This window comes from Romboutsia lituseburensis DSM 797 (genome assembly GCF_900103615.1).
Classification (GTDB): domain Bacteria; phylum Bacillota; class Clostridia; order Peptostreptococcales; family Peptostreptococcaceae; genus Romboutsia_F; species Romboutsia_F lituseburensis.
The window spans coordinates 1-57,671 of record NZ_FNGW01000007.1 but is presented as its reverse complement, the minus strand read 5'-3'; the positions used below and the strand labels follow the sequence as shown (position 1 = coordinate 57,671).

Here is a 57,671-nt window from a genome sequence, read left to right as displayed (position 1 = left end):
AATAAATGTATAAAAAGACTATGATGTTAAAACTATGAGGTGTAATATACATTTATTTATAATTATTGTGGCCAAATTAAATTAATATATTCTCATATATTTTACTTTACAGTTCAAACTTTAATTTTTTTTCATCTTTTCTAGTGTACTCTTTAACATATTTAGAAATACTTATTAAAGCATCTTTGTCTTTAATAATAAAAGTATTTTCTTTTTTTTCTATATATTTTTTTTCTACAAATTTATTTATTGTATTGTATAAATTTTTTCGACTTGTTGATAGTAAATGACACAAACTATATATGCTTTTAAATTTAAAAATATCATCCTTTGAATTTTCTAATATATAATGAGCGAACAGTTCTTCAAATCTAAATAAATCTTTCATTATTAATTTTTTATACATATTATACATTCTTTTACTAGTTTTAAAAAAGAATATATTTAAAAACTCGGGATTATTTTGAAGTATCTTAAATGTTGAAGCATTTATTTTAGCTAAAGTTACAGAGTTTTCTGCAATAATATCACAAAATAAACTCTGATCATATAAATCACTAATTTTTCCTACAAACTCATCCTCTGGAACTATATCAACTAAGAAACTTTTTCCATACTTAGTCATACATTCAACTCTAACAATCCCTTCTAATATAAAAAACACTCCGTCTACACTTTCTACCCCACTAGATATATATTGACCTTTTTTATATTTATAAATTTCAATTTCATCCATATGTTTTTTTATACTATGATATATGACTGTATCCTCTAATTTCATGTTAATATACCCTTTCCCCTCTATAGTTGTAACTAAAAAACTCTACTCCTTAATTTTATAAAATAAAAACTAGCAATTCAATAATTAGAATTGCTAGTTTTTATTTTATATTTTTTATTTGTATAATTTTCTAACTAAAACATAGTTTCATGACCTATATAACATGCTATTTCATTATCTAAAAATTTATCTTGTATCTCTTCTAATTTACTTAGATCTACATCACCTTTATCATTATAGTCATAAATCTCTCCTAGTTGGCTCCATTTACTTTCTCCAAGTCTATGAAAAGGTAATAAGTTTATCTCATATAAATCATTTTCTTTCATAAAATCAATAATTTTATATACATTGTCATCATCATCATTGAATCCACCAATAACAGGAACTCTAATGACCAATCGACCATTCCAATTACATTTTTTCAATAATTTAATATTTTGGTGTATTAAATCATTATATACACCTGTTTGACTTTTGTGTTTTTCTCTATCCATATGTTTTAGATCTATAAAAGCAAAATCTATATAATCCATAATATTTAAGAAAATATCACTTGATACATATGCACTAGTTTCAATAGCTGTGTGTATATTTATTTTTTTACATTCTTTAAGTATATTAATTAAATATTCATGATGAATCAATGGCTCTCCGCCACTAAATGTAACTCCACCTTTACTTCTCCAGTTATTAGAGTCTCTTTTTATTATTTCCATTAATTCTTCTACAGAATATTCCTTTGAGCATATTTTTAATGCATTATTATAACATGATTTAGCACATTCAAATGTTGTGCAAGTTTTACAAATATCCCAGTTTAAAATTGGCTTATTCGAATCATCAAAAGTTAAACCACCATTTTTACATTTATCATTACAGGCAGTGCATCCTTTATCATATTTACAAGATAATTCACTAAACATTATATGAGATTTTATTTTCCAACTTTCAGGATTAGCACACCATCTACATTGCAAAGGACATCCATTAAAAAATACCGTTGTTCTACAACCTGGTCCATCATGAACAGAAAAGCTTTGTATGTCAAATATATTGCCTTTTAAATTCATCTAGATTCTCCTTTATTTAAATTTATGTCCTTTACATGTTACTGCGTTTAAACTTTCAAAAGTCCAATCTTCTTTTTCAAGACCTGTGCAAGTTCCCATTCCTTTTTCATCTGGATTTTCAAAGTTTTTACAATTTTTACATTTTGGCATTAATGCCAAATTTGAGCATGTTTCTGAGTCTATATTTATAAGTTGTTTTGTTATTCTACATATCCCCTTTGTAGCATCTATAGTTGAAAAGTTTAAGCAATCATTATGTTTTAATTTCATTATTTTACACCCCTTCGTATTCAGTTCTAGCTATAACTTCATCTTGTATTGGTTTACCTAACTCACACCAATATTGAGTAAATCCTGCAACTCTAACCATAAGATCTCTATAGTCATCTGGTGTTTTTTGAGCTGTTTTTAATACTTTTGAATCTACTACATTATATTGAATATGGAATCCACCTTTTCTTAAATACGAACGCGTAAGATCTAATAATTTCTTACTTCCTTGCTCACCTTTAACTGATGCAGGATGTAATTTTAAGTTCATTTGAGAATTTTGAACTTGTGCTTGATCCCAACAAGTTGCTGATTCAAACAAAGCATATGTCCCATTTTTATCTGTTCCTGGATACGCTGATAATGATCCATCTGAGTAAGTAGTTCCACTCAATCTACCATCTGCAGTAGCTAGAGTAGCTGCACCTTGAGGTCCATGAGTAGATACTGATATTTGGCAAGGATACATTTTTTTACCATACAGAGACTCTGCTTTTTCACATGCTTTCAATAACCATTCTTGGTAACCTTTCAATATGTTATCTGCATAATAGTCGTTATTTCCATACTTCGGAGAATCTAAGCAAGCTTTATAAATCTCATCATATTTTCCTCCGTCTTCTAGCTTAACTTGATCAGCTAAAGAATAATTTCCTATTTCTAGAGCATTTTTAAATCCAAAATTATTTAAAATAGATTCTTTTAATTGATCTAAACTATATAATTTTTTATCATATACTAAGTTTTTAATAGACGCTAAAGAATTTACCATAGTTACAGTTCCACAAGTTTCTACATTTAGTGTTGCATTGTATCTATATCCCATATTTCCTATATGCTGACCTTTATCTAAGCAATCAGGTTTTAAGAAAGAGTTTATAACTGACATATTTTGCTTTCTCCAAACATCTAATTCTATGTTGTTTGCCTTTTCTAAAACATTTATTATATGTTCATAATAGCTTGTAAATACTTCCCATAACTCTTCATATGTTTCTAGATTCTTATTATGAGGCTTTAAAATCTGAGCTCCCGTTCTATAATCTTTTCCATTCATTAAAACAAGTTCTAACACTTTAGGATTTGCTATAAAATGAATTCCAGAACCAGCAGACTGACCAGCTCCTCCAGCTATCCAATATTTTTTTTCATTCAATGTAAGTTCTTTCCAACATCCTGGAGATGTTTCTAGACATCCTCCTAATGCAACTGCTCTTGCTTCTTCTATTGTCATACCCTCATCTGCAAATTGTTTCATCATAAAGTTTATTGAATTCACGTTATTTACCCATGCAGGATATCCTGTACCTGTTTTTGTACATTCAGCTGCTTTTAATAAAAAGTCTTCTGGTAATTTTTCATCATATAGTACAGTCAACGTTGGTTGAGGTGTTTTACAACTCATTCCAGACTCTAATAATAACATTTCTAGTTCATTAGCTCCTGATTGACCATCTCTTGTCAATCCACCTATACTTAAAGTATTGAATGTATTTCCTGATAAAACTCCACCATTTACACCTGCAGATGCAAAGCAGTCTATACATGTTATCTTAATTCTATATAGCTCTAGTAATTCTAAAGCATCCTCTCTTGAAAGAATCCCTTTTTCTTTATCTTGTTCATACCAAGGATATAAAATTTGCCCAAATCTACCTATAGACATACCTGATATAGCATCTTCATTTACTGATGCTATGTGAACAGTATATGAAAGTTGAAGTGCTTCTCTAAACGTACGAGGTTGATAATGAGCTATCCATTCTAATATATCTACAATTTCTAAATATTCATTTTTTACAGTTTCATTAGGTTCCACTTCTGCTAAATACTTTGCATGTTTTGCATAGTTTAATATCCATGTTTGTATTCCCTCTATAACATGAATTACAGCTTCATAAAAATATAGTCTATCCATTCCTACTAAGCCATCTCCATTTGCATTTCCTGCAACTGTTGCTCTACATTCTTTTGCCATATTTATAAGTTCATCAAATCCATATTGTAATGGATAATAATAATTTATTATTTCTCTTCCCTGAGGAAGTGTATATCCTGAATCAAACATTGAAACTAAACTACTCATTATTTTTTCTTTAGTTTCGAATTCTGGCATCATTTTTTCATATCTAAATCCTACATCTTCTACAGATTTACCTACCCATTCATTTGCAACTTTTAAAAGTGCTGGTATCTCTTCTTGTCTCATACCAAATTTACCTGCTATAGAAACTACATTTCCAAAGCTTTTTGTTACATTTCCGCCTCCGCTTCCAAACTGAGTTAATTCATCCGCTGTACTACTAGCAATTTTTTCTGCTTCTTTAGATATTTCATCTCCTTGAGATATAAAGAAACTTTCACTTAACCAAGGCATAGGGAATGCCCCTCTATAATTCATAGTTTTTTGCATGACTAATTTTTCTCCAGGAACTATGTTAGGTGTTAAATGAGAAAATGCCTCTTTTAATGCTTTTGCCCTCCTTACTACTGTTATTTCTCCATCAAATTCTTTCCATGCCCTATTGTACCAGTATGGAAATTCCATATCCGCTGTTGATAATGTATTATAAAATATATCTCTTAATGCTTTTGCTCTTGGCGTTGGTTCTTTTTCTGCTTCTTCGTACTGCGAGCTTATAGCAGAATATTGGTCTGTATTTATTCCCCTTTTTGATAAAATTTCTTTTATTTTATCTTCTTTTAATTTATCCATTAACGTCCCCCCTATATGTAAATATATAAATACTGTATTATACATTCAGACTAAGAAGGTAGTGTAAAGTATACACATTTTTAAATAATGTTAATTTTTAGCACAAAAAAGTACCTTTAATAAATTAATATTAAAGATACTTTTTATATAAGTCTATATTTACTTTTTTATTAGCTTTGCAACACTTTCAACGTGCATTGTATGAGGGAACATATCTACTGGCTGTATTTCTACGCACTTGTATCCTCTTTCATCTAAATATGCTAAATCTCTAGCTAATGTTGATGGATTACAAGAAACATAAACAACCTTATCAGGAGACATAGATACTATAGTATCTAAAACTTTCTCGTCACATCCTTTTCTAGGAGGATCTACCACTACTACATTAGCAGTTTTTCCTTCGCCGTACATTTTAGGAACAACTTCTTCTGCCTTACCTACATAGAATTCAACATTATCTAAATTATTTATTTGTGCATTTATCTTAGCATCTTTTATAGCATCTGCTACGATTTCTATACCATATACTTTTTTAGCTTTTTGAGCTAGAAATAAAGATATAGTACCTATACCGCAATATATATCAAATACAGTATCATTTTCTTGTAAATCTGCATACTCTAAAGCTTTATTATATAAAACTTCTGTTTGTATAGGGTTAACTTGGAAGAACGAAAGCGGTGATATTTCAAATACTAAGTCACCTATATAATCATTGATTTTTCCTTCACCGTATACTACTCTATTTTCTTTACCTAATATTACATTAGTCTTCTCTCTATTTTCATTTACAACTAATGTTTTAAATCCTGGCACATTATCTTTTAGAACAGATGCTAGCTCACTTAAATATGGTAACTTTTTACCATTAGCTACTAACACTACCATAACTTCTTTAGTTGTAAATCCTATTTTTGTTACTAAATGTCTTAAAACTCCTGTATGAGTCTTTTCATCATAAACACTAACATTATATGCATTTATATAAGTCTTTATAATTTTAACTATTTTATCATTTATATCGTGTTGTATAACACACTTATCCATAGGTATTATATCGTGACTTTTTTTCTTGTAAAATCCTATAACAGGTGTATTACCTGATTTTTGTATAGGGAATTGAGCTTTATTTCTATATCTTAGAGGTTTATCCATTCCTAATGTTTCATGTATAGTAACATCCTCTAACTTTCCGATTCTACTGATAACTTGTTTAACTTCATTAGTTTTTATATCAAGTTGTTTTTGATATTCTAGTTCTTGTATTTGACATCCTCCACAATCTTTAAGATTGTCGCTACAAACTCTATCTATTCTGAAAGGTGATTTTTCTATTATTTCTACAATATCACCAACAGCATAATTTTTTTTAGACTTATTTATTTTAACTTTTACTTTGTCCTCTATTAATCCGCCCTCTACGAAGACTGTAAAGCCATTGTGTTTTCCTATTCCTACTCCACCTTGACCTATATCAACTATATCTACAATATACTCTTCATTTTTTGATAACATTAAGGTATCCTCCGTCCATGTATTTTAAGAAACTCCAAGATTTAATTTTACCAAAAAAACAGAGGCTTATAAAGCCCCTATATGAATAAATCTCTACTTTTATATCCTCTATACAGTTGTAAACAAGCAAATAGTAATAATATACACCCAAATATTGGTCCTATATACACTAATTTCTCTGCCAAACTTTGAGCTACGCCACTATCCACTATAGCTTTTACAGCCCCTAAATAATCTGATTTAGCATTAATTCCATATCTTATCCATGTAAAAGATGTCATAAGCGCAACAGGCACTACACTCATAGTCATATAAAATCCAGTTATTGATCTTTGTTTTACTCCTTTTAATCCTATATATATTGGTAAGAAGAATAATACCGGTAATATAAATCCATAAAATTGTGGTGATAATGCTAAAAATAACATTGCACTAAATAAAAAACTAGTTATATACTTTCTTAAATAAGTAGTTTTTTCTTCAAAATCACATAATGATGCTTTTAAGTATCTTATATAAACATCTATGCTCGTTTCTAATTTATTCTTGTCTTTAGATGCTTTTACTTCTTTTATTAGCTCTACACCTTTTCCGTTTAATTGATTATATTGAGTTTTAAATTTATCAGAAATTTCAATTTCAGTATATTTATTTAGTAGTTTGTCTAATTGTAATCTATATTTTTGTTTTTTATTTTCTTTCAAACTTTTATTCTTGTCTATTTCAGCGTTTAATTGCTTTATTGTAGTTATTACTAGATTTGTATTCATTTTATCCCTCCCTTTAATTATATAATACTATATCCGCTTAAACTTGTCAGAAAATTCGTTCATTTTTTTGTATTATATTTAGTCAAAAACCCTACTTTAAAAGTAGGGTTTTATATTTTTTATTTCTGATCTTTTACAATTTTTTTCATGGATATACTTATACATACAAATATCGTTGCCCAAATTACACCCATAAATCCCCATGCTGCACTAGTCATAAAATTTACCCTCCTATTCTTTATGGAGTTTACTTATTTTCTTCTTTTTCATTTACTTCATTACTTTCTATCTCATCTTTATACTTAGTTTTGATTGATTTATATGATTGAATAAACCCTATTATCAATACTCCAAATACTACTATTCTACCTAAATTAACCCAAATTGCAAATTCTGGTATTTCAGCTACATAACTAGGTACAACTTTGAAGTTACCAGCTATCCAATAATCTCTTGTAAAGAATACTAAGAATGTTATTATTGTAATTGGTGTTAAGAATTGATGGAATAATCTAAAGAACCATTTAGGAACTTTCCATAAGCCACCTCTATTCATTTCTTCTAAAGCTTTATCTTTTACACACCATCCTATTACTATAATTTCTATTAATCCTAGAACTATTAATAGATAGTTACCTATCCAGTTATCAACTTCTGTGAAGTATACTAAGTTAGCACTTTGAGTTAATATTGACTCTAATGCTATTGGTAAACCAACTATTAGATATCCAACGAATACTATCCAAGCACCTTTTTTTCTTTCTATACCTGCATCCTCTTCTAACAATGCTACCAAATAATTGTACATTGCTATAGCAGATGTGACACCAGCAAAGAATAATAATAAGAACCACATAGCTCCAAATATTCCTCCACCAGTCATAGTACTAAATACATTCGGTAGTGCCATAAATGCTAAACCTATACTTCCTTTTATACCTTCTGGTCCTAAAAATGCATAAGCTATAGGAATAACTGCTGTACCACCTAATATAACTTCTGCAAACTCATTTAATGATATAGTTGCTACAGATGCCGTTACTATATCTTCATCTGGTTGTAAGTATGAAGCATAATTTTGTATTATCCCCATACCTAAAGATAATGTGAAGAATATTTGACCAGCTGCAGCTATTGCAGATTGCCATGATAATTGACTAAAATCTGGATTCCAGATATAGTTAAGTCCAGCTAATGAACTCCAATCGGGATTAACTGGAGCACCAAGTGTTAATGATCTAATTCCTAATATAATACCAAATACGTATAGTACAGGCATCATTACTTTAGCCCATGATTCTATACCTTTTTGTATACCTTTCATTACTGCAAATGCTAAACAAAGTAATGCTATAACCCAAAATACTAAGTTTTTAGGATCCTGAATATAACTTGCGAAGAATCCTCCTGGATCTCCTTTATATCCACCTGTTAAAGAATTAAATGCAAATCCTAAAGACCATCCAATAATGTGATTATAATAAGAGTTAACTAATATAGTAACACCAAATGCTATCATCCCACATAAAGAACCAACTATAATTGCTTTTTTAGGTTTCATTGCTTGTTTTGCTTGTAAATACATCATAGGCCCTAATGTCCCATGACCATGTTTCCCACCATAACGCCCTATACTCCATTCAACTAACATTACAGGTAAACCTATAACTATTAGTGCAAAGAAGTATGGTATCATAAATGCTCCTCCACCATTTGAAGCAGCTACATACGGGAATCTCCAAAAATTCCCTAGTCCAACGGCATTCCCTGCCATTGCTAATATTAGACCAATCTTCGAACCCCAGTTTTCTCTACTTTCAGTCATTAGTCTATCTCCCCCCTTTAGATATAAAAAATTTGATTCGCTTAATCGACGATTTTATCGAATCAATTTTAAAGATAATTTCTTGATTGCTCAAATTTTACTGAATTTTCTGAACAATCAATTTATAAAATAACCACTAAGATTTCATCATTATATGATTTCATCCTTAGTGGTTATTTTTACTAGCTTAAAAATATAGTAACACTTTACTTAATAATTTTCAAGCAATTATTATTAAATTTTCAGAAAATTTTAATTTTTCATTCTTTATTATAAAACTCTACTTGAGCCTCTATATATTACACCTCTTGATGCATCTACTGTTACAACTTCTCCGTCTTTAACTGTTTCAAGTATTTTATTAGCTGATACTACAACTGGTTTATCTAAATTTAAACCAACTATAGCAGCATGAGAAGTCATTCCACCATCTTCAGTTACTATTGCTCCAGCTTTTTCTATATAAGGGTTCATATCTATATTAGTCATAGTTGTAACTAATATATCTCCTTCATTGAAATCTGCGCAATTTTCACCGCTCTTCACTATACGAACTTTACCTTCTGCTGTCTTAGTTCCAACACCTATACCTTGAGCTATTTCTTCACTTATAACATGAACTTTTATTAAGTTAGTAGTTCCACTTACTCCAACTGGTACTCCTGCTGTTATAACTACTAATTCTCCATTATTTATAAAGTTAGCACTCTTAGCAGCTTCTATAGAATTTTCTATAACTTCATCTGTATTTTTAGAACTTGATGATTTAACTGTGTAAACTCCCCAAGTAAGCCCTAATTGTCTCATAGCTTTTTCATTAGTAGTAGTAGCTATTATTGGACATTGTGGTCTAAACTTAGATACCATTCTTGCAGTATGTCCTGAAGAAGTAGAAGTTATTATAGCTGATGCATTTAAATCTATAGCTGTTGTACAAGTAGCATGACTTATTGCATCTGTAACTGTTGTGTTATTGCTAGCATTTTTCTTTAATAAATTATCATAATCTAAAGTTTCTTCTGTTCTTTTAGCTATAGACGCCATAGTTTTTACAGCTTCTACTGGATATTTCCCTGCAGCAGTTTCTCCAGATAACATTATAGCATCTGTTCCGTCATATATCGCATTTGCAACATCTGTTACTTCTGCTCTTGTTGGTCTTGGGTTTCTTATCATAGAATCAAGCATTTGAGTAGCAGTTATTACTGGTTTAGCTAATTCATTACATTTTCTTATCATCATTTTTTGAACTACTGGTATATCTTCTGTTGGTATTTCAACCCCTAAGTCACCTCTAGCAACCATTATACCATCAGAAACTTTTAATATTTCATCTAAATTATCTACACCTTCTTGGTTTTCTATTTTAGATATTATTTGTATATCTGTAGCATTATTTCTTTCTAATATTTCTCTTATAGCTAATACATCTGATGCTTTTCTTACAAATGAAGCTGCTATAAAATCAACATCTTGGCTTATACCGAATTCTATATCACTTATATCTTTATCAGTTATAGCTGGTAAGTTTATACTAACATTTGGTACATTTACTCCCTTATGATTCTTAACTATACCAGAGTTTTCAACTATACAAACTATATCTTCTCCATTTACTTCTTTAACTCTTAATCCAACTAATCCATCATCTATTAATATTACATTTCCTGGATTAACATCTTCTGCAAGACCTTTGTAACTTACTGTACATATTTCTTTAGTTCCTACAACATCTTTCATTGTTATAGTAAATGTTTGGCCTTCTTCTAATAATACTTCTGGATCAGCAAAGTTCCCTGTTCTTATTTCTGGTCCTTTAGTATCTAATAAAAGAGCTACTGGCTTTCCTAATTTTTCTCTAACCTTTTTAGCCATATCTAATCTTCCCTTATGTTCTTCATGTGATCCATGAGAGAAGTTGAATCTACATACGTTTAATCCATTTTCTACTAATTGAGTTAAAACTTCTTCTTTCTCTGATGCTGGTCCTAATGTACAAACTATTTTAGTTCTTTTCATATCCTTTAACATATATATATTCCTCCTATATTATATAGATAGTATTTTTACCATTTCATAAGTATCTTTATCAAAGTCTCTTGTCATTGATAAAGCTTCATTTATATCCATATCAATTATCTTATTGTCTTTAATACCTACTACTTTTGCAGCTTTTCCATCTAATAAAAGTTCAACTGCTCTAACACCCATTCTACTTGCTAATATTCTGTCGAATGCTGTTGGGCTTCCACCTCTTTGAACGTGTCCTAATATAGTCACTCTTAGGTCAGCGCCTGTCTCTTTAACGATTTCCTTACCTAAGTCTTGAGCATTTCCTACTCCCTCTGCTAAGACTATAATGCTATGTCTTTTACCTCTTTTTTGAGTTGTTTTTAATTTAGTGCATACATCTTCGACTTTAAATTCAACCTCTGGAACTATTATAGTTTCAGCTCCTCCTGCAAGACCTGCATATAAAGCTAAATCTCCACAGTGTCTTCCCATAACCTCGATTATGTTAACCCTTTCATGAGAAGAAGAAGTATCTCTTATTTTACCTATTGCATCGATTATTGTATTCATTGTTGTATCAAAACCTATAGTATAATCAGTGTACGCTAAGTCATTATCTATAGTACCTGGAATACCTATAGCTGGAAAACCTAATTGACTAAGTTTTAATGCTCCATTGAAAGATCCATCTCCACCTATTACGACTAAGCAATCAATACCAAATTTCTTTAGTACTTCTACTCCTATCGCTCTACCTTCTTCTGTTTTGAATTCTTCACATCTAGAAGACTTTAGTACAGTTCCGCCTCTATGTATAATATCTCCAACAGATGATAAGTTCATTTCTTGTATATCTTCTTCTATTAAACCTTTGTATCCTCTGTTAATTCCGTATACTTTACATCCATAGTATATTGCAGATCTTACAACAGCTCTTATAGCTGCGTTCATTCCTGGAGCATCTCCCCCACTTGTCAATATCCCTATAGTTTTCATAGTGCTACCTCCTAGTTATACATTTAAATATATTAGGACATTTTTTGTCCCTATATTGATTTTTCATCCCATCAAAGTTAAAAAAATTAGAACTATTAAAATATTCATTTTCTGATATTATACCACAATATGAACCATTTTTTTCATAATATTATTATATTATAAATTTTTTATTTTAATATCCTAATTTTTTTAATTTTATTATGCTATTTTTTTACTTTTATATTTTCCTTTGATAATAGATGTTCTAATTCTAATAATAAGTCGTTTGAAATACTTACATTCACACCATTCCACTTATATAATTGCTTCGTTTCTTGAGCATATAAAAATATATTTTCACTTCCAGGATATTTGCTACATATTTTAATAATATCATTCATTATCTCTTTATTGTTGAAACTATCTATTTTTAAATATAAGCCTAGCTTAGAGTCTACTTTAGCTGGTGAACTTTCTCTTTTATTATAGTTATATCTATTCTCTTCAAACCTTGATTTGTCACTTATATCTTTTATTTCTCTAGCTATAAGTTTTGCATTTTCATCTTCTTTTATACTTAAAGTTCCTTTTATATATACTATATCATCTTCATTTAATATTTGATTATACTTTTGTAACAACTGTGGGAATATTATAACTTCTATAGCCCCATACAAATCTTCTAATTCTATGAATGCCATTAAATCATTTCTCTTAGTTGTTTTTATAGTTTTATTTGTTATCATACCGCCCATTATAACTTCTCTTTCATCAAGAGCTAAATAACTTTGTGTATCATCTTTTAAAGCATTTAATTTTCCATTATCTATTGATGTATTTCTTTGAATTTCTTCTTCAAATTCGGCCAAAGGATGTCCACTAACATACATACCTAATACTTCTTTTTCTAGGTTTAACCTTTCTCTTTCTTCATATTCATTTATTTTTGGAATTGCACTTACATTATGAAGTTTATTATTTTCTTCTTGAGCAGAGAACGCTTCAAATAAAGATATTTGGCCTTGTACATTTTTCTTTCTATCCATAGCAATACTATCTAATAGATTTTCATATCCTGCCATTAAGCTCGCACGATTTTCACTTATTTCGTCAAATGCCCCACATTTAATTAAACTCTCTATTACTCTCTTATTCGTGTCTTTAGAATCCAGCCTTTTTGCTAAATCTCCAAAGTCTTTGAAATTTCCATTTAATTGTCTTTCGTTAATTATATTGTTTATAATATTTACACCAACATTTTTAACTGCGGCTAATCCAAATCTTATGTTATTACCTTCAACTGAGAACTTAGAGAAACTTTTATTTATATCTGGCTTTAAAACTTGAATTCCTAAAGAATTACATTCTCTTGTATATTCAACAACTTTATCTGTATTTCCCATTACACTTGTTATTAAGGCTGCCATAAATTCAACTGGATAATATGCCTTTAAATATGCCGTCTGATAAGATAAAACACCATATGCAGCTGCATGAGACTTATTAAATGCATACTTTGCAAAATCTATCATATCATCGAATATTTTATCCGCTATATCTTCTGGTACACCATTTCTTACACAACCTGAGATTTCAATATTTCCATTTTCATCCTCTTTACCATGAATAAAATATCGTCTTTCTTCTTCCATTACGTCCATTTTTTTCTTACCCATAGCTCTTCTAACTAAGTCACTACGTCCATACGTATATCCTCCAAGTTCTCTAACAACTTGCATTACCTGTTCTTGGTATACTAAACATCCATAAGTAACTTCCATTATAGGTTTTAATTTTTCATGTAAATACTTTACATGATGAGGATTATTTTTATTTTCTATATATGTTGGTATAGAATCCATAGGACCTGGTCTATATAAAGAAATTCCAGCCACTATATCTTCAAAATTATCTGGTCTTAATTGTTTCATGAAAGTTCTCATCCCAGCACTTTCTAACTGGAATACTCCAAGTGTATTTCCTGATGATAATAGTTCATAAACTTTGTGATCATCATAATCCATTCTTGAAAAATCTATTTTTCTTCCATAATTTCTTTCTATTAACTCAAGAGCATCCCTTATTACTGTAAGCGTTCTTAAGCCAAGGAAATCCATCTTTAAAAGCCCTAACTCTTCTAAAGTCGTCATTGTAAATTGAGTCGTTATTGCATCTTGATGTTTATACAACGGCACATATTCATCTACAGGATTTTTAGATATAACAACACCAGCAGCATGTGTTGATGCATGTCTTAGCATACCCTCTATTTGTTTAGATATATCTATAATTTCTTTTGTTTCTCTATCCTGTTCATATAAAGCTCTTAAATTTGGATTTGTTTCTAAAGCTTTATCTATTGTCATTCCCAATGCAAAAGGTATCTCTTTTGCTATTTTATCGACTTTATTATATGGAGTATCTAAAACTCTACCAACATCTCTTATTGCAGCTTTAGCACCCATTGTTCCAAATGTAATTATTTGGGCAACATGATCTTCTCCATATTTCCTTTTTACATAATCTATAACTTCTTCTCTTCTTTCATAACAGAAGTCTATATCTATATCGGGCATAGATACACGCTCTGGATTTAAAAATCTCTCAAATAGTAGCGAGTATTTAATTGGATCTATATCTGTTATTTTAAGAGTATATGCAACTATAGAACCAGCAGCACTACCTCTACCAGGGCCTACCATTATATTATTTTCTTTAGAGAAATTTATAAAGTCCCATGTAATAAGAAAATATTCAACATATCCCATTCTTTCTATTACATCAAGTTCATAATTTAGTCTTTTTATAACTTCTTCAGTTGGAGTACCATATCTTTCTTCTAATCCTTTAAAACATAATTCCCTTAGGTAGGTATCAGGTGTATAGCCACTTGGTACATCATATTGAGGAAGATGTATTGTATTAAAATCAAACTCAACATTACATTGTTCAGCTATTTTTACAGTATTTTCTATAGCTTCAGGTGCATATGGAAATAACTCTTCCATTTCTTCTCTGGATTTAAGATAAAATTCATCACTTCCGAATCTCATACGATTTGGGTCATTCACGGTTTTACCCATTTGTATACACATAAGTACATCATGTATTTTAGAATCTTCTCTATTTACATAATGAATATCATTGGTCGCTACTAATGGTATTCCTATTTCCTTTGATAACTTAACTAACCCAGAATTTACTTCTCTTTGTTCTGGTATATTGTGATCTTGTATTTCCAAATAAAAGTTATCTTCACCAAATATTTCTTGATATTGTAATGCTAACTTTTTAGCTTTTTCATAGTTTCTATCCATAAGAGCTTGTGATACGTCTCCAGCTAAACATGCTGATAATGCTATAATACCTTCGCTATGTTGTTTAAGCTCTTGCATATCTACTCTAGGTTTATAATAAAATCCTTCAACATATGATGTAGATACCATTTTTATTAGATTTTTATATCCGTCCATATTTTTAGCTAATAAAACTAGATGTCCTTGATTTTTATCATAGTTAGGATCTTTATCTTTTAATGTTCTTGGTGCTGTATAAACTTCACACCCTATAATCGGCTTTATTCCTTCTTTTTTTGCTGTTTTATAAAAATCTATTACTCCAAACATACATCCATGATCTGTTATAGCAATAGATGACATATTTAATTCTTTTGCTCTAGCCACTAGTTTCTTAACCCTTGAAAATCCGTCAAGTAAACTGTATTCGGTGTGAACATGAAGATGTGCGAAATCTTTGCTCACGAAACCACCTCCCGTCTTATCTTTTAATATTACCACAAAAACATATCATAAAACAAAATTCATCCTTCTTATTTTAATCAAAATTAAAATACCCAAAATTAATTACTTAACTTTGGATATTTTGTATATTTATTTAATTCGAATTTTTTACCATATTCTTATATCCTGCATAGGTTGCATAAAAATAACCTAAATAAATAACTAAAAATATTAAAGCTGTTGCTATTGATGATACTCCTATATTTGGCCTTCCAAACATTTTTATAAATTCAGTTATAACATATATTGCAACTGTAGAGTGTACAAATGCTAAACCTAGTGGTAATGTGAAATGTATCATAGTTTGAACAAATATAGTTTTATTTATCATACTGTCTGTAGCCCCTATACGTTTTAATGATTTATATCTCTCTATATTGTCGCTAGCCTCAGAAAGTTGCTGTAATGATAATACAGCCATGCTAGATATTAAAAATACTATTCCTAAATAAATTCCAACAAACAATATAGTAGTTGTCATTCCTTTATTTTCTAAATATGCTTGATCTTTTGTAGTTCCTAATATAAATCCATATTTAGAATTCCCTTTTCCTTCTAAAAATGATTTAAATAATTTTGAATATTTCTCTTCTGACCTTTTTCTTGATTCATCACTATAATTAATATCTATGCTAGAAAAAGTATAATCTTTAAGTTCTATACTTTTTAGTAAGCTATCATTAATTATTAATGTAAACATATTTATATCCATTGCAGATGTGTATAAGGCATCCGTTATTATTTTACTATTTTTCACTGTACAATTTATATCATTAATTGTTAACTCTCTATTGTATTTTAATATATCATTTATTATGTTAACTATTTTACTGCTATTTGAAATTAATAATACTTCATTTTTCTTTAAATTAATCTTATTTTTTCCATCTAAATTTCTAATTTTATTATAATCAGAAATTGTTATTATACTTGAACCATAAGTTTCTATTTTATTTAAGCGTTTATAATCTTCTTCTTTTATTTTGTCTTTAAATAATTTTTTTATATCTGATTTACTACCATAAACTGTATACTCAACATACTTTTCATTATTATCAAAATCATATCCTAGCTTATGTATACTCTCAGAAATACTTTTTATTTCATCATCTTCTGAAATATTCATTCTTGCGCTAGCATCAAAAGGTGTATTATTTTTTAAATCTTTCTCTAATGCATTTTTAAAGCTAATACCAGTTGATAGCATACCTATAGTTAAAAAAAGCATTAAACATATAACTGACATAGATATAAAATTTGTCTTAACTTTATTGCTTATCTGATTTAATATAAACATATTTAAACTTTTAAAATATATATTTTTATTTCTTTTAATTAAGTTTAATGCAAATCCAGCTAATCCAAAAAATAATAAAAATGTACCAAATATGCCTAGTATTATTGATTTAATAAACAATTTATTACTAGCATCTAATCCTGATTCTATAACATATATATAAGCTATAATTATTAATATTATAGATATTATAAACGTCACTATATATATTATCGGTTTTTTTAATTTCATAGCTTCATTTTTCCTAGATGCATTGAGCATATCTATAATTTTATATCTCGAAATTATAAGTGTATTAAATATTATCACAAGTATAAATATTATACTAAAATATAGTGCTGTCTTTAATATGGCACTATATGAAATTATAAATATATATTCATTCATTGGTATATCAAATAATTGCGAGGTTAATAAAGATAATCCTTGAGAAAAAATTATACCTAATATAAGACCACTTAAAAGCGACAGTAATCCTACAAAAAATGCTTCTAATACTAATATTTTGGATATTTTTTTAGTCCCCATACCCAAAGACATATATATGCCAAATTCTTTTTTACGTTTTTTTATTAGGAAATTATTAGCATATAATATAAGTGAACCTTGTATAAAACTTACAAATAAAGATATTAAACCAATTACCTTTATAACTGAATCCATTAATTCTAAGTCACTTTTTCCAATTTCTATTATAGCTTTTTGTGATTCTATTGAGTTAAAACTATAAAATATACAAACAGACAAAGTTAGTGTTAAAAAATATATTGTATAGTCTTTAAAACTTTTTTTTACATTACTTAAAGCTATTTTAAAATACATTATTATCATCACCACCTAATAGCGTAACTACATCCATTATTCTATTAAAAAATTCCTTTCTATTATCATTTCCTTTTATTAATTCATTAAAAATTCTCCCATCTTTTATAAACAACACTCTATTTGAATAGCTTGCTGTAAATGCATCATGTGTAACCATAAGTATTGTTGCTTTTAATTCTGTATTTAAATTTTCTAATCTATCTAAAAGCATTCTAGCTGATCTAGAGTCTAATGCGCCTGTAGGTTCATCTGCTAAAATTAAGGCTGGGTTTTTAACTATCGCTCTTGCTGAAGCTACTCTTTGTTTTTGTCCACCTGATATTTGATACGGATATTTATTAAGTACGTCATAAATACCTAATATACTAGCTATTTCTCTTATTTTTTTATCTATATTATGTACGTTTTCTCCCTTTATAGTTAAAGCTAAAGCTATATTCTCATAACAAGTCAATGTATCTAACAAGTTAAAATCTTGAAATATAAATCCTAATTCATCTTGCCTAAACTTATCTAATAATTTAGATTTTAACTTAGTTATGTCTTGATCATTTATTATTATTTTTCCTGATGATACATTATCTATTGTTGATATACAATTAAGAAGAGTTGTTTTTCCACTTCCTGAAGGGCCCATTATACCAACAAATTCACCCTCATCTATTCTAAAACTTATATCATCTATAGCTTTCGTTATATTCTCTTTATTACCATAATATTTCTCTATATTCTCTACTTTTAGTATGCTGTTCATGTTTGTCCTCCTTATATTGACTTTTAAGTACTTAAATTTATAAGTATATTTTATATTTCTTATTTATAATAAACCTTACATAAATTCTTATTTAATATTACATTTTTGAAAGATAACAAATTTCTATAGACATTATATAATAAGTTTTCCTCAGTATCTGAATAAATATAAATTTATCGCATAAAAAAGGAGTTATATTTAAATATAACTCCTTTATCCTCTAAAACATATAAACTTATTATTAATCTCTTAACTTGTTAGCAATTTCTTCTAATTTTCTTAGCCTATGATTTACTCCAGATTTTCCAATAGGTGGTTCTAGCATTTCACCTAACTCTTTTAATGACATATCTTCATACTCTACTCTAAGCCTAGCTATTTCCTGTAAATTTTCAGGCAAACTATGTATACCTATTGTCGCTTGTATTAATTTTATATTTTCTACTTGTCTAACAGCTGCATTTACAGTCTTCGAAAGGTTTGCTGTTTCACAATTTACTATACGGTTAACGTTATTCCTCATAGCTTTTACTATCTTAGTGCTTTGTAAACTTAACAACGCATTGTGAGCACCTATTATACTTAATAAATCTGATATTTGTTCACTTTCTTTTAAATATACAACGTAATTATTTTTTCTAGCTACTATTTTACAATTAAATCCAAAAGAATTTATTAATTCTTTTAAAGATTCAGCAAAATCTTCATTATTTGTCACAAATTCCATGTGATAATTTTTGCCTGGATCACTTATAGATCCTCCACCTAAAAATGCACCTCTTATAAATGCCCTTTTACATTCATCATGCTCCATAAGATTTGTCGGAACTTTGTTTAAAGTGTAAAACCCGTCTCCCGGTGCTAATATTCCTAGTTCTTTTATAAGCTTTTCTGCTCCCATTTCACTTGTTACCATTAAAACATAACTATTGTTTCTTTTTAACATTTGGTTTTTATTAACTGAAATAGTTGTATTTATTCCAAAGTTTTGTTTTAATAGCTTAAATATTTTACGAGCTATTGAATTTAATTCTGTGGTGATTTTTAAATTTAATTTTTTATAGCCTACAATTTGTATACTTCCTGCTAATCTTACTAAAGCTGCTAATTCTGTTATATTGCAGCAAGGGTTATCTGATGTAATCCTCGCTAGTTCATTTTTTGTTTCAGCTGAAAAAGACATGTGCATCACCTATAAACTAGTTCTTTTTTAATCTTTTTTTTATTTCTTGTAGAGCTACCTTTATTATTTCTTTCTCGTCATCATACCTAGCTAAATCTACAACTCTATCTAAGTGTATAAACTTTGCATCAATAAACCCTTCCTCTTTTTGAGGAACAGTATCCATACTTCTAGCTTGCATAAGATACCAGAAAACTGTCTTATGAACAGCTCTATTTTCATCCCAGTTTTCTTTAAAGGTATAATGAATTTCGCCCAAATATTTTAATATATCCGCTTTTACGCCTGTTTCTTCTAGCACTTCTCTTAGTGCTGCTTCTTGCCTATTTTCTCCTTCTTCTACCTTTCCTTTTGGTAAAACCCAATCTCCATTGAATTTTCTAAGCAAAAGTATAGCATTGCCAAACAGTACTACACCACCGGCACTAACCTCTTCTCTCATAGATGTTCACTCCTTAAAACTAACATAATAATAAGGATTTCTACATAAACCTTTAAAATCCTTTTTTACTTGCCTGTGTCATTTTTATGACGTAGTGCCAAATCAACAACCACATTAGATATATGATTTGCATCATGTCTAATATAGTTATTTTTTATTTCTATCAAGTTCTCTTCTATAGTTTTTACCCCCATACTTTTTAAATATTCTTTTTGATCTTTATCTAACAATACTTGTGTTGCTCCATCATTTTGATATATTTCAAATATATCTTTAGGTAACACTTCATTATTAGCAATGACATAGTCTAGTATGTTTTCTTTTGTATGCTTCACTATAGAATTTACATGATCTAATACATTATAATTATCTGTTTCTCCCGGCTGAGTCATTATGTTAGATATATATACTTTAGGAGCCTTAGATTTCTTTATCGCGTCTACTACTCCTTCTACCAATAAATTTGGTATTATACTTGTATATAAACTTCCTGGCCCTATAATAATTATATCAGCATTTGCAATAGAATTGATTACTTCATCCAAAGGTTTTACGTCTACCGGATCTAAATATACCCTTTCTATAGTACTTTGTTGACTTTTTACTTCTTTAGGTATAATAGATTCTCCCTTAACCTTATTTCCATTTTTAAGCTGAGCAATTAATTTTATATCTTCTAATGTCACAGGTAAAACTCTACCTGTTATAGCAAATATTTCACTCATTTTATATACGGCAACTTCAAAGTTACCGTATAATCCATTCATAGCTGCTAAAAATAGATTTCCAAAACTTTGACCTTTTAATGCTCCTTCTGTAAATCTATATTTCATTACCTCATCCATAGTAGGTTCTATATTTGCAAGAGCTAATAGACAATTTCTTATATCTCCTGGTGGTAACATTCCTAAGTCTTCTCTTAAAACACCAGACCCTCCACCATCATCAGCAACTGTAACTATTGCTGTAATGTTTTGTGTATAGTGTTTTAATCCTCTTAGAAAAACTGATTGACCTGTTCCTCCTCCAATCACAACAACGTTAGGCCCTAAATCATCTTCATGTCTCAAGCCATTAAATATGCGTGATTTTTGTTTTACTACTTTTCTATATAAGAATAGAGATATTATCAGTGCAATCCATCCTGTTACCCCTATTACTATAAGTACACTTGTCATTTTGTCCTCCATATTATCTCAACATAGAGTCTCTATGCTTTTTAATCACTCTATATCCTTTATTAATTAACTCATCATATATAAGATTTGATATAGTTACAGATCTATGTCTTCCTCCTGTACATCCTATCCCTATTACTAAATGTTGCTTTCCTTCTTCAATATACTGAGGAACTAAAAACTGTATCATATCATTTAATTTACTAAAGAATTCTTCACTTATTTTTGAATTCATTACATAATCTCTAACATCTTGGTCATCACCTGTTTTAGGTCTTAATTCTTCTAAATAGTATGGATTTGGTAAAAATCTAACATCAAATACTAAATCACAGTCTGCTGGTATTCCATGTTTAAATCCAAATGACACTACTGATATAGTTAATTTATTATTTTCTTCGCCTACACAATAAATTTTACTTATTTCATCCTTTAAATCTTTAGGCTTCATATTAGTTGTATCAATTATGCAATCTGATATTTCTTTTAGTGGTTCCATTATCGTTCTTTCCATTTTTATACCTTCTGGTATTTGCATATTTCTTGATAATGGATGATTTCTTCTTGTCATTTTATATCTTTTTAATAAAACATCATCTGAACAATCTAAGTACAGCATTTCGTACTTGTAATTTTCTTTTCTTAAGTAATTTAAACTTTCATGTAAAGCTTCAAAAAACTTTCTTCCTCTTATATCTATCCCAAGCGCTACTTTATCAATACTTGAGTTTGGTTGATAGCAAAGTTCTGCAAACTTAGTTATTAATGCAGGGGGCAAATTGTCTACACAATAAAAGCCCATATCCTCTAAAGCTCTCATTGTTTCACTTTTTCCTGATCCTGAAAGACCTGTAACTATTACAAATTTCATATATACTCCCCCTTAATTTATAATTTAATATTTTCTACTAATGATAAATCCAGGTTAGCTTCTCTTATGTTTTTCATTGCTAACTCAAAGTTTCCTACATTTTCTGGTCTATGTGCATCTGATCCTATAATAAATTTATTTCCTATATGCTTAATTTGATTTAATTGACTTGCATTTAAGTAGCTATGACTACTATTTATTTCTAATCTAGTATCTGTATCTTTTGCTACTTTTGCAATTTCTTCGATATATACATCACCTTTATCTCCTGGATGAGTGATTATAAATATATCATTATTTTTCATAGCATTTATTATAGCCTTAGTATTGTACTCTTTTGATTTTTCATTCTTTAGCACATAATTATTGCAATGATTAAGCATACTTTTTAAAGATGTTGGCGATGATCCAAAATGATAACCTGCCATTACATAATCTAGTAGCTTAGAAACTTCATCATTTATATCTATATTACCATTTTCATCTAATATATTGCACTCCATACCTAAAAGTATATCTATATTAGAATATTTAAGATTTAGTTTATTAACTTCTTCTCTCATCTTATATATATCTTTAATCTTGACTCCATAAGTCATATGTTTATAACTATGATCAGATATGCCTATTGTCTTTATACCTTTAGATATTGCCTCTTTTACATTATCTTCTATTGTTCCTTTTCCATGGCTATACACTGTATGTGTATGATAATCCGCTAGTATTTGCATTATTAATCCTCTCCAAGTATTTTAACTTCTTCCTCAAGCATTATTCCAAATTTTGCATTTACTGTGCTTTTTACTACATACATTAACTCTAGTAAATCTTTAGCTTTTGCATTTCCTAAGTTAACAACAAAACCACAATGCTTCTCAGATACTTGAGCACCTCTTAATGTTAGTCCTCTTAGTCCACTATCTTCTATTAACTTTCCTGCAAAATGACCCTCTGGTCTTTTAAATGTACTTCCTGCACTAGGTAAACTTAATGGTTGTTTAGTCACTCTTCTTTGCGTAAAGTCCATCATAGTAGCTTTTATTTCTTCATGATTTCCTTTTTCTAATTCTACCTCTGCTGATAATACTATATAGTCTGTTTTTGAAAGTATACTTCTTCTATACCCAAATTCCATCTCTTCATTTGTAAACTCAAATATATTACCATCAGTATCCATTAATTTTACTGATTTAACTATATCCTTCATTTCTCCACCATAAGCACCTGCATTCATAGCTAAAGCACCACCAAGTGTTCCAGGTATACCTGCTGCAAATTCAAAACCTTTTAATTCTTCTTTAAGAACTGCCTTTCCAACTACTGAAAGTAATGCACCTGATTGAATTTTAACTTTATTTCCTTCTATTTCAAAATGGTTGAAGTTATTAGATATTTCTATTACTACACCTCTTATTCCACCATCTTTTATTAATAAATTTGAACCATTTCCTATAATTAAGTATGGAACGTTTTCTTTTTTTATTAACTTAATTATATCACTTAATTGTTGTTCAGTCGTTGGTTTAACTAATATATCTGCAGGACCACCTACTCTAAATGATATATGCTTCTTCATAGGTTCATCTAACTTTATATTTTCCTCACCTACTATATTTAATAAACATTTATATATATATTCCTTATTCATATATTTCCTCCTAGTTTATACTATTTATTCATTATTTATCTATATTAACTATATTATTAATTTCATCTATTTATATATAATAATGTATTAAAAAAAAAATAACAATATAAAAAGCCTTTAATATAAATTAAAAAAGCGTTGATATAACTATATCAACGCTTGAGTTTTCTCTTTAATTTGTACTAGTTACTTTTTGCTTTTTTAAATAACAGCTATGATACATGTAAGGGACAATTATTCCTCCACCTACAATATTTCCTAATGTAACAACAGCTAAATTAGTTATTAACTGTGCCATTGTTACTTTAGCTCCTAACATCATACCCATTGGAATAAAAAACATATTTGCAACACTATGCTCAAATCCACATAATACAAATAGCATTATTGGGAACCAACAAGCAAATATTTTTGAAATTATATCTTGTGCACCTGTAGCCATCCAAACTGCTAAAACAACTATCATATTACATAGTATTCCTCTTAAAAACATTTGTGTTATTGTAAGATTTGCTTTAGCTTCTGCTAACCCTATAGCTTTAGTAGCTGCATCACCAGATAATGTTGCTGAATAGAATACTACTAAAACCAATAACAATGAACCTATAAAATTTGCTATGTAAACAAGTCCCCAATTTCTAAATACCTTACCCATTGTTATTTTTTTCTCCATAACAGCTAAAGTCATTAAGTTGTTTCCAGTAAATAATTCTGCTCCACACATTACTACTAGCATAAGTCCAACTGGGAAAATCATTGCTCCTGCAAATTTTGCAAGTCCTGCGTCAATTCCTCCTAGTGTTTGAGTTATTAATATGTTTCCTAATCCTCCTAAGCCTATAAAAATACCTGCAAGAATTCCTAATAAAATGCAATTTTTAGCTGAAAAATCAGCTCTTTTTGTATTTACATTTACTATTGCACTTGCAATTTCCCCGGGTGTTAACATTCTTTTGTCCATAATTCCACCCCCAAATTTATTTATAGATAAGCTTGCAAAAATATTATAACACCGTTTTCCTATATTTTGGTTAAAAAACCAGTTGTATACATTAAACCTTTATAATATTTTATGTTATATTTAGTTTATTAATTTCTAAAATATTTGTCTTTTTTTATAAAAACTATTTAACATAAGTTTAGCTGTTTATTGTATACAAACTCAATTTTTTATTGTATAATTATTTCTGTTGTGCTTTTCGACAAAAATATTCATATAATGAGTTTATATGAATTATGATATTATACTTTATATTTTATATTTTAAGGAGGACTTTTATATGTCAGATAAAAAGATGCTTATGCCTGCTGAAGTTGCTGAATACACTGTTAAAGCTGGTATAAAAAAAGCTAACACACCTACAAAACAAGTTTTAGCTTCTGCTTTCTTAGCTGGTGCTTATATAGCATTCGGTGCTTTAGGATCAATAGCTGCTGCTTATAATTTATTAGCTAATCCTGCTACTTACGGGTTAGGGAAAATGGTAGCTGGACTTATGTTCCCTGCTGGACTTATGTTTGTTTTAGTAGCTGGTGCGGATTTATTTACAGGTAATATACTTGTTACTTTAGCTGCTTTAAAGAAAAAGGTTACTTGGGGTCAAACTTTTAAAAACTGGGCTCTAGTATGGATTGGTAACTTAGTTGGTGCAGTACTTGTTGCTTACCTTGTAAGTTTATCAGGTGTATTTGATTGGAGTAATGGATTATACGGTGGTGTTGTAGTTAAAACTGCTGTTGGTAAACTTGGATATACATGGGTTGCTGCTATAGCATCTGGTATATTATGTAACTGGATAGTTTGTGCTACTGTTTGGATGACATACGCTGCTAAAGATGTAGCTGGTAAATTATTAGCTGGATTCTTTGGTATATTCTTATTCGTATGTGCTGGATTTGAGCATAGTGTTGCAAATATGGGATATTTATTCGCTGGATTCTTCAGTAAATCTAACCCAGCATTTTTAGAAGCTGCTCATAAGACAGCTGCAGATGCTGCTGTTATAAACTTACCAAATATATTTGTAAATAACTTAATACCTGTTACTATAGGTAATATATTAGGTGGAGCAGTATTCGTTGCTGGTGTTTACTACTTCATATTCCTTAACAATAAGGAAGAAAATTCAGCTCAAGAAAAAAAAGCTGCTTAATTTATAAATAAAACTTAAATAGTTATTTAAAAAGGATGAATTATGATAATATTTCATCCTTTTTTATTTTATATTTTGCATAAAATAATATTTATATTGATTTGTTTCTTGACTATTTATCACGTTTAAATTAATATTAATGTATTTATTGTAGATTAATAAACAAGGAGGTCATACATTGATAGACTTATCTTTTTTTAAAGGTTCTGGCTATGAAATACTTGGTACAGCTGTATATATAATTAATTTCTTAGTTATTTTAAACCTTATTTTTAGAGAAAAACGTAGTATTGAAACAACTGTAGCTTGGATACTTATTTTAAGTACCATCCCCGCATTAGGATTTATTTTATACTTTAGTTTCGGAAGAGGAATCTCTAAAGACAATATGTTTAAAATAAAAGAAGCCGAAGATAAAATAATAAAAAATAATATCTTAGATACTCATGTTAAACTTGAATCAGCTAACAAATTTGAACCTAATGTTGTAGGTCATAGAGATATGATTTATGCCTTAGCTAATTCAAACAATGCTCATTTTACCGATAATAATACAGTTGATATTTATCCTGAATCTAGTGAATTTTTCGATTCATTATTAGATGAATTAAAAAAAGCAAAAAAATATATAAACATACAATTTTATATATTTAAAGATGATGAAATCGGAAGTAAAATTCTAAATATTCTTTTAGAGAAAGCTAAAGAAGGTGTTGAGGTAAGACTTTTATATGATGCAGTAGGTAGTAGATTATTTTCTGATAAAACTATTCTTAAATTAAAAAAGAATGGTGTAAAAATAGGGGCATTTTTCCCTTCATTTATGAAGATTGTTAATTTTAACTTAAACTATAGAAATCATCGTAAAATAGTAGTTATAGACGGTAATGTTGGTTTTGTAGGTGGAAACAATGTTGGCGATGAGTATCTAGGTAAAGATCCTAAATTTGGAAATTGGAGAGATACTCACCTTAGACTTACTGGTGACTGTGTAAGAGATCTAAATATAAGATTTATATTAGATTGGAGATATACTACTAAAGAAAATTTAGAATTAGACAAGTATTTTAATGATGATTGTTGTGTAACTATGCCAGCTTCATCTTCTACATCTAATAATGTTGGTGTTCAAATAGTTTCTAGTGGTCCAGATATTACTGAGTTAGATGAAATAAAGTATGGATATATTAAAATGATTCAAGGTGCTAAAAAATATGTATATATACAAAGCCCTTATTTCATTCTAGATAGAACTCTTACTGATACTTTAAAAATAGCTTGTTTATCTGGTGTTGATGTAAGAATAATGATACCTTCTAAACCAGATCATCCTTTTGTTTATTGGGCATCTTGCTCATATGCTGGAGAACTACTTAAGTTTGGAGCTAAAGTGTATACTTATGATCAGGGATCTTTCCTACATGCTAAGACTGTAGTTATGGATGATGCTATATGCTCTATAGGTACAGCTAATATGGATATAAGAAGTTTTGAACTTAACTTCGAAGTTAATGCTTTTATGTACTCTTCTGAGGTTGCTAAAAAGCAAAGATTAATATTTGAAAATGATATATTAAATTCTAAAGAAATGACTTTAGATTTATATAACTCAAGACCTACTAATATAAGAATGAAAGAATCTATCTCTAGACTTTTATCTCCTGTATTATAATAAAATATCCTTTCACTTATATAGTGAAAGGATATTTTTTGTTATAAATTACTTAAATTCGCTATTGAAGCTTTTCTTTTATTTTTTATATTTTCTTCTAAGTTTTCCACTATTTTAAAAGCTTGAGTTGGACATACCCTTTGACACGCAGGACCATCTGGTGATGAAATACATAAATCACACTTATTAGCTACCATCTTTTCTACACAATATAATTTATCTTTATTAAAACTATCTATTACTGCAAAATCTATGGCCCCTATAGGACATGCTAACATACATGTTTTACATCCTACACACTTTTCTTCTTCTATTTTAATTACATTATTTAATTTACTTATTGCATTATTAGGGCATACATTTAAACAAGGTGCATCTTCACAATGTCTACACTGTATAGGAGCACTTACTTTATTAGTTTTTATTACTTCAAGCTTAGGGTTAAAATTTATATCTTCTGGATTTTGATAAAATATATTTTCTTCAGAATGTGCTACAACACATGCTACTGTACACGTTCTACATCCTATACATTTATCAGGATCTGCTATTACAAAATAATTCATATTTATTTAACCAACTCCTTCTTTATACAATATTTAGTATGTAAAAGGTGATGTGATTTTTCCCCTAATGGTTCTCCTAAATATTCATTATACATTTTTTGAATTTCTAAATTCTCATGTGACTTTCTTGTTGGTAAGTTTTGATCATGGCTATAAGTTGACTTAATTCTATTTTCATATGCTTCTAATCTATACTCTTCTAGCAATAATTTAGGTTGACCCCCACCACTTACACATCCTACTGGACAAGTCATTACCTCTATGAAATCTAACTCTAGATTTCCAGCTTTTAATTTCTCAAGTACTGGGATTACATTTTTAAGTCCTGTTACAACACCTACTTTTAAATTAAGATCCCCTACTTTTATTTGTTTTTCTCTAAATCCTTCAGTTCCTCTTACTTCTATTACATCTACACTTGGTATACTTTTTTTAGTGATAAGCTCATATCCAGTTCTTATAGCAGCTTCCATAACTCCACCTGTTACGCCAAATATAGTACCAGCGCCACTATACTCACCTAGAGGAGTCTCAAATTTTGTTTCTTTTAAATTTTTAAAATCTATATCCATATCCTTTATTAAATATGCTAGCTCTCTAGTTGTTAAAACTACATCTACATCTTTGTACCCGCTAGAATTCATCTCTTCTCTATCACATTCAAATTTTTTACAAGTACAAGGCATAATAGATATACTAAATATTTGTGATGGATCTATATTATTAATTTTTGCTCCATAAGTTTTAAATACTACTCCTGCCATTTGTTGAGGAGATTTGCATGAAGATAAATGATTTGTTAACTCTGGATAATTATCTTCCATAAATTTTACCCATGCTGGACAACATGATGTAAACATTGGTAAATTTTCTTGCTCTGTTATCCTCTTTATTAATTCTGTGCCTTCTTCCATTATAGTTAAATCAGCTGCAAAGTTTGTATCATAAACTCTATCAAACTTTAATGCTTTTAATGCAGCTGCCATTTTTCCAGGTGTTAACTCTCCTAGATTATATCCAAAGTCTTCACTAAGTGCTACCCTTACAGCTGGAGCACATTGAACTACAGTAAAAATATTAGGATCTTGTAGTGCCTTTTTTACTTTTTCTACATCACATTTATTGTATGCTGCAAACATAGGCTCTTTTATGATTGATGGAATTTTTCTTTGATTTTTTATATTATCTACAAACTCAATACTTTCATCTATTATAGATGCATATGACTTGCATACTTGTACACATTGTCCACATATTATACACTTATCAACATTTATTTGTTGTGGTTTTCCCTGTTCCCCTTCAATTGCATCCACAGGACAGACTTTACTACATTCTCTACATCCCGTGCACAAATCTTTATCTATATCAACTATCATAAACGCTCCCCCTTAACTTATTTTATTTATTAGCCATGAGCAAACTTGCTGCTGCTTTTTTATTTTTAGCTTTTTTATCGTCCATGGGTGTAACTAGTTTTAGGGCTTGTTGTGGACATGCGTTTACACAAGCTATTTTTTCTTTATCTTTACATAAATCACACTTATATGCTACTTTATTACTTTCTTTTAATGCCGCTTGCTCAACCTCTTCACCGTCTTTATATTGTGGCAATAAATCTATGGCTCCAAAAGGACATGCAACTAAGCACGTTTTGCATCCGATACATTTTTCCTCGTTGACAATCATAACATTATTTTCTTTTTTGATTGCATTAACTGGGCATGTATTTAAACAAGGAGCATGCTCGCATTGTCTACATTGTATTGGCATATAAAATTTTTCATCTTTAACTAGATACAATCTAGGTATTACCGGTATTTCTACTGTTCCAACTGTATATCTAATATTATTTTCTTCATTATGGGTTGCAAAACATGCAAGTTCACAAGACCTACACCCTGTGCACTTATTTGGGTCTGCTATTACAAATGAACCTATTTGATTTTTCATATTCCCCTATTTCCCTTCTTAAAAGTATTTAATACTTCCATTTAAACCTTAATTAACACTCTCTGAGGATTTGTATAAATATTCATTCTTTCTCCTCTTACAAAACCTATAAGAGTTATATTTAATTTATTTGCTAGTTCTATTGATAAGTTCGTAGGTGCTGATTTTGATATGATTACAGGTATTTGCATTTTAGCTGCTTTAAGCATCATTTCTAATGAAATTCTTCCACTTACTAAAATAATTTTATCTTCCAAATTAATGCCCTCTAATATACAGTGTCCGATAGCTTTATCCATTGCATTATGTCGTGCTACATCTTCACAAGTTATTACAGCCTTATTTTGATTAAATATAGAAACACTATGTACTCCACCAGTGTCTTTAAACAATTTAGATGAATTTAAGTTTTTATTCATTATTTCATATATAGTTTCTATCTCTATGCTCACGCTATTATTTTCTACCTTTTCACATTCTATATAGTTTAATGGATTCAAAAATATCATTTCTTTATTTAAACTTGTATGTCCTTCATTAGATATTTCTACATTTACTATTGATTCTAACTCATTAACTTCTATTTTCTTAATATCATTTTTATTTTTTATATGACCTTTAGTTGCTAAAAAACCGACTATTAGTGGTTTTATATCTCTTGGTGTACATAAAAACGTACTATGATAATTTTTATTTAATATAAGGCTAAGTGGATATTCTCCTATTATATCTTCTTCTATATATTTTACATGTTCTTTTTCTATTTTAATAATTGGCTTCTTATATACATCGTCATATTTATAATCAATTAAAATATTTTTCTGATTTTCTTTTTGTAATTGTTGATTTTTAAATATAAAAGATTCTATAAATGATACTATTTCTTCTAAATTATTTAGATCTAAATTTAATATACCTTCAACATTTTCATCTGTTGCTAGAGCCAAAAAAGTTCCTTTTTCAAACTTTTCATCATTGAATAAAAATTTATTATCTACTGATTTTCTATGTACTTCAATCTTAGGAAAATTATTGTTTTTAAATCCTTCTGTAAAAATAATATCCACATCATTAAATAATTTAACAATATTATCTATTCTTTCTTCTTCATTTAATGACTTCATTAATGCTATTTTTTCCTTTGATGCTAGTACAACTTCTAGAGCTCCAGCTTTTGCAAATTTATAACTATCTTTTCCTTTTTTATCTACTTCAAATTTATGAGCATCATGCTTTAATGCTCCTACTCTATATCCTTTTTGTGTAAATTTTTTTATTAATGATTCTACCAGAGTTGTTTTGCCCATCCCTGATTTAGTCGACACTATTGATATAATGATTTTATCTGATGTTGGATATATATTTTTCATTTGTCTTATACCTTTCTAGCAGCTTTTATATCATTTTCAATAATTTAAGCATTTTCAATAAGCATTTGTTTTCTTATTTTTGTATACTCATCTTTAATAAATTGTTCTGCTTTATCTTGATCTTCTATTTTTTCAATTTTTATTGCACAATACTTATATTCAGGTGTTTTAGATATTGGATCTAAGTTAGCTATTGTAAGTTCATTACATGCTCCTATCCACCACTGATATGTCATATATGTAGCCCCTTTATTAACTCTATCTGTCACTAATGCTCTAGTTACTACACTTCCTCTTCTTGAACTTACCCTTATAAGTTCTCCATCTTCAATACCTAAATTAGTTGCATCTTCTTCATTTATTTGAAGATACCCTGGTTCATCCTCTAGCTTAGCAAGAGCTCTACAGTTACCTGTCATAGTTCTTACAGAATAATGACCTACTTCTCTTACTGTACATAAACTAAATGGATATTCATCATCTTCAACTTCCATAGGTGGTCTCCATTCTGTTGCAAATAAATTCGCTTTTCCACTTGGAGTTGAGAATACTTCACCTTCATATAAATACTTAGTTCCTATATCATGTTCACCTTCATCCCTACAAGGCCATTGAACACTTCCTTGAGCTTCCATTTTTTCATATGTAGCTCCTTTAAAACTTGGGCATAAATTTCTCATTTCATCCCAAATTTCTTTAGTGTTTTTATACTTCATCGAATATCCCATTGCTGTTGATATTTCGCATATTATCTCCCAATCTGTTTTAACGTCACCTTTTGGTTCTACCGCTTTTCTCATTAATTGGAATCCTCTATCTGCACAAGTATAAACCCCATCATGTTCTCCCCATGAAGTAGCTGGTAAAACTACATCTGCATGAAGTGCTGTTTTATTCATAAATATATCTTGTACAATTACAAATTCTAACTCATCTAAAGTTTCTCTTACTTCTGCTGCATCTGGATCACTTTGGACTGGGTCTTCTCCAAAAATATAGTATGCTTTAAGCTTATGCTCCTTAAGTACTAGATGTGGAACCTGAGTTAAGCTATAACCATTATTTGGCGATAATTTTACTCCCCAAGCATTTTCGAATTTTTCTCTTACCTTATCGTCTACTACATTTTGATAACCTGGATATACATTAGGAAGAACTCCCATATCACAAGTACCCTGCACATTATTTTGCCCACGAACTGGTCCTATACCAACACTTTCTCTACCAAAATTACCTGTAAGAAGTGCAAGTGATGCGAGACCCTTAACAACATCTACCGCTTGACCAAATTGAGTTACACCCATTCCATAAAGAATCATTGCATCTTTAGCCTTCGCATATTCTCTCATAGCTTTTCTAATTAAATCTGCTGGAACTTTTGTTATTTTTTCAGCATATTCAGGTGTATATTTTTTTACAATTTTTTTATATTCTTCAAATCCTACTGTATTTTGTTCAACAAATCTTTTATCATATAATTCTTCTTCTATTAATACATTTCCAAATGCATTAACTAAAATCATATTAGTTCCACCTTTTATAGGTAAATGTAAATCTGATATTCTTGCTGACTCTGTAATTCTAGGATCAGTTACTATAATTTTTGCTCCTTTTTCTTTTGCTCTTACTATCCTTCTTGCAACTATTGGATGTGAATCTGCTCCATTATATCCAAATACAAAAAGCAAATCACTATTTTCTATTTCTGGTATAGAGTTTGACATTGCTCCATTACCTAACGAGTAAGCCAGACCGGCTACTGATGGTGCATGTCAAACACGTGCGCAATGGTCAACATTATTTGTACCAATTACAGCCCTCATAAATTTTTGCATTATATAGTTTGCTTCATTCCCTGGCCCTCTTGCTGAACCTGTCCCCATTATAGCATCTGGTCCATATTTTTCTTTTATTTCACTCAATCTAGAGGCTGTATAGCTTATTGCTTCATCCCACTCTACTTCTTCTAATTGTCCATTTTTTCTTATCATAGGCTTTTTTAATCTAGATGTTAAAATTTTAGGGTCGTTTAAAAAGTCCCATCCATAGTGTCCCTTTAGACACAAATTACCTTCATTAGTTCTTCCATTTGCAGGTTCTGCTCTTACTATTTTATTATTTTCTACTACTAAATATAGTTGACAACCAGCACCGCAGTAAGGACAAACTGTTAACACTTTATTCTCCATTGACAATCCTCCCCCTCAAGTTTTTTGAGTAAATTTATTTTAAATACTTCTTGTCTATAGATGAAAAATAAATTTGTCGTTAATATAGAAGTAATATAAAATCGCACTAAGTATTTGATTATTTTTTACAATGCTTGTCTTAAATCGACCTTATAAAAGCCATATAAATTAATTTATATTCAATAAAAGTACATTAAATTCCTTTAATGTTTCAGAATCTAACGATCTTTTAATTTAATATAATGTATAATTTTTACCTATATATTTTTTTAGATCTTCTTGAGTATTTAAATTTATGTATATGTCTTCATTAAATCCTTCTTGCTTAAATTCCTCATCATGTATAACATTAACTTTTATATCTTGTGAATTTAAAAAGCTTCTAATTGATTTAGATTTTTCATTATAAATATATTCATATAAGTTATCTTTTAGTGATGTCTTATAAAATCCATGAAAAAATTGAACCCTACCTTTTATATTTGATATATATACACTATATTCTCTTTCTGTATTTAAGTCTTCTACTATTTTATTTTTCAGATAATTTATATAATAATTATCTATATTTGGCATATCACAAGCTACTATATAAGAGTACTTACTTTTGCTTTTACTTAATCCTGCTAATATCCCTCCAAGAGGCCCTACATTTTTTATATCATCACAAATAATTGTATATTTACTATTTTCATACTGCTCAGGTTTATTTGTTACTATAATTATCTCTTCAAAATGTCTTTCTAAATTTTTTATAACTTTATACATTAATCGTTCATTATCTATAACTAGAAATTGTTTATCAAATTTCATCCTTAAACTTCTTCCTCCAGCTAGAATTATAGCTGTATTAGAAATATCCATATACATCATCCCAACTTTTTAATTTTAAGATTGCTTTTTATATTGTAAATAAAGTAATATTAAATTAGCTATCTTACGTAAATTATAATATATATTTATTGTGTTGAAATATGTTATATTTGTATAATATAATTTTATAAATAAATTTTAATATATGACTGTAATTGTGTATAACCTTAGCAAAACTTATCAAATGTAACTTATTAAATATTTTGAATCTTTAAATATTTTATACCATTCATAATATTTTATATATTATAATATATTTAAATACATCCTAATAATTTGATTAAATTCAGGTATTATATATCTCTATTATTTATTCATACCATTACCTATCTTTAATAATTCGCTACACTTTTTAATCCAATTAATAAATTTAAAACCAAAGGGGGATTTGTATGTGTGATTTCATTTCATGCAATAAGAAATTATTTGAGCAATTAGATAGCTTCATTGATGCTCTTCCATCTAAAAAAGGTGCTTTAATACAAGTACTGCACCATGCACAAGGTATATTTGGATATCTACCTAAAGAAGTACAACTTTATATAGCTAAGGCTTTAGATATATCTCCTTCTAAAGTTTATGGTGTTGTAAGCTTTTACTCTTATTTTACAACTGAGCCAAGAGGAGACTATAAAATTAGTGTTTGCTTAGGTACTGTATGCTTTGTTAAAGGATCAGATAAAATACTAGCTGAGTTTGAAAAACAACTTGGTATTAAAGCTGGAGAAACTACTAGTGATCTTAAATTCTCTCTTGAGGGATTAAGATGTGTTGGTGCATGCGGACTTGCTCCAGTAGTTGTAGTAAATGGAAAGGTTTATGGACAGGTTACGCCACAGCAAGTTACAGAAATACTAGACCACTATAAAGATTTAGAATTAAATTGCTAAGGGGGATGTAGAATGAGTAAGATAAAATCATTTGATGAGTTAAAAAATTTAGTGTCTGAATTAAAACCTGCTCTTGATATGAGGGAAAATCATACTAAAGAAAATCTTACTAAGAGAGAGATACTTGTTTGTGGAGGTACAGGATGTACTTCTGCAGACAGTATAAAAATAATAGAGAATCTTAGATCTGAAATTAAAAATGTCGGATTAGAAAATAGTGCCGAAGTTCATCTAACTGGTTGCTTTGGTTTCTGTGCTAAAGGTCCAATAGTTAAGGTATTCCCTGATAACGTTTTTTATGTTCAAGTAACACCTAATGATGCTAAAGAGATAGTTAATGAACACTTAGTTAATCATAAAGTTGTTGAGAGGTTGCTATTTGAAGAACCATCTCTTGACCATAAAAAAGTTGAAAAGCATGATGATATGTCTTTTTATAAAAAACAATCTCGTGTTGCTTTAAGAAATTGCGGACATATAAACCCCGAAAATGTTAATGAATACATAGGATGCGATGGATATATAGCTTTAGGTAAATGTATTAATGAATTAGCGCCAGATGAGGTTATAGCTGAGGTTAAAGCTTCAGGGCTTAGAGGTAGAGGTGGAGCTGGTTTCCCTACAGGTATAAAATGGGAGTCTACTGCTCAAACATCTCCAGGTAAAAAATATGTTGTATGTAATGCTGATGAAGGTGACCCAGGTGCTTTCATGGATAGATCTATACTTGAAGGTGATCCTCATAGTGTATTAGAGGCTATGGCTATATGTGGTTATTCTATAGGGGCTGATACAGGATATATTTATATAAGAGCTGAATATCCTTTAGCTATTGAAAGATTAAAAACGGCTATAGCTCAAGCTGAAGAAGCTGGCGTTTTAGGCGAAAATATATTAGGAAGTAATTTTAATTTTAATATAGAACTAAAATATGGTGCAGGAGCTTTTGTTTGCGGTGAAGGTACTGCTTTAATAAACTCTATTGAAGGTAAACGTGGGGAGCCAAGAATGAAGACTTACAGCTCTTCTAAACGTGGCCTTTGGGATAAACCTACCTGCTTAAATAATGTTGAAACATTTGCTAATATACCTGCGATAATTAATAAAGGAGCTTCTTGGTTTACTGAATATGGTACTCAAGATTCTTCTGGAACTAAAGTATTTGCTCTTGGAGGAAAAATAAGCAATGTTGGTCTTGTTGAAGTACCGATGGGTACTACTTTAAGAGAAATAGTTTATGAAATAGGTGGAGGTATACCTGACGGAAGAAATTTCAAAGCTGTTCAAACTGGAGGACCATCTGGTGGGTGTATAGCTTCAAACAACCTAGATACTCCTATTGATTTTAAATCTTTAAGTTCTATAGGTTCTATGATGGGTTCTGGAGGTATGCTTGTTCTAGATGATTCTGATTGTATGGTTGATATATGTAAATTTTTCTTAGAATTTACTGTTGAAGAATCTTGTGGTAAATGTACACCTTGCCGTATAGGTAATAAAAGGTTACTAGAAATGCTAGAAAACATAACTGAAGGAAAAGGAACAAAGCAAGATCTAGTTGATTTAAAAGAATTAGCAACTACAATAAAAAATACTTCTTTATGTGGGCTTGGAAAATGTGCTCCTAACCCTGTTTTAAGTACTTTAAATAATTTCTATGATGAGTATTTAGCTCATGTTGTAGATAAAAAATGTCCTGCTGGTAAATGTCAATCTTTATTGGACTACGTAATAACAGATGCCTGTAAGGGATGTACTAAGTGTACTAAAGTTTGTCCTGCTGGTTGCATAACTGGTAAAGTTAAAGAAAAACATGAAATAGATACTACTAAGTGCTTAAAATGTGGTGCTTGTATGGATAGCTGTAAATTCAATGCTATCATCAAACAATAATTTATTTTGGGGGGATATTAATGAGTTTAGTTAACTTAACTATAAATAGTAAACCTGTATCAGTGCCAAAAGGTACTACTATACTAGAAGCCGCTAAACAAGTAAATGTTAAAATACCTAATCTTTGTCATTTAAATATGAATGAAATAAACATGGTTAACCAATGTGCATCTTGTCGTGTATGTATGGTTAGTGCCGGTAGAGGATTAGTGCCTGCTTGTGGAACTCTTGTTAAAGAAGGTATGAACGTTCAAACAAATACTAAAGAAGCTTTAAGGGCTCGTAAAAATGTTGTTCAATTATTATTATCAGATCATCCTCAAGATTGTTTATCTTGCGATAAAAATGGAAATTGTGAATTACAAACTATAGCTGCCGATTTAGGTATTAGGGAAATAAAATTCAAAGGAGAAAAATCATGCGCTCCTAAAGATACATCATCTAAGTCTATAGTTAAAGATCACGATAAATGTATATTATGTAGAAGATGTGAAACTATGTGTAATGAAGTTCAAACTGTTGGAGTTCTATCTGGTATAAACCGTGGATTTAATACTGAAGTTGGTACATTCTTTAATGCTAGTTTGTGTGATACAGAATGTACTTACTGTGGCCAATGTGTAGCAGTTTGTCCTACAGGTGCTTTAACTGAGGTAAATAATATTCCTGTAGTTTGGAATGCTTTAGACCAAAATGAAAAAACAGTTGTAGTTCAAGTCGCTCCTGCTGTAAGAGTTGCTATTGGTGAAGAATTTGGTTTAGAACCAGGAGCTATATCTACAGGTAAAATGGTAGCTGCATTAAGAGCTTTAGGATTTAAATATGTATTTGATACAAACTTTGCAGCTGACTTGACTATATTAGAAGAAGCTTCTGAATTTTTACACAGACTTAAAGATGGTGAAAACCTTCCAATACTAACTAGCTGCTGTCCAGCTTGGATAAATTTTGTAGAAGGTAACTATCCTCAATTATTAAATCTGCCATCTAGTTGTAAATCTCCACAGGAAATGTTTGGTGCTGTGGCTAAGAACTATTTTGGACCTAAAGTTATAAATGTTGAATCTAAAGATATGTATGTTGTATCAGTAATGCCTTGTGTTGCTAAAAAATATGAATGCGCTAGAACTGAATTAGGTCAAGAAGATGTGCTTGATGTAGATATATCTATAACTACTAGAGAACTTGCTAAAATGATAAAAGAAGCAGGGATAGATTTATTAAATCTTGAAGATGAGTCTTTTGATAGTCCTTTAGGAGAGTCGACAGGTGCTGCTGATATATTTGGTGCAACAGGAGGAGTTTTAGAAGCCGCTCTACGTACTGCATATGAGTGGGTAACTGATAAAGAACTATCTGATGTTAATTTTACTCAAGTAAGAGGTCTAGAAGGTATAAAGGAAGCTAGCATAGATATAGATGGAACTATAGTAAATGTATGTATAGCTAGTAGCTTAGGTAACGCTAGAAAAGTTATGGATGAAGTTGCTAATGGAAACTCTAAGTATCATATAATTGAAATAATGGCCTGTCCTGGTGGATGTGTTGCCGGTGGTGGTCAACCATATCATCACGGTGATTATGATATAGTTAAGAAAAGAGCTGCCGGACTGTACAATATAGATGGAAGTAAAGAACTTCGTAAATCTCATAAAAACCCTGCAATAGTTGCTTTATATAATGAATTCTTAGGGGAACCTTATAGTGAAGCTGCTCATAAATATCTACACACTCATTACTTTGACAAGAGTGTCGTTTATGAAGATGCATGTGGTGAATGTACATGTTCAAAAGAAGCAGATGCTACTATATAATTAACTTATTTTGATAAATTTAAAGGATTAACTTAAATATATATTTAAGTTAATCCTTTATTGTTTTTGTTATTTATTTTTTGTATCTATTAAATTAGATAATTTCTTTGTAAATTCTTGAGCTGCATCATAGCCCATTCCTTTTTGTCTGAAGTTCATAGCTGCAACTTCTATTACCATAGCTGTATTTCTTCCAGGCTTAACTGGTACTACTAGTTTTTCGATATTGATATCTAGTATTTCTTCATACTCTTTATCTAAACCTAATCTATCGTAATATTTATCTTCATCCCAAGATTCTAAATGTACTACTAAGTCTATTGTTTTTGTATTTTTAACTGCCCCTACTCCATATAAACTTCTAACATCTATTATACCTATACCTCTTATTTCTAAGAAATGTCTAAGTAGTTCTGGAGACTGTCCTAAAAGCATACTTTCATCTAATTTTCTTATTTCAACAGCATCATCAGCTACTAATCTATGTCCTCTTTGAACTAATTCTAAAGCTGTCTCAGATTTTCCTATACTACTTTCTCCTTTTATAAGAACACCTATACCATATACATCCACTAAAACCCCATGTAGCGTTGTGTGAGGAGCCAATCTATCATCTAAATAATTAGATAATCTGTTTATAAATCTAGTTGTATTTCTTTTTGTAGTCAAAATAGGTCTTTCATACTTTTTAGCATACTTAATAACATCGGGTCTTACTTCTAAGTCCCTAGTTACTATCATTGCTGGAATTTCATGAGCAAAGAATTTATCTAAAACGTCACTTCTAGTTTCTTCATCTATATAACTAAAATAATTATATTCTGCTTTTCCTACTATCTGTATTCTATCATAAGGAAAATGTTCAAAATAACCAGCATATTGAAGACCTGGTCTGTTTATATCTTGAGAATATACATAAAAATCTTTACCTTCAGGCATATATAATGGGTATAGATCTAAATCTTTTATCATATCTCTGATTGAAACTTTATCAATTGAATTCATGTTATATTTATCCCTTTCTGAAAAAATTATATACACTTTCACAAGAAGCTTTATTCATCCCCTCTACTTCTAGTAGTTCTTCAAAAGTAGCTTTTTTTATAGCTTCAATATCCTTAAAGTGATTTAATAGCGCTTTTTTTCTTTTTTCTCCTATTCCTTGTATATCATCTAATACTGATTTTGTCAAAGATTTATTTCTTAAACTTCGGTGGTATGTTATTGCATAATTATGAACTTCTTCTTGAATGCTTGCGACAAATCTATACAAATTAGATGTTTTATCTAACTCTATCTCCTTTTCCTGGGAAATAAGTCCTTTTGTTCTATGTTTATCGTCCTTATACATTCCCCACAGAGGAATTTCTACACCATTTGCTTGCAACACTTTTTTTACAGCACTAACTTGTCCTTTTCCACCATCTAAAAGAATTAAATCTGGAAAATTGCCATATTTTAGCCTTCTCTCTACAATCTCTGCCATAGAGTCATAATCATTTGGCCCTATAACAGTTTTAATTTTATATCTTCTATATTCTTTTTTATCTTTTTTCCCATCAGTAAATACAACCATCGATCCAATAGAATCTACTCCCTGTATATTTGATATATCAAATGATTCTATTCTTTTTGGTGCTTCTTCTAATTTTAAAATTTCTTTTAATTCATCTAATGCACCAATACTTTTTTCATACTTTCTTTTATTCAAATCTGAAAATTTTTCTAAGTATTCTACTGCATTTTTTCTTACCATTTCGACTAGGCTTTTTTTCTCTCCCTTTTGTGGTACTCTAATAGTTACCTTTTGACCTTTTTTAGCTGATAGCCATTCCTCTAAAATAAAGCTATCCTCTATTTCATCTTCTATTATTAGCTCTTTAGGTATATATTCTTGCTCCATATAAAACTGCTTTACAAATGAACCTAATATAGATTCTCTTGAGCTTTCCATTACGCCTTCTAATATAAAATGTTCTCTTCCTACTATCTTTCCATTTCTTATAAAGAAAACTTGTACACATGCCTCGTCATGAGCTCTCGCCATAGCTATAATATCTTGATTTAAATCTGATGTAGTAGCATCAATCTTTTGTTTTTGCATCATTTCTTCTAAGCTTCTAATTTTATCTCTATACATAGCTGCATCTTCAAAATTAAAATCTATGGCACATTTATTCATCTTTTCTTTTAAAAGTTCTATTAATTTTTCCTCTTTACCTGATAGAAATAATATAATCTCTTCTACCATTTTATTATATTCATCTTTATTAACATTTCCTGTACAAGGTCCCACACATTTTTTTATATGCATATTTAAACACGGTCTCATATTATTTTTAATAGCTCTATCTATATCTATATTACAAGTCCTAATAGGATAAGTATTTCTTATAATTTCTAGGGTGTCATTTACTGCTGATGTATTCGTATAAGGTCCAAAGTATTTTGCCTTATCCTTTGACACTCTCCTCACTTTTAACACACGTGGAAAGTCCTCATTTGTTGTTACTTTTATATAAGGATATGTTTTATCATCTCTTAATAAAACATTATATTTAGGTCTATATTGTTTTATCAAATTACACTCCAATATTAAAGCTTCTAACTCTGAATCTGTTATTATATATTCAAAGCTTTTTATATGTTTTACCATAGAAACAACTTTAGATGAGTGATTTTTAGATGACTGGAAATATTGTCTTACTCTATTTTTTAATGATATTGCTTTTCCCACGTATATAACTTGTCCATTTTTATCCTTCATTAAATAAACTCCAGGCTGAGCTGGCAGTTGCTTTAAATGTTCTTGTATATCAAACAAATTCTCACCTCCGAATTAATGATTATAATTTAATTATACCCCAAAACCAAAAAAACGAATAACCAACATAGTTTATATATGTCAGTTATTCGCTTTATATTTTAATGCTTATTTATGGTTTGATCCATTTATTTGTAGCATAAAAGTAGTTGCTGTTTCTCTTGTTTTAAGTTCTTTACTATCTTTATATTTATCTACAAAGTCTGAGCTTAATACTGCTCTATCTATTTGGCCATCTTCATATAAGTTAACTTCTGCCCCTGTATCCTTAACTACTTTTGTATTTATTTTTTCTAATTTAACATTAGATGCATCCCAGTAAGTAGGATTTTTTGACATTACATATTGATCTTCCATTTTCCAACTTGTCAATGTAAATGGTCCATTATAAAGTTGATACTCAGCTGCTGTTCCATATTTTGCTCCACACTTTTCAACAAATGCTTGTTTTTGTGGGAAGAATACTTGGAATGATGTTAATTGTGGGAAATATGGTACTGGTCTAACTAATTTCACTTCTAAAGTATAATCATCTATCGCTTTTACTCCTACACCTTCTACCCCTTTATCTACTACTTCCATTGCTCCTTTTATGTCATTCATTATATAAGAATATTCAGATGCTGTTTCAGGTGTTAAAGTTCTCTTCCAAGAATATTCAAAATCCTTAGCAGTTACCGGAGTCTTATCTGACCATATGGAATTTTTTCTTAAATGGAAAGTCCAAGTTAGCCCATCTTCAGAAACTTCCCATTTTTCTGCTACCCCAGGTTGAGCTTTACCCTTCTCATCTACTCTTATTAATCCTTCCATTGTAGTATTCATAACTTGGAATGATTGTTGATCTGTTGATTTGCTAATATCCATAGAAGGTATATCTGCCGTAGTTGATAGATTTAAAACTTTTTCTGGTTTATTTACATCTGCATATGTGTATGTGTAATCTGCACCCCAAGAGTTATTAACTATTCCTGATACATAATCTTTTTCTAAGTAAGCTACAGATTTTTGATATATTGGAGCTAAGTATGCATCTTCTAGCATCATTTTTTCAGCTTCTGCATATTTTTTATATCCTTCTGCTGTTGGAAGCTTTTTAGCTTCTTCTATTAATTTATTATATTCTTTATTATCATAACCTACTTGCTTTGAAAATTGATTTCCAGTTTCCATTGTAGATAAGAAAGTTAAAGGATCTGGATAATCAGCTCCCCATCCCGAAAATGATATATCAAATTTACCTTTAGTCTCTCTATCTAGTTTTTGCTTAAATGGCAAATTAGTAACCTTTACTGTTAGACCCTCTAAGTCTGATAACTCTGATTGAATAAACTCTCCTGTTCTTTTGCCTAAATCATGATCATATGTTATAATTTCCATTTCTGTTGTATCAAATCCAACTTCTTTCTTGGCTTTATCCCAAGCTTCTTTAGCCTTTTCTTCATTATATGAATAACCCATTCCCTCTGTAAGGTCAGCATAGTCTTTTCCGTTATCTAGTGCTAATTTTAAAGGTGTAAATCTATCCATCGTCTTTGATCCGTTATTTAGTATAACATCACAATAAGATTGCTTATCTATTGACATAGCTATTGCTGCTCTAGCATTTTCATTATCTAACACTTGTGCTGACGTAGCTGTTTTTGATCCTGAACTTGTATTTCCCGATCCACTACACCCCACAAGCAAACTCGAGCCAATTAGTGCTATAGTCGTCATTACTGTTAATTTTCTTTTTAAAAACATATTTATTATCCCCCTATAAATTTATTGTTTATTATACATATGACTTTTTAGTACATTTATGCATGTACCCATCTATATTTATTAATTTATATATAAAAAGCGCATAGCCTGTATAGAATTATCTACTAATGGCTATGCGCATATTAAGTTATCTAACTATTATTTTATTTTTTAGCTCCTTTTCCACCATTTATTTGTAACATAAATGTAGAAGCAGATTCTCTTGTTTTAAAGTCTTTACTGTCTTTATATTTATCAACATAATCAGAAGTTAAAGCGGCTCTATCTATTTGCCCATCATTATATAGATTAACCTCTGCTCCTGTTTCTTTAACTACTTTTGTATTTATTTTATTTAATTTAACATTTTCTGCATCCCAATAGTTAGGGTTTTTATCCATGCTAAATTGGTCTTCCATTTTCCAACTTGTTAATGTAAATGGTCCATTATATAATTGATATTCTGCTTTTGTTCCATATTTTTCTCCACATTTTTCAACAAATGCTTGGCTTTGTGGATAGAATACCTGGAATGACATTAATTGTGGGAAATATGGCACCGGTCTATTTAATTTAACTTCTAAAGTATAGTCATCTAATGCTTTTACTCCTACTCCATCTACACCTTTATCAGCAACGTCTGTTGCTCCTACTATATCGTCCATTATATATGCATATTCAGATGCTGTTTCTGGATTTAAAGTTCTCTTCCAAGAATATTCAAAATCTTTAGCAGTTACTGGAGTTCCATCTGACCATGTTGAATTTTTTCTTAAATTAAAAGTCCAAGTTAATCCATCTTCTGATGCTTGCCATTTTTCTGCTACACCTGGTTTAACATTACCTTTTTCATCTATTCTTGTTAATCCCTCCATTGTACTATTTACAGTTTGGAAAGATGATTGATCAGTTGCTTTACTTATATCTAAAGTAGGTATATCTGATGATGTAGCTAAGTTTAGAACTTTTTCAGGTTTATTTACATCAGCATATGTGTAAGTAAAATCTGCTCCCCAAGTATTGTTTACTATTCCAGATACATAATCTTTTTCTAAATAAGAAGCTCCTTTTTGGAACAATGGAGCTAAGTATGCATCCTCTAACATTATTTTTTCTGCTTCTGCATATTTCTTGTAACCATCTGCTGTTGGAAGCTTTTTAGCTTCTGCCATTAATTTATTAAAATCCTCATTAGCATATCCTACTTGATTGGCATATTGACCACCTTTTTGCATTGTTGATAGGAATGTTAATGGATCTGGATAATCTGCTCCCCATCCTGTGAAAGAAAAATCAAAATCTCCTTTAGTTTCTCTTGCTAGTTTTTGCTTAAATGGTAAATTAGTAACTTTTACAGTTAAACCTTCTAAGTCTGCTAATTCACCTTGAACAAATTCACCTGTTCTTTTACCTGAGTCATGGTCAAATGTTAAGAATTCTAATTCAACTGTATCAAATCCAACCTCTTCCTTAGCTTTAGCCCATGCTTCTTTTGCAGCTTCTTCGTTATAACTATATCCTGCATCTTTAAGAAGATCTGTATAATCTTTACCTTCATTCAAAGCTAGCTTTTTAGGTGTGTATGTATTTGAAGGTATAGACCCATTATTTAATATAACATCACACAAAGCTTGCTTATCTATAGCCATTGACAGAGCAGCTCTTGCATTTTTATTTGCTAGCACTTCTTCGGCAGTAGCAGCTCCGCCTCCGCCACTTGATCCTGTGCCACCACCTGAACTACTACATCCAGCTAGTAAACTTGAACTTAATAATGCCACTGTTGCCATTACTGTTATTTTTCTTTTTAAAAACATAATACTCACCCTCCCATTTTTTCTTTCTAAACAAATAAACTCATATATTTAAAATTTATTGTATAGCATTTTTGATTAAAAGTCATTTATTTTTTTTAATTTTTTGATTTTTATCTAAATAAAAAAAATTTTATAAATTTTTTTATTTTAACTTGAAATTACTTTAATATGACATTACAATTAGACTAATAAATATTTTCGAAGGCGGTGACATTATGAAACATTTTTTAACCTTACTTGCATTTGACGGAATAATTAGTACAATTTACGCCATTTTTAGCGGTTTTAGTAAGTATTCCTTTTTAAACTGCGCTTTTATCATAGGCATGATTTACTTCTTATTTGGTCTAATGTGCTTTGTATGGGAAAAAGGATTTTTCAACATCACCATATTCGCATTCAATAAGCTGGGACAACAGCTACAAAAGAAAAGGGGAGTATTGTGTGATGATGCCGATATTACAATAGATGATTTTATAAATAGAGAAAACAATTTTTTTCTTACATATAATTTACTTTTCTCTGGTTTATTAATTTCGGCTATATCTATTGGCATAAGTTTTATTTCTATATCATAGATATAAAAAACTATTTTATTATTAAAAGGGGGGATTAGCGGTGTTTCGCTATGTGATGAAACGTATTATGTACATGTTTATAACACTTTTTGTTGTTATATCTGTTACTTTTTTCTTGGTAAGACTTCTTCCAGGAACTCCATTCAATGATCAAAAACTAAATGCGCAACAAATTGAACAATTAGAGGCACAATATGGACTAGATAAGCCCGTACCTGTTCAATACTTTAAATACTTAACTGGTGTTTTCCAAGGTAAGTTAGGTACATCTTTTAAAAATGCTAACCAAAAAGTTGAAGATATTATAAAAATACGTATAGGCCCATCTGCTATGCTTGGTGCTCAATCTTTAGTATTCGGTACTATTGTAGGTTTAGCTCTTGGTATAGTTGCAGCACTTAAACGTAATACTATTTGGGATTATCTATGTACCATTTTATCAGTTGTAGGGGTATCAGTTCCGTCTTTCGTATTTGCAGCCACACTACAGCTATATATAGCAAGCAAAATGAGTCTATTACCTATAACGTGGGGTGTTCCTTTAGGATCTGATTTTAGGTATGTATGGACAGTGTTACCGTCTTTAGCTTTATCATTCTTTACTATATCAAATGTTGCACGTTTTACTAGAACTGAGCTAGTAGAAGTTTTAAACTCCGACTACATAGTTACTGCAAAAGCAAAAGGTTTAAGCAAAGCCACTGTTATATTAAAACATGCTCTTAGAAATGCTTTAATACCTGTTATAACTGTTTTAGGACCTCTTGCAGCTGGATTACTTACAGGTTCATTAGTTGTTGAAAAAGTCTTTGCAGTTCCTGGCATTGGTGATTTACTGGTTAATGCTATAAACACTAATGATTTATTTGTAATATCTGGTGTAGCTATACTTTATAGTGCATTCTATATTGTAGTTATATTAATAGTAGATATTCTTTATGGTGTAATAGACCCTAGAATACGTTTAGCAGGAGGTAATTAAGATGGTTGATAAAGTTATGATTGATGGTCAAGAAGTTAAATTAACTCCTGAGTTATTCGAATCTGCCCTTGCAGAAACTGGAGATAATGAAGCTATTTCTAGACCTAGTTTAACTTTCTGGCAAGATGCCAGAAAAAGATTATTTAAAAATCCAGGAGCAGTTGCTGGTTTAATAATTTTAACTTGTATAGTTCTAATGGCAATACTTGCTCCTATGTTCTCTAAATTTGATTATAAAACTCAAAATATAAGACACACTAAAGTTCCACCCAACATGCCTATTGTATCTTCTCTAGGTATCATGAATGGTAAAAACTCTAATGGTGTTGATGTTTATAAAGAAAAAAATATCCAAGAAAAATACTTGTTCGGTACAGATTCTTTAGGACGTGATATCTGGACTCGTACATGGACTGGTGCAAGAGTTTCTTTATTTATAGCTGTATTAGCAGCTGTATTTGATTTACTAATTGGTGTTACTTACGGTGGTATCTCTGGATACTATGGTGGAAAAGTTGACCTTATCATGCAGCGTATAATAGAGATTATAACTGGTATTCCTCAACTTGTTATAGTTACACTGTTTATAATGGTATTTGATCCAGGTATACTCTCTATATCTCTAGCGATGGCTGTATCTGGATGGACTGGAATGGCGAGGGTTGTTCGTTCTCATGTATTAAGACTTAAAAATCAAGAGTTTGTTTTAGCTTCTAAAACTTTAGGTTCTTCTGATTTTAGACTTATACTTAAACATCTTTTCCCTAACGTTATTGGTCAAATAGTTGTAATGATTATGTTCTCATTACCAAGTGCTATATTCTACGAAGCTTTCTTAAGTTTCATAGGTTTAGGTCTACAACCACCTCAAGCATCACTAGGTGTATTAATAAATGAAGGTTACCAAGCATTACAAAACTATCCGTACATGATGCTTATACCATCTACTGTTGTTTGTTTATTAATATTCAGCCTTAACTTATTAGCAGATGGTTTAAGAGATGCTGTTGACCCAAAAATGCGTAATCAATAATTAGTAAGGGAGATGAATTAATTGGAAAAATTACTAGAAGTAAAAAACCTATGTGTTAACTTCGGTACTTACGGCGGGGAGGTTCAAGCTGTTAGGGGAGTTACATTTGATCTACATAAAGGAGAAACTCTAGCTATAGTTGGTGAGTCAGGTTCTGGTAAATCTGTTGCCTGTAAAACTATAATGAGAATATTATCTGCTAATGGATTTATAAAAGATGGAGAAATTTTATTTGAAAATAGAGATTTAACAAAACTTAGTGAGAGGGAAATGGAGAAAGTTAGAGGTAAAGATATAGCTATGATATTCCAAGATCCAATGACTTCTTTAAACCCTACAATGACTATTGGTAAACAAATTATGGAACCAATTATAAAACATCAAGGACTTAGTAAAGAAGAAGCAAAATTGAAGGCTATAGAACTTATAAGCTTGGTTGGTATATCTGAACCAGAAAAAAGATTTAAACAGTATCCTCACCAATTTTCTGGAGGTATGAGACAACGTATTGTAATAGCAATATCATTAGCCTGTAATCCAAAGATATTAATTGCAGACGAACCTACTACTGCTCTTGATGTTACTATACAGGCTCAAATACTAGAACTTATAAAAGATTTACAAGCTCATACTGGTGTAGCTGTTATATTTATAACTCATGACCTTGGAGTTGTTGCTAATATGGCTGACAGAGTTGCTGTTATGTATGCTGGAAAAATTATAGAATATGGTACTTCAGATGATATATTCTATAATCCTCAACATCCATATACTTGGGGTCTTTTAGGTTCTATGCCTACTTTAGATATAGGAGATAATGATTTATATAACATACCAGGTACTCCTCCTGATTTAATGAATCCACCTAAAGGAGATGCATTCGCTCTTCGTAGTGAATTTGCTATTAAGTTAGACCATTTAGCAGAGCCACCAATGTTTAAAATAAGTGATACTCACTATGCTGCCACTTGGCTATTACATCCATTAGCTAAGAAGGTTGAGCGACCTTTAAACATTGAAAGAAGGAAGGTGAATGTAGATGAGTAAAAAGATATTACTTGAAGTAAAAAATTTAAAACAACATTTTAAAGTTAATAGAAATACAACTGTAAAGGCTGTTGATGATGTATCTTTTCATATATATGAAGGTGAAACATTTGGATTAGTTGGTGAGTCTGGATCTGGTAAGTCTACTACTGGAAGAGCTATTATTCGTCTTTATGATCCTACTGCTGGAGAAGTTATGTTTGATGGAAAAAATATATCTGCTAAAAAATTAAGTAGATCAGATAGGCATCATGTTAATAAAAACATGCAAATGATATTCCAGGATCCAATGGCTTGTCTAAACCCTCGTATGACTGTAGCAGATATAATAGCTGAAGGTCTAGATATACATGGCTTATGTAAAAGTAAAGAAGAAAGAACTAAAAAGGTTTATGATCTATTAAAAACTGTTGGTCTTAATGAACAACATGCCAGTAGATATCCTCATGAGTTCTCTGGAGGACAAAGACAACGTATAGGAATAGCTCGTGCATTAGCTATAGAGCCAAAGTTTATAATTGCCGATGAGCCTATATCTGCACTTGACGTATCTATTCAAGCTCAAGTTGTTAATCTTCTTAGAAAGTTACAAAAGGAAAATGGTCTTACTTATTTATTTATAGCTCATGACCTTTCAATGGTAAAATATATAAGTGATAGAATAGGTGTTATGCATAGGGGTAAATTAGTTGAATTGACTACTGCTGATGAACTTTATGAAAATCCACTACATCCTTATACAAAATCATTATTATCCGCTATACCACTTCCTGATCCCGACTATGAAAAAGGAAGAACACGTATAAAATATGACCCTAATATGCATGACTACTCTACTGAAAGTCCTGAATGGGTAGAAATAAGACCTGGTCATTTCATATATGCATCTAAAACTGAGCTAGTTCAATATGAAAAAGAACTTTCAGCAAAAGAATCTAATGCATAAACCAATTTATGAAAAACAAATATTCTTTTCCTTTGAATATATATTATATGAAAATAAAAAATAGGTAGATTAAAATCTACCTATTTTTTGTATTTATATAATTACTCCTACTCCTAAAACTACTATGGAAATTATAGAAATTATTACTATCAAAGGAGTAACGAATTTCAGCCATTTATCATAAGTTACATTTACCATCGCCAAAGATGCAAGTATTAATCCTGTAGGTGTTATAAATCCTATAAGACCTTGTCCAAATTGGTAAGCACTTACTATAATATCCCTATTTACTCCAACAACATCTGCAAGAGGTGCCATTATAGGCATTGATAGCACTGCTAATCCAGAAGATGAAGAAATAAAGAATCCTAGTACTATATAAACTAAGAACATTACCGTAGAGAAAATAACTCCACTCATGCTTGATACTAAGTTGCTTAAGCTATTTAAAATAGTATCACTTATCATACCACCATCCATGATTATTGTAACACCACGAGCTATACCTATTATTAATGCAACACCTAATAGCTCACCAGCCCCTGATACAAATTCTGAAACAAACTCTTCTTCCTTAAGACCTGAGATGAATGCTAATATGAATGTTACAAATAGGAATAGAGCTGTCATTTCTTTAAACCACCATCCTAATTCTTTAACACCATATACCATAACTACAAATGAAACCGCAAATATTATTAACATAAGTTTTCTTGCCCATGTAAATTCCGGTATTTCACCTTCATTATGAGCTTTTAAAAATTGATTTTCTAAATCTTGTTTTTGTGAATAAATTAAAGATTGAGTTGGGTCTTTTTTAACCTTTTCAGCATATCTAACGGTATATACAACACAGACAATAAGACCTACCACCAACATAAATAGTCTTATAGCCATACCACTTGTAAAATCTATACCTGCTGTATTTGATGCTATAACTGTTGAGAATGGATTTACTGTTGATGCCATTGTCCCCATACATGATCCTAGATATATAGCTGCTATAGCAACTAAGGCATCATACCCAGCTGCCAAGAATATGGGAACAACAATTGGATAAAATGCTATAGTCTCTTCTGCTAATCCAAAGGTTGTGCCTCCTATTCCTATAAGAACTGTTATTATAACTATTAACCAAGCTTCTCTACCTTTTAAGCTTCTTGATAGTGCACTTATTCCTGCTGTAAATGATCCTGTTTTGTTTATTACACCAACTATTCCACCTATTACTAATACAAATGCTATAATATCTATAGAATCATATAGGCCTTGAACTGGTGCATTTAAAAATGTAATTACTGCCTTAAATACATTAGTTTTTTCTTTTTCTAATTGTTCGTAAGTACCTGGAATTGCAACAGGCTTACTTATAGATCCATCTGTGAACTTACTTAAATTAATTTTTACCCCAAGTTCATCAAGTGTTTTCTGTGTTGCTTCTTTTTCAGTAATTTCACCTGTCGATGACTCCACTGAAAATACATTAGTCTCAGCATTATAAAGTAATTTAGCATACTTTCCTGAAGGTATAATATAGGTAAGACCTAAAACCAATAGCATAACTATAAGTGTTACAGTATAAGCTGTTGGAAATGAAAACTTAAATTTCTTTTTTGATGACACTCAATCATCCCCTTTATAAAATTTTTTAGATATCTTACCTATTCTTCAAGGTTTAAAATAATCCTTTATATAAATTTATTTTTCTTTGTTTTTTGACTTAATTAAAGTATTTTTTTAAAAACATTCCAGTATAAGATCCTTCTACATTTGAGACTTCTTTAGGCGTACCTGTAGCAACAATTTTACCACCTTTATCTCCACCTTCTGGTCCTAAATCAATTATATAATCACAAGTTTTTATAACATCTAAATTATGTTCTATAACTACTATGCTATTACCTGTATCAGCTAATCTTTGTAATACTTGAATTAATTTATCTACATCTGCTATATGAAGACCAGTTGTAGGCTCATCCAGTATATATAAAGTTTTACCTGTAGGCCTCTTACTTAATTCAGTTGCTAATTTTATTCTTTGTGCTTCTCCTCCTGATAATTGAGTAGATGGTTGTCCTAATTTTATATAAGAAAGACCTACATCCATTAATGTTTCAAGCTTTCTTCTTATATTAGGTATGTTCTCAAAGAAATTAAGAGCTTCTTCTACATTCATATCCAAAATATCAGCTATAGTTTTATCCTTATATTTAACCTGTAATGTTTCCCTATTATATCTCTCACCTTTACATACTTCACACGGCACGTATACATCTGGCAAGAAATGCATCTCTATCTTAATAATACCATCACCCTTACAAGCCTCACATCTACCACCTTTTACGTTAAAACTAAATCTTCCTTTTTGATATCCTCTAGCTTTAGCTTCATTAGTAGATGCAAATAAATCTCTTATCATATCAAACACACCTGTATAAGTAGCTGGGTTTGAACGAGGAGTTCTTCCTATAGGACTTTGATCTATATTTATTACTTTATCTATATTTTCTATCCCCTTAATTTCCTTATGTTTACCTGGTCTTTCTCTTAATCTATTTACCTTACTTGCTATACCTTTGTATAATATATCATTTATTAATGTACTCTTTCCTGAACCAGATACTCCTGTTATACAAGTAAATTTACCTAATGGGAATTTAACATTTATATTTTTTAAGTTATTTTCAGTAGCTTTAACTATTTCAATGTATTGTCCATTACCTTCTCTAGTTTCCTCTGGTATTTGAATTTGTTTTTTCCCACTTAAATACTGACCTGTTATAGAGTTTGGATTTTCTAGTATTTCTTCAAGGGTACCTTGAGCTACAATTTCTCCACCGTGAACACCTGCACCTGGTCCAATATCAATAATATAGTCTGCTTCTTTCATAGTATCTTCATCATGTTCCACTACTATTAAAGTGTTACCTATGTTTGTTAAATGTCTTAAAGTTCCTATTAATCTATCATTATCTCTTTGATGAAGACCTATACTTGGCTCATCAAGAACATATAAGACTCCAACTAGAGCTGATCCTATTTGAGTTGCAAGTCTTATACGTTGAGCTTCTCCTCCTGATAAAGTACCTGCTTTCCTAGATAAATTAAGATAGTCTAATCCTACATCTCTTAAGAAAGATGCTCTTCCTTTTATTTCTTTTAAGATTTCGTGAGCTATAAACTTTTGTTTTTCACTTAAGTTTATATTTTCTATATAACTTATTAGTTCATTAACTGAAAAATCAGTTACATCCATTATATTTTTGTTATCAACTAGTACAGATAGTACCTCTTTTCTTAGTCTTGCTCCCTTACATTTAGGGCAAGGTTTCTCTGCCATAAATTCTTCTATTTTATCTCTAGAATACTCTGAATTAGTTTCTCTATATCTTCTTTCTAAATTTACTATTACACCTTCAAATGGAGCCTTGTATAATCTGTTTCCACCATACTTAGATTCATATACAAACTCAACCATTACATTATCGTGTCCATATAATAGCTCGTTTACAAAATCTTCAGGTAAATCTTTAAATGGTGTAGATAAATCCACATTAAACTTGTCAGCTAAACTTTTTACCATTTTGCTATAATATGTATCATCATTAGTTCCAACAGATCCCCATGCTACTATAGCACCTTGTTTTATAGATAATTCCTTATTTGGAACAACTAAGTCTGGATCAACTTCTTTACTTTCACCTAATCCATTACAACTATCACAAGCTCCAAATGGACTATTAAATGAAAACATTCTTGGTGATAGTTCTTCTATACCAATACCATGTTCTGGGCATGCAAATTTAGTTGAGTATAATATCTCATCTCCATCTATTATTTGTGCTATAACTAAACCGTCCGATAACTTAACTGCTGTTTCTATAGAATCAGCTAATCTTGCTTCTATTCCATCTTTAATTACAATTCTATCTACTACAACCTCAATGTTGTGTTTTTGATTTTTATTTAAATCTATATCATCTGTTACCTCATAATTTTCTCCATCTACTCTAATTCTTACAAACCCTTCTTTTTTAACATTTTCTATAACTTTTTTGTGCGTTCCCTTTTGACCTCTAACAACAGGAGATAAAATTTGTAACTTTGTTCGTTCTTCAAACGCCATCATTTTGTCTACAATCTCCTGTATAGTCATTTGACTTATTAATTTACCGCATGTAGGACAATGAACTTCTCCCACTCTTGCAAATAATAATCTTAAATAATCATAAATTTCCGTAACTGTACCAACTGTAGAACGTGGATTTTTAGATGTTGTTTTTTGGTCTATTGAAATAGCAGGTGATAAGCCTTCTATATATTCTACGTTTGGTTTTTCCATTTGACCTAAGAATTGTCTTGCATATGCAGATAAACTTTCTACATAGCGTCTTTGGCCTTCAGCATAAATAGTATCAAATGCTAAAGAAGATTTACCTGATCCAGATAATCCTGTAAATACAATAAACTTATCTCTAGGTATCTCTAGATCAACATTTTTTAAGTTATGCTCTTTAGCTCCTTTTATTATAATTTTATTTTCCATTTATATATTAATCCTTTCCTCAAGTTGCTTAATTTTATCTCTAAGCTCTGCTGCTCTCTCAAATTGTAGGTTTTGTGCAGCTTCCATCATTTCAGCTTGTAGAGTCGCAATATTTTCTTTTATTTCATCTATATTATCAGTTTCTTTTATTCCATATGTAGCCTCTTCATCTGCTACTGTAGTAGCTTCTATAGCATTTCTTATACCCTTTTTAATAGTAGTAGGTGTAATTGAATGCTCTTCATTATAAAGCATTTGAATTTCTCTTCTTCTTTTAGTTTCTTCTATAGCACTTTCCATAGATCTAGTTATTTTATCTGCATACATTATAACTCTACCTTCTGAGTTTCTAGCTGCACGACCTATAGTTTGTATTAATGAAGTTTCGGAACGAAGGAAACCTTCTTTGTCTGCGTCTAATATAGCTACTAAAGAAACCTCTGGAATATCTAATCCTTCTCTAAGTAAGTTTATACCTACTAATACATCAAACTTACCAAGCCTTAAATCTCTTATTATTTCTACTCTCTCTAATGTATCTATATCTGAATGTAAATACTTAACTTTTATTCCAATTTCTTTTAAATAGTTACTTAAGTCCTCACTCATTTTTTTAGTCAATGTTGTTATTAAGACTCTTTCATTCTTTTCTATAATCTTATTAATCTCTACAACTAAATTATCTATTTGATTATTTATAGGTCTAACTTCAATTATAGGATCTAGTAATCCTGTAGGTCTTATAATTTGTTCTGCTACTGTTGTTGAGTGTTGAATTTCATAAGGTCCTGGAGTTGCTGTAACAAATAATATTTGATTTATATTTGATTCAAATTCTTCAAAATTTAGAGGTCTATTATCATAAGCTGACGGAAGTCTAAATCCATTATCTATAAGAGACGATTTTCTTGACCTATCTCCAGCATACATACCTCTTACTTGTGGTACTGTAACGTGCGATTCATCAACTATTATTAGATAATCATCTGGAAAGAAATCCATTAAGGTATATGGCTTTTCTCCAGGTTTTCTACCCGTTATATGTCTTGAATAATTTTCTATACCTTGACAAAACCCTATTTCTCTTAACATTTCAATATCATATCTAGTTCTCTGATCTATTCTTTGTGCTTCTATTAACTTATCATTTTCTTTAAAATAGTTTATTCTTTCTTCTACTTCTTTTTCTATTTCAATAATAGCTTTTTCTACTCTTTCTGGAGTTGTAACATAATGAGATGCAGGGAATATAACTATATGATTTCTAACTCCTACAATTTTTCCTGTTACATAATCAATTTCTGTTATTCTATCTATTTCGTCTCCGAAAAATTCTATACGGATTGCTTTTTCATCATTGTTAGCAGGAAATATTTCTAAAATATCTCCTCTAACCCTAAAAGTACCTCTTGTAAAGTTAATATCATTTCTTTCATATTGAATTTCGATTAATTTTTTTATAACTTCATCTCTATCTTTTTCCATTCCAGGTCTTAGAGATACCATAAGTTTTTTATAGTCTTCAGGATCTCCTAAACCATAAATACATGAAACAGAAGATATTATAATAACATCATCTCTCTCTAATATAGATGCTGTTGCCGAGTGTCTTAATTTATCAATTTCATCATTTATGCTAGCATCTTTTTCTATATATGTATCACTATGTGCTACATATGCTTCAGGTTGATAGTAATCATAATAACTAACAAAATATTCTACTGCATTATCTGGAAAAAATTCTTTGAACTCACTATATAATTGAGCTGCTAAAGTTTTATTATGAGCAAGTATTAATGTAGGCTTTTTTGTCTCCTGTATAATATTTGCCATTGTAAAAGTTTTACCTGATCCTGTAACCCCTAAAAGTGTAGAATACTTTTCATCATTATTTATAGCTGTAACAATGGATTTTATAGCTTCAGGCTGGTCACCTGTAGGCTTAAAATCTGATTTTAAATTAAAATCCATCAATCTCACTCCTTTTTTACGAACATAGGTTCTTAATAAGTATAATTATATCACATAAATTATAAATTTATTTTTTAATTTGTTTATTTTTGATATTTTACCCAATATAGGTCAATTTCAACCTATATAAAATTAATGTTTTAAACAATAAAAAAGTCGCTTTGCTCCTGTCGCCAACGACCTAAAAAACAGGTCCGTTGCTCAAGCCTAGCAGTTGGTATTATAACTTATCCACAAACCAGATAATTTATAATACCTTAATATAATAAAATAAAGGCCTCTATGGGGGATAGAGGCCTTTTAAAATGGGGGAGATTGAGTAATTCATTTATTTATTAAGTTTTACATTATAATTATGCCCATATATTAACTTTATATACATTTGTTTTAATTTTTTATAGAATTTTTTATAAATAAAAATCCTAGGAAAATTTCCTAGGATTAAATAGTACATAATATTTATATAAATGAAAAAATCATTTATAGTCTATAATTTATTTTATAAATAAAAAATAGATTACGTGGCTACGTCTTACTCTCCCAGGGGGTCGCCCCCCAAGTACCATCAGCGCTAAAGAGCTTAACTTCTGTGTTCGGAATGGGAACAGGTGTATCCTCTTTGCTATAATAACCACATAATCTTTATTTTTTAGAGTTAATACTCTGAAAACTGTATATCATTTAGAGTGAATCATTTATTGGTCAAGTCCTCGACCTATTAGTATCGATAAGCTAAATACATTACTGCACTTACACCTTCGACCTATCAACCAGGTAGTCTTCCTGGGGTCTTACCCTTACGGTGGGAAATCTTATCTTGAAGTTGGCTTCGCGCTTAGATGCTTTCAGCGCTTATCCATTCCGTA

Annotated in this window: 42 protein-coding genes and 2 rRNA genes; 10 read left to right on the top strand and 34 right to left on the bottom strand. The window is 30.0% G+C overall.

Annotated features, from left to right (window positions below; translation table 11 throughout):
* Positions 1-106 precede the first annotated feature (106 nt).
* From BLP75_RS13345 to BLP75_RS13255, 19 genes are all read right to left on the bottom strand, one after another.
* The gene (locus BLP75_RS13345) at positions 107-781 is read right to left on the bottom strand and encodes a Crp/Fnr family transcriptional regulator (protein ID WP_092726827.1); all 675 of its coding nucleotides are present in this window, start codon (positions 779-781) and stop codon (positions 107-109) included.
* 134 nt (positions 782-915) lie between these two features.
* Positions 916-1,854 (bottom strand): 4-hydroxyphenylacetate decarboxylase activase, encoded by a 939-nt coding sequence (hpdA, locus tag BLP75_RS13340; protein WP_092726825.1) that lies wholly within the window; start codon positions 1,852-1,854, stop codon positions 916-918.
* Positions 1,855-1,866: 12 nt separating this feature from the next.
* Positions 1,867-2,124 (bottom strand): 4-hydroxyphenylacetate decarboxylase small subunit, encoded by a 258-nt coding sequence (hpdC, locus tag BLP75_RS13335; protein WP_092726823.1) that lies wholly within the window; start codon positions 2,122-2,124, stop codon positions 1,867-1,869.
* A gap of 4 nt (positions 2,125-2,128) precedes the next feature.
* A complete protein-coding gene (hpdB, locus tag BLP75_RS13330; RefSeq protein WP_092726821.1) occupies positions 2,129-4,840 on the bottom strand; it encodes a 4-hydroxyphenylacetate decarboxylase large subunit in 2,712 nt (903 codons plus the stop codon).
* A 159-nt stretch (positions 4,841-4,999) separates the two neighbouring features.
* A complete protein-coding gene (gene rlmD, locus BLP75_RS13325) occupies positions 5,000-6,358 on the bottom strand; it encodes a 23S rRNA (uracil(1939)-C(5))-methyltransferase RlmD (RefSeq protein WP_092726819.1) in 1,359 nt (452 codons plus the stop codon).
* Positions 6,359-6,435: 77 nt separating this feature from the next.
* A complete protein-coding gene (locus tag BLP75_RS13320) occupies positions 6,436-7,128 on the bottom strand; it encodes a hypothetical protein (RefSeq protein ID WP_092726818.1) in 693 nt (230 codons plus the stop codon).
* A 247-nt stretch (positions 7,129-7,375) separates the two neighbouring features.
* A complete protein-coding gene (locus BLP75_RS13315; protein WP_092726817.1) occupies positions 7,376-8,953 on the bottom strand; it encodes a sodium:neurotransmitter symporter family protein in 1,578 nt (525 codons plus the stop codon).
* 270 nt (positions 8,954-9,223) lie between these two features.
* A complete protein-coding gene (pyk, locus tag BLP75_RS13310) occupies positions 9,224-10,984 on the bottom strand; it encodes a pyruvate kinase (RefSeq protein WP_092726815.1) in 1,761 nt (586 codons plus the stop codon).
* A gap of 18 nt (positions 10,985-11,002) precedes the next feature.
* Complete coding sequence (pfkA, locus tag BLP75_RS13305; protein ID WP_092726814.1) at positions 11,003-11,962, bottom strand: 6-phosphofructokinase; 960 nt, start codon at positions 11,960-11,962, stop codon at positions 11,003-11,005.
* Positions 11,963-12,168: 206 nt separating this feature from the next.
* Positions 12,169-15,705 carry a DNA polymerase III subunit alpha gene (locus BLP75_RS13300; protein WP_092726813.1) on the bottom strand — a complete coding sequence of 1,179 codons (3,537 nt, stop codon included), beginning with the start codon at positions 15,703-15,705 and terminating at the stop codon, positions 12,169-12,171.
* A 133-nt stretch (positions 15,706-15,838) separates the two neighbouring features.
* On the bottom strand, positions 15,839-17,863 hold the full coding sequence (locus tag BLP75_RS13295; RefSeq protein ID WP_092727125.1) for an ABC transporter permease: 2,025 nt from the start codon (positions 17,861-17,863) through the stop codon (positions 15,839-15,841).
* A complete protein-coding gene (locus BLP75_RS13290; protein ID WP_092726811.1) occupies positions 17,853-18,620 on the bottom strand; it encodes an ABC transporter ATP-binding protein in 768 nt (255 codons plus the stop codon). Before BLP75_RS13290 ends, BLP75_RS13295 begins: the two co-directional genes overlap by 11 nt.
* A 241-nt stretch (positions 18,621-18,861) precedes the next feature.
* Positions 18,862-19,803: a DNA-binding protein WhiA gene (gene whiA / locus BLP75_RS13285; RefSeq protein WP_170139044.1), complete on the bottom strand. Its 942-nt coding sequence runs from the start codon at positions 19,801-19,803 to the stop codon at positions 18,862-18,864.
* 16 nt (positions 19,804-19,819) lie between these two features.
* The gene (locus BLP75_RS13280) at positions 19,820-20,245 is read right to left on the bottom strand and encodes an NUDIX hydrolase (protein WP_092726808.1); all 426 of its coding nucleotides are present in this window, start codon (positions 20,243-20,245) and stop codon (positions 19,820-19,822) included.
* Between the two features lie 65 nt (positions 20,246-20,310).
* On the bottom strand, positions 20,311-21,423 hold the full coding sequence (locus BLP75_RS13275; RefSeq protein ID WP_092726806.1) for a gluconeogenesis factor YvcK family protein: 1,113 nt from the start codon (positions 21,421-21,423) through the stop codon (positions 20,311-20,313).
* 13 nt (positions 21,424-21,436) lie between these two features.
* Positions 21,437-22,294, bottom strand: a complete 858-nt coding sequence (gene rapZ, locus BLP75_RS13270; protein WP_092726805.1) for an RNase adapter RapZ — start codon at positions 22,292-22,294, stop codon at positions 21,437-21,439.
* 17 nt (positions 22,295-22,311) lie between these two features.
* A complete protein-coding gene (locus BLP75_RS13265) occupies positions 22,312-23,025 on the bottom strand; it encodes a PHP domain-containing protein (RefSeq protein WP_092726803.1) in 714 nt (237 codons plus the stop codon).
* Positions 23,026-23,027: 2 nt separating this feature from the next.
* A complete protein-coding gene (gene murB, locus BLP75_RS13260) occupies positions 23,028-23,942 on the bottom strand; it encodes a UDP-N-acetylmuramate dehydrogenase (RefSeq protein WP_092726801.1) in 915 nt (304 codons plus the stop codon).
* Positions 23,943-24,114: 172 nt separating this feature from the next.
* Positions 24,115-24,903, bottom strand: a complete 789-nt coding sequence (locus tag BLP75_RS13255; RefSeq protein ID WP_092726800.1) for a formate/nitrite transporter family protein — start codon at positions 24,901-24,903, stop codon at positions 24,115-24,117.
* Positions 24,904-25,222: 319 nt separating this feature from the next.
* Between BLP75_RS13255 and BLP75_RS13250 the strand changes: the two genes are divergently transcribed.
* Together BLP75_RS13250 and cls are read left to right on the top strand one after the other, a co-directional pair.
* Entirely contained in the window at positions 25,223-26,095 is an 873-nt protein-coding gene (locus BLP75_RS13250) for a formate/nitrite transporter family protein (protein WP_092726798.1), read from the top strand.
* Positions 26,096-26,273: 178 nt separating this feature from the next.
* Positions 26,274-27,767, top strand: a complete 1,494-nt coding sequence (gene cls, locus BLP75_RS13245) for a cardiolipin synthase (protein WP_092726795.1) — start codon at positions 26,274-26,276, stop codon at positions 27,765-27,767.
* A 41-nt stretch (positions 27,768-27,808) separates the two neighbouring features.
* Here cls and BLP75_RS13240 read toward each other — a convergent pair whose 3' ends face one another.
* The 6 genes from BLP75_RS13240 to mobA form a co-directional block, all read right to left on the bottom strand.
* Complete coding sequence (locus BLP75_RS13240) at positions 27,809-28,333, bottom strand: 4Fe-4S dicluster domain-containing protein (protein ID WP_092726792.1); 525 nt, start codon at positions 28,331-28,333, stop codon at positions 27,809-27,811.
* Positions 28,334-28,335: 2 nt separating this feature from the next.
* Complete coding sequence (locus tag BLP75_RS13235) at positions 28,336-29,712, bottom strand: [FeFe] hydrogenase, group A (protein ID WP_092726790.1); 1,377 nt, start codon at positions 29,710-29,712, stop codon at positions 28,336-28,338.
* 22 nt (positions 29,713-29,734) lie between these two features.
* Positions 29,735-30,286, bottom strand: coding sequence for a 4Fe-4S dicluster domain-containing protein (locus BLP75_RS13230; protein WP_092726789.1), 552 nt, complete (start codon positions 30,284-30,286; stop codon positions 29,735-29,737).
* 41 nt (positions 30,287-30,327) lie between these two features.
* Positions 30,328-31,656 carry a formate dehydrogenase accessory sulfurtransferase FdhD gene (gene fdhD / locus BLP75_RS13225; protein ID WP_092726787.1) on the bottom strand — a complete coding sequence of 443 codons (1,329 nt, stop codon included), beginning with the start codon at positions 31,654-31,656 and terminating at the stop codon, positions 30,328-30,330.
* Between the two features lie 44 nt (positions 31,657-31,700).
* Entirely contained in the window at positions 31,701-33,845 is a 2,145-nt protein-coding gene (gene fdhF, locus BLP75_RS13220; RefSeq protein ID WP_092726785.1) for a formate dehydrogenase subunit alpha, read from the bottom strand.
* Between the two features lie 234 nt (positions 33,846-34,079).
* Positions 34,080-34,709 carry a molybdenum cofactor guanylyltransferase gene (gene mobA, locus BLP75_RS13215; protein ID WP_170139043.1) on the bottom strand — a complete coding sequence of 210 codons (630 nt, stop codon included), beginning with the start codon at positions 34,707-34,709 and terminating at the stop codon, positions 34,080-34,082.
* A 401-nt stretch (positions 34,710-35,110) separates the two neighbouring features.
* On the opposite strand from mobA, the gene BLP75_RS13210 reads away from it, so the two are divergent.
* Genes BLP75_RS13210 through BLP75_RS13200 form a run of 3 tightly spaced genes read left to right on the top strand, consistent with a single transcriptional unit; the run spans position 35,111 to position 39,315 of the window.
* The gene (locus BLP75_RS13210) at positions 35,111-35,608 is read left to right on the top strand and encodes an NADH-quinone oxidoreductase subunit NuoE family protein (RefSeq protein ID WP_092726783.1); all 498 of its coding nucleotides are present in this window, start codon (positions 35,111-35,113) and stop codon (positions 35,606-35,608) included.
* Between the two features lie 12 nt (positions 35,609-35,620).
* Entirely contained in the window at positions 35,621-37,501 is a 1,881-nt protein-coding gene (locus BLP75_RS13205; RefSeq protein WP_092726781.1) for an NADH-quinone oxidoreductase subunit NuoF, read from the top strand.
* 20 nt (positions 37,502-37,521) lie between these two features.
* Positions 37,522-39,315 (top strand): NADH-dependent [FeFe] hydrogenase, group A6, encoded by a 1,794-nt coding sequence (locus tag BLP75_RS13200; protein WP_092726780.1) that lies wholly within the window; start codon positions 37,522-37,524, stop codon positions 39,313-39,315.
* A 69-nt stretch (positions 39,316-39,384) separates the two neighbouring features.
* On the opposite strand, the gene hprK is transcribed toward BLP75_RS13200, so the two are convergent.
* The 4 genes from hprK to BLP75_RS13180 all read right to left on the bottom strand — a co-directional run bounded on the left by hprK (position 39,385) and on the right by BLP75_RS13180 (position 45,702).
* Positions 39,385-40,320, bottom strand: a complete 936-nt coding sequence (hprK, locus tag BLP75_RS13195; RefSeq protein ID WP_092727124.1) for an HPr(Ser) kinase/phosphatase — start codon at positions 40,318-40,320, stop codon at positions 39,385-39,387.
* A gap of 7 nt (positions 40,321-40,327) precedes the next feature.
* Positions 40,328-42,139, bottom strand: coding sequence for an excinuclease ABC subunit UvrC (gene uvrC / locus BLP75_RS13190; protein ID WP_092726779.1), 1,812 nt, complete (start codon positions 42,137-42,139; stop codon positions 40,328-40,330).
* A gap of 108 nt (positions 42,140-42,247) precedes the next feature.
* Positions 42,248-43,885 (bottom strand): ABC transporter substrate-binding protein, encoded by a 1,638-nt coding sequence (locus BLP75_RS13185; protein WP_092726777.1) that lies wholly within the window; start codon positions 43,883-43,885, stop codon positions 42,248-42,250.
* Positions 43,886-44,049: 164 nt separating this feature from the next.
* Complete coding sequence (locus tag BLP75_RS13180; RefSeq protein ID WP_092726776.1) at positions 44,050-45,702, bottom strand: ABC transporter substrate-binding protein; 1,653 nt, start codon at positions 45,700-45,702, stop codon at positions 44,050-44,052.
* A gap of 215 nt (positions 45,703-45,917) precedes the next feature.
* Here BLP75_RS13180 and BLP75_RS13175 point away from each other — a divergent pair, with 215 nt between their 5' ends.
* The 5 genes from BLP75_RS13175 to BLP75_RS13155 are packed head-to-tail and all read left to right on the top strand — an operon-like array spanning position 45,918 to position 50,288.
* A complete protein-coding gene (locus tag BLP75_RS13175) occupies positions 45,918-46,280 on the top strand; it encodes a DUF3899 domain-containing protein (protein ID WP_092726774.1) in 363 nt (120 codons plus the stop codon).
* A 40-nt stretch (positions 46,281-46,320) separates the two neighbouring features.
* Complete coding sequence (locus BLP75_RS13170; RefSeq protein WP_092726773.1) at positions 46,321-47,262, top strand: ABC transporter permease; 942 nt, start codon at positions 46,321-46,323, stop codon at positions 47,260-47,262.
* 1 nt (position 47,263) lies between these two features.
* A complete protein-coding gene (opp3C, locus tag BLP75_RS13165) occupies positions 47,264-48,295 on the top strand; it encodes an oligopeptide ABC transporter permease (protein WP_092726772.1) in 1,032 nt (343 codons plus the stop codon).
* Positions 48,296-48,316: 21 nt separating this feature from the next.
* The gene (locus tag BLP75_RS13160) at positions 48,317-49,342 is read left to right on the top strand and encodes an ABC transporter ATP-binding protein (protein ID WP_092726771.1); all 1,026 of its coding nucleotides are present in this window, start codon (positions 48,317-48,319) and stop codon (positions 49,340-49,342) included.
* Positions 49,335-50,288 (top strand): ABC transporter ATP-binding protein, encoded by a 954-nt coding sequence (locus tag BLP75_RS13155; RefSeq protein WP_092726769.1) that lies wholly within the window; start codon positions 49,335-49,337, stop codon positions 50,286-50,288. Before BLP75_RS13160 ends, BLP75_RS13155 begins: the two co-directional genes overlap by 8 nt.
* Positions 50,289-50,381: 93 nt before the next feature.
* On the opposite strand, the gene BLP75_RS13150 is transcribed toward BLP75_RS13155, so the two are convergent.
* The 5 genes from BLP75_RS13150 to BLP75_RS13130 form a co-directional block, all read right to left on the bottom strand.
* Positions 50,382-51,911 (bottom strand): YfcC family protein, encoded by a 1,530-nt coding sequence (locus BLP75_RS13150; protein ID WP_092726768.1) that lies wholly within the window; start codon positions 51,909-51,911, stop codon positions 50,382-50,384.
* 97 nt (positions 51,912-52,008) lie between these two features.
* Entirely contained in the window at positions 52,009-54,834 is a 2,826-nt protein-coding gene (uvrA, locus tag BLP75_RS13145; protein ID WP_092726766.1) for an excinuclease ABC subunit UvrA, read from the bottom strand.
* Complete coding sequence (uvrB, locus tag BLP75_RS13140) at positions 54,835-56,805, bottom strand: excinuclease ABC subunit UvrB (RefSeq protein ID WP_092726765.1); 1,971 nt, start codon at positions 56,803-56,805, stop codon at positions 54,835-54,837.
* 519 nt (positions 56,806-57,324) lie between these two features.
* Positions 57,325-57,441 (bottom strand): 5S ribosomal RNA (gene rrf, locus BLP75_RS13135).
* A gap of 62 nt (positions 57,442-57,503) precedes the next feature.
* Positions 57,504-57,671 (bottom strand): 23S ribosomal RNA (locus tag BLP75_RS13130); the annotation flags it as partial.

What these genes read in the sequence shown, in the direction of transcription:
- BLP75_RS13275 (WP_092726806.1), bottom strand. Translation starts at nt 21,423, where the DNA reads ATGACAAGTGTACTTATAGTAATAGGGGTAACAGGATGGATTGCACTG.
- BLP75_RS13250 (WP_092726798.1), top strand. Translation starts at nt 25,223, where the DNA reads ATGTCAGATAAAAAGATGCTTATGCCTGCTGAAGTTGCTGAATACACT.
- opp3C (WP_092726772.1), top strand. Translation starts at nt 47,264, where the DNA reads ATGGTTGATAAAGTTATGATTGATGGTCAAGAAGTTAAATTAACTCCT.
- whiA (WP_170139044.1), bottom strand. Translation starts at nt 19,803, where the DNA reads ATGTCTTTTTCAGCTGAAACAAAAAATGAACTAGCGAGGATTACATCA.
- BLP75_RS13210 (WP_092726783.1), top strand. Translation starts at nt 35,111, where the DNA reads ATGTGTGATTTCATTTCATGCAATAAGAAATTATTTGAGCAATTAGAT.
- fdhD (WP_092726787.1), bottom strand. Translation starts at nt 31,656, where the DNA reads ATGAAAAATATATATCCAACATCAGATAAAATCATTATATCAATAGTG.
- BLP75_RS13230 (WP_092726789.1), bottom strand. Translation starts at nt 30,286, where the DNA reads ATGAAAAATCAAATAGGTTCATTTGTAATAGCAGACCCAAATAAGTGC.
- hpdC (WP_092726823.1), bottom strand. Translation starts at nt 2,124, where the DNA reads ATGAAATTAAAACATAATGATTGCTTAAACTTTTCAACTATAGATGCT.
- murB (WP_092726801.1), bottom strand. Translation starts at nt 23,942, where the DNA reads ATGAATAAGGAATATATATATAAATGTTTATTAAATATAGTAGGTGAG.
- BLP75_RS13235 (WP_092726790.1), bottom strand. Translation starts at nt 29,712, where the DNA reads ATGATAGTTGATATAGATAAAGATTTGTGCACGGGATGTAGAGAATGT.
- BLP75_RS13255 (WP_092726800.1), bottom strand. Translation starts at nt 24,903, where the DNA reads ATGGACAAAAGAATGTTAACACCCGGGGAAATTGCAAGTGCAATAGTA.
- rapZ (WP_092726805.1), bottom strand. Translation starts at nt 22,294, where the DNA reads ATGAAATTTGTAATAGTTACAGGTCTTTCAGGATCAGGAAAAAGTGAA.
- BLP75_RS13155 (WP_092726769.1), top strand. Translation starts at nt 49,335, where the DNA reads ATGAGTAAAAAGATATTACTTGAAGTAAAAAATTTAAAACAACATTTT.
- BLP75_RS13265 (WP_092726803.1), bottom strand. Translation starts at nt 23,025, where the DNA reads ATGCAAATACTAGCGGATTATCATACACATACAGTGTATAGCCATGGA.
- uvrA (WP_092726766.1), bottom strand. Translation starts at nt 54,834, where the DNA reads ATGGAAAATAAAATTATAATAAAAGGAGCTAAAGAGCATAACTTAAAA.
- pyk (WP_092726815.1), bottom strand. Translation starts at nt 10,984, where the DNA reads ATGTTAAAGGATATGAAAAGAACTAAAATAGTTTGTACATTAGGACCA.
- BLP75_RS13200 (WP_092726780.1), top strand. Translation starts at nt 37,522, where the DNA reads ATGAGTTTAGTTAACTTAACTATAAATAGTAAACCTGTATCAGTGCCA.
- mobA (WP_170139043.1), bottom strand. Translation starts at nt 34,709, where the DNA reads ATGGATATTTCTAATACAGCTATAATTCTAGCTGGAGGAAGAAGTTTA.
- BLP75_RS13205 (WP_092726781.1), top strand. Translation starts at nt 35,621, where the DNA reads ATGAGTAAGATAAAATCATTTGATGAGTTAAAAAATTTAGTGTCTGAA.
- BLP75_RS13240 (WP_092726792.1), bottom strand. Translation starts at nt 28,333, where the DNA reads ATGAATTATTTTGTAATAGCAGATCCTGATAAATGTATAGGATGTAGA.
- BLP75_RS13175 (WP_092726774.1), top strand. Translation starts at nt 45,918, where the DNA reads ATGAAACATTTTTTAACCTTACTTGCATTTGACGGAATAATTAGTACA.
- hprK (WP_092727124.1), bottom strand. Translation starts at nt 40,320, where the DNA reads ATGAATTCAATTGATAAAGTTTCAATCAGAGATATGATAAAAGATTTA.
- pfkA (WP_092726814.1), bottom strand. Translation starts at nt 11,962, where the DNA reads ATGAAAACTATAGGGATATTGACAAGTGGGGGAGATGCTCCAGGAATG.
- BLP75_RS13290 (WP_092726811.1), bottom strand. Translation starts at nt 18,620, where the DNA reads ATGAACAGCATACTAAAAGTAGAGAATATAGAGAAATATTATGGTAAT.
- hpdA (WP_092726825.1), bottom strand. Translation starts at nt 1,854, where the DNA reads ATGAATTTAAAAGGCAATATATTTGACATACAAAGCTTTTCTGTTCAT.
- rlmD (WP_092726819.1), bottom strand. Translation starts at nt 6,358, where the DNA reads ATGTTATCAAAAAATGAAGAGTATATTGTAGATATAGTTGATATAGGT.
- BLP75_RS13315 (WP_092726817.1), bottom strand. Translation starts at nt 8,953, where the DNA reads ATGACTGAAAGTAGAGAAAACTGGGGTTCGAAGATTGGTCTAATATTA.
- BLP75_RS13185 (WP_092726777.1), bottom strand. Translation starts at nt 43,885, where the DNA reads ATGTTTTTAAAAAGAAAATTAACAGTAATGACGACTATAGCACTAATT.
- BLP75_RS13280 (WP_092726808.1), bottom strand. Translation starts at nt 20,245, where the DNA reads ATGAGAGAAGAGGTTAGTGCCGGTGGTGTAGTACTGTTTGGCAATGCT.
- BLP75_RS13295 (WP_092727125.1), bottom strand. Translation starts at nt 17,863, where the DNA reads ATGTATTTTAAAATAGCTTTAAGTAATGTAAAAAAAAGTTTTAAAGAC.
- BLP75_RS13180 (WP_092726776.1), bottom strand. Translation starts at nt 45,702, where the DNA reads ATGTTTTTAAAAAGAAAAATAACAGTAATGGCAACAGTGGCATTATTA.
- BLP75_RS13320 (WP_092726818.1), bottom strand. Translation starts at nt 7,128, where the DNA reads ATGAATACAAATCTAGTAATAACTACAATAAAGCAATTAAACGCTGAA.
- BLP75_RS13345 (WP_092726827.1), bottom strand. Translation starts at nt 781, where the DNA reads ATGAAATTAGAGGATACAGTCATATATCATAGTATAAAAAAACATATG.
- uvrB (WP_092726765.1), bottom strand. Translation starts at nt 56,805, where the DNA reads ATGGATTTTAATTTAAAATCAGATTTTAAGCCTACAGGTGACCAGCCT.
- hpdB (WP_092726821.1), bottom strand. Translation starts at nt 4,840, where the DNA reads ATGGATAAATTAAAAGAAGATAAAATAAAAGAAATTTTATCAAAAAGG.